Annotated in this window: 72 protein-coding genes (2 of these 72 running past the window's edge); 13 read left to right on the plus strand and 59 right to left on the minus strand. The window is 60.1% G+C overall.

Going from position 1 to position 52,559, the window contains the following annotated elements; translation table 11 throughout:
• From KYT97_RS08240 to KYT97_RS08385, 30 genes are all read right to left on the minus strand, one after another.
• A protein-coding gene (locus KYT97_RS08240) for a translation initiation factor IF-2 N-terminal domain-containing protein (protein WP_219112041.1) crosses the window boundary here: on the minus strand, window positions 1-221 show its 5' portion. It extends 73 nt beyond the left edge of the window; 221 of the gene's 294 nt are visible here — the first part of the coding sequence; it begins with the start codon at window positions 219-221; the stop codon falls past the left edge of the window.
• A gap of 227 nt (window positions 222-448) precedes the next feature.
• The gene (locus tag KYT97_RS08245) at window positions 449-1,210 is read right to left on the minus strand and encodes a glycine-rich domain-containing protein (protein ID WP_342393909.1); all 762 of its coding nucleotides are present in this window, start codon (window positions 1,208-1,210) and stop codon (window positions 449-451) included.
• Window positions 1,207-2,256, minus strand: a complete 1,050-nt coding sequence (locus KYT97_RS08250) for a glycine-rich domain-containing protein (protein WP_219113235.1) — start codon at window positions 2,254-2,256, stop codon at window positions 1,207-1,209. Before KYT97_RS08250 ends, KYT97_RS08245 begins: the two co-directional genes overlap by 4 nt.
• A 3-nt stretch (window positions 2,257-2,259) precedes the next feature.
• Window positions 2,260-2,637, minus strand: coding sequence for a putative phage holin (locus KYT97_RS08255; RefSeq protein WP_219112043.1), 378 nt, complete (start codon window positions 2,635-2,637; stop codon window positions 2,260-2,262).
• Entirely contained in the window at window positions 2,634-2,825 is a 192-nt protein-coding gene (locus KYT97_RS08260) for a DUF7620 family protein (protein WP_219112044.1), read from the minus strand. Before KYT97_RS08260 ends, KYT97_RS08255 begins: the two co-directional genes overlap by 4 nt.
• Window positions 2,822-3,085 (minus strand): hypothetical protein, encoded by a 264-nt coding sequence (locus KYT97_RS08265; RefSeq protein WP_219112045.1) that lies wholly within the window; start codon window positions 3,083-3,085, stop codon window positions 2,822-2,824. The genes KYT97_RS08260 and KYT97_RS08265 overlap by 4 nt, the downstream gene beginning before the upstream one ends.
• A gap of 3 nt (window positions 3,086-3,088) precedes the next feature.
• On the minus strand, window positions 3,089-3,382 hold the full coding sequence (locus KYT97_RS08270) for a hypothetical protein (RefSeq protein ID WP_219112046.1): 294 nt from the start codon (window positions 3,380-3,382) through the stop codon (window positions 3,089-3,091).
• Window positions 3,382-4,128, minus strand: a complete 747-nt coding sequence (locus tag KYT97_RS08275; RefSeq protein WP_219112047.1) for a peptidoglycan recognition protein family protein — start codon at window positions 4,126-4,128, stop codon at window positions 3,382-3,384. Before KYT97_RS08275 ends, KYT97_RS08270 begins: the two co-directional genes overlap by 1 nt.
• 34 nt (window positions 4,129-4,162) lie before the next feature.
• Window positions 4,163-4,798 carry a phage gene 29 protein family protein gene (locus KYT97_RS08280; protein WP_219112048.1) on the minus strand — a complete coding sequence of 212 codons (636 nt, stop codon included), beginning with the start codon at window positions 4,796-4,798 and terminating at the stop codon, window positions 4,163-4,165.
• 2 nt (window positions 4,799-4,800) lie between these two features.
• Complete coding sequence (locus KYT97_RS08285; RefSeq protein ID WP_219112049.1) at window positions 4,801-6,474, minus strand: Gp37-like protein; 1,674 nt, start codon at window positions 6,472-6,474, stop codon at window positions 4,801-4,803.
• A 17-nt stretch (window positions 6,475-6,491) separates the two neighbouring features.
• Window positions 6,492-7,424 carry a hypothetical protein gene (locus KYT97_RS08290; RefSeq protein WP_219112050.1) on the minus strand — a complete coding sequence of 311 codons (933 nt, stop codon included), beginning with the start codon at window positions 7,422-7,424 and terminating at the stop codon, window positions 6,492-6,494.
• 8 nt (window positions 7,425-7,432) lie between these two features.
• Window positions 7,433-12,241: a tape measure protein gene (locus KYT97_RS08295; RefSeq protein ID WP_219112051.1), complete on the minus strand. Its 4,809-nt coding sequence runs from the start codon at window positions 12,239-12,241 to the stop codon at window positions 7,433-7,435.
• 23 nt (window positions 12,242-12,264) lie between these two features.
• Window positions 12,265-12,699 carry a hypothetical protein gene (locus KYT97_RS08300; protein ID WP_219112052.1) on the minus strand — a complete coding sequence of 145 codons (435 nt, stop codon included), beginning with the start codon at window positions 12,697-12,699 and terminating at the stop codon, window positions 12,265-12,267.
• The gene (locus KYT97_RS08305; RefSeq protein ID WP_219112053.1) at window positions 12,642-12,986 is read right to left on the minus strand and encodes a hypothetical protein; all 345 of its coding nucleotides are present in this window, start codon (window positions 12,984-12,986) and stop codon (window positions 12,642-12,644) included. The genes KYT97_RS08300 and KYT97_RS08305 overlap by 58 nt, the downstream gene beginning before the upstream one ends.
• Window positions 12,987-13,115: 129 nt before the next feature.
• Window positions 13,116-13,697, minus strand: coding sequence for a phage tail tube protein (locus KYT97_RS08310; protein ID WP_219112054.1), 582 nt, complete (start codon window positions 13,695-13,697; stop codon window positions 13,116-13,118).
• A gap of 443 nt (window positions 13,698-14,140) precedes the next feature.
• Window positions 14,141-14,410 carry a hypothetical protein gene (locus tag KYT97_RS08315; RefSeq protein WP_219112055.1) on the minus strand — a complete coding sequence of 90 codons (270 nt, stop codon included), beginning with the start codon at window positions 14,408-14,410 and terminating at the stop codon, window positions 14,141-14,143.
• The gene (locus tag KYT97_RS08320) at window positions 14,397-14,603 is read right to left on the minus strand and encodes a hypothetical protein (protein ID WP_219112056.1); all 207 of its coding nucleotides are present in this window, start codon (window positions 14,601-14,603) and stop codon (window positions 14,397-14,399) included. The genes KYT97_RS08315 and KYT97_RS08320 overlap by 14 nt, the downstream gene beginning before the upstream one ends.
• Window positions 14,603-14,962: a hypothetical protein gene (locus KYT97_RS08325; protein WP_219112057.1), complete on the minus strand. Its 360-nt coding sequence runs from the start codon at window positions 14,960-14,962 to the stop codon at window positions 14,603-14,605. Before KYT97_RS08325 ends, KYT97_RS08320 begins: the two co-directional genes overlap by 1 nt.
• Entirely contained in the window at window positions 14,962-15,390 is a 429-nt protein-coding gene (locus KYT97_RS08330) for a Gp19/Gp15/Gp42 family protein (protein WP_219112058.1), read from the minus strand. The genes KYT97_RS08325 and KYT97_RS08330 overlap by 1 nt, the downstream gene beginning before the upstream one ends.
• 21 nt (window positions 15,391-15,411) lie before the next feature.
• A complete protein-coding gene (locus KYT97_RS08335) occupies window positions 15,412-15,801 on the minus strand; it encodes a hypothetical protein (protein WP_219112059.1) in 390 nt (129 codons plus the stop codon).
• Entirely contained in the window at window positions 15,801-16,838 is a 1,038-nt protein-coding gene (locus KYT97_RS08340; protein WP_219112060.1) for a major capsid protein, read from the minus strand. Before KYT97_RS08340 ends, KYT97_RS08335 begins: the two co-directional genes overlap by 1 nt.
• A 14-nt stretch (window positions 16,839-16,852) precedes the next feature.
• A complete protein-coding gene (locus tag KYT97_RS08345; protein ID WP_219112061.1) occupies window positions 16,853-17,251 on the minus strand; it encodes a head decoration protein in 399 nt (132 codons plus the stop codon).
• Between the two features lie 27 nt (window positions 17,252-17,278).
• The gene (locus KYT97_RS31060; protein WP_219112062.1) at window positions 17,279-17,986 is read right to left on the minus strand and encodes a hypothetical protein; all 708 of its coding nucleotides are present in this window, start codon (window positions 17,984-17,986) and stop codon (window positions 17,279-17,281) included.
• A 57-nt stretch (window positions 17,987-18,043) separates the two neighbouring features.
• A complete protein-coding gene (locus tag KYT97_RS08355; protein ID WP_219112063.1) occupies window positions 18,044-18,232 on the minus strand; it encodes a hypothetical protein in 189 nt (62 codons plus the stop codon).
• 11 nt (window positions 18,233-18,243) lie between these two features.
• Window positions 18,244-18,903, minus strand: a complete 660-nt coding sequence (locus KYT97_RS08360) for a VG15 protein (protein WP_219112064.1) — start codon at window positions 18,901-18,903, stop codon at window positions 18,244-18,246.
• Window positions 18,884-20,371, minus strand: a complete 1,488-nt coding sequence (locus tag KYT97_RS08365; RefSeq protein WP_219112065.1) for a phage portal protein — start codon at window positions 20,369-20,371, stop codon at window positions 18,884-18,886. Before KYT97_RS08365 ends, KYT97_RS08360 begins: the two co-directional genes overlap by 20 nt.
• A complete protein-coding gene (locus KYT97_RS08370) occupies window positions 20,368-22,047 on the minus strand; it encodes a terminase (protein ID WP_245006055.1) in 1,680 nt (559 codons plus the stop codon). Before KYT97_RS08370 ends, KYT97_RS08365 begins: the two co-directional genes overlap by 4 nt.
• 79 nt (window positions 22,048-22,126) lie before the next feature.
• Complete coding sequence (locus KYT97_RS08375; protein ID WP_219112067.1) at window positions 22,127-22,570, minus strand: phage terminase small subunit; 444 nt, start codon at window positions 22,568-22,570, stop codon at window positions 22,127-22,129.
• Window positions 22,571-22,720: 150 nt separating this feature from the next.
• Window positions 22,721-23,029, minus strand: coding sequence for an HNH endonuclease (locus KYT97_RS31250; RefSeq protein WP_219112068.1), 309 nt, complete (start codon window positions 23,027-23,029; stop codon window positions 22,721-22,723).
• Window positions 23,029-23,175 carry a hypothetical protein gene (locus tag KYT97_RS08385; RefSeq protein WP_219112069.1) on the minus strand — a complete coding sequence of 49 codons (147 nt, stop codon included), beginning with the start codon at window positions 23,173-23,175 and terminating at the stop codon, window positions 23,029-23,031. The genes KYT97_RS31250 and KYT97_RS08385 overlap by 1 nt, the downstream gene beginning before the upstream one ends.
• 429 nt (window positions 23,176-23,604) lie before the next feature.
• Between KYT97_RS08385 and KYT97_RS08390 the strand changes: the two genes are divergently transcribed.
• Entirely contained in the window at window positions 23,605-23,931 is a 327-nt protein-coding gene (locus tag KYT97_RS08390; RefSeq protein ID WP_245006056.1) for a DUF2510 domain-containing protein, read from the plus strand.
• Between the two features lie 865 nt (window positions 23,932-24,796).
• On the opposite strand, the gene KYT97_RS08395 is transcribed toward KYT97_RS08390, so the two are convergent.
• The 11 genes from KYT97_RS08395 to KYT97_RS08445 all read right to left on the minus strand — a co-directional run bounded on the left by KYT97_RS08395 (window position 24,797) and on the right by KYT97_RS08445 (window position 30,868).
• Window positions 24,797-25,315, minus strand: coding sequence for a GIY-YIG nuclease family protein (locus KYT97_RS08395; RefSeq protein ID WP_219112070.1), 519 nt, complete (start codon window positions 25,313-25,315; stop codon window positions 24,797-24,799).
• 28 nt (window positions 25,316-25,343) lie between these two features.
• Entirely contained in the window at window positions 25,344-25,988 is a 645-nt protein-coding gene (locus KYT97_RS08400; RefSeq protein ID WP_219112071.1) for a DUF7341 domain-containing protein, read from the minus strand.
• Between the two features lie 417 nt (window positions 25,989-26,405).
• Window positions 26,406-27,131 (minus strand): hypothetical protein, encoded by a 726-nt coding sequence (locus KYT97_RS08405; protein WP_219112072.1) that lies wholly within the window; start codon window positions 27,129-27,131, stop codon window positions 26,406-26,408.
• A gap of 86 nt (window positions 27,132-27,217) precedes the next feature.
• Window positions 27,218-27,943: a hypothetical protein gene (locus KYT97_RS08410; protein ID WP_219112073.1), complete on the minus strand. Its 726-nt coding sequence runs from the start codon at window positions 27,941-27,943 to the stop codon at window positions 27,218-27,220.
• A 116-nt stretch (window positions 27,944-28,059) separates the two neighbouring features.
• Entirely contained in the window at window positions 28,060-28,362 is a 303-nt protein-coding gene (locus KYT97_RS08415) for a hypothetical protein (protein WP_219112074.1), read from the minus strand.
• Between the two features lie 133 nt (window positions 28,363-28,495).
• Window positions 28,496-28,786, minus strand: coding sequence for a hypothetical protein (locus tag KYT97_RS08420; protein WP_219112075.1), 291 nt, complete (start codon window positions 28,784-28,786; stop codon window positions 28,496-28,498).
• The gene (locus tag KYT97_RS08425) at window positions 28,783-29,733 is read right to left on the minus strand and encodes a DNA cytosine methyltransferase (RefSeq protein WP_245006057.1); all 951 of its coding nucleotides are present in this window, start codon (window positions 29,731-29,733) and stop codon (window positions 28,783-28,785) included. The genes KYT97_RS08420 and KYT97_RS08425 overlap by 4 nt, the downstream gene beginning before the upstream one ends.
• Window positions 29,730-30,056, minus strand: a complete 327-nt coding sequence (locus KYT97_RS08430; RefSeq protein ID WP_219112077.1) for a RusA family crossover junction endodeoxyribonuclease — start codon at window positions 30,054-30,056, stop codon at window positions 29,730-29,732. The genes KYT97_RS08425 and KYT97_RS08430 overlap by 4 nt, the downstream gene beginning before the upstream one ends.
• A gap of 41 nt (window positions 30,057-30,097) precedes the next feature.
• Window positions 30,098-30,283, minus strand: coding sequence for a hypothetical protein (locus tag KYT97_RS08435; RefSeq protein WP_219112078.1), 186 nt, complete (start codon window positions 30,281-30,283; stop codon window positions 30,098-30,100).
• Window positions 30,280-30,489 carry a hypothetical protein gene (locus KYT97_RS08440; protein WP_219112079.1) on the minus strand — a complete coding sequence of 70 codons (210 nt, stop codon included), beginning with the start codon at window positions 30,487-30,489 and terminating at the stop codon, window positions 30,280-30,282. The genes KYT97_RS08435 and KYT97_RS08440 overlap by 4 nt, the downstream gene beginning before the upstream one ends.
• 88 nt (window positions 30,490-30,577) lie before the next feature.
• A complete protein-coding gene (locus tag KYT97_RS08445) occupies window positions 30,578-30,868 on the minus strand; it encodes a glutaredoxin family protein (protein ID WP_219112080.1) in 291 nt (96 codons plus the stop codon).
• Between the two features lie 681 nt (window positions 30,869-31,549).
• On the opposite strand from KYT97_RS08445, the gene KYT97_RS08450 reads away from it, so the two are divergent.
• Complete coding sequence (locus tag KYT97_RS08450) at window positions 31,550-31,771, plus strand: hypothetical protein (RefSeq protein WP_219112081.1); 222 nt, start codon at window positions 31,550-31,552, stop codon at window positions 31,769-31,771.
• Between the two features lie 19 nt (window positions 31,772-31,790).
• Here KYT97_RS08450 and KYT97_RS08455 read toward each other — a convergent pair whose 3' ends face one another.
• From KYT97_RS08455 to KYT97_RS08520, 14 genes are all read right to left on the minus strand, one after another.
• Window positions 31,791-32,618: an HNH endonuclease gene (locus KYT97_RS08455; RefSeq protein WP_219112082.1), complete on the minus strand. Its 828-nt coding sequence runs from the start codon at window positions 32,616-32,618 to the stop codon at window positions 31,791-31,793.
• Window positions 32,619-32,642: 24 nt separating this feature from the next.
• Window positions 32,643-33,098 (minus strand): hypothetical protein, encoded by a 456-nt coding sequence (locus KYT97_RS08460; RefSeq protein WP_219112083.1) that lies wholly within the window; start codon window positions 33,096-33,098, stop codon window positions 32,643-32,645.
• On the minus strand, window positions 33,095-33,553 hold the full coding sequence (locus KYT97_RS08465; protein WP_219112084.1) for a DUF3310 domain-containing protein: 459 nt from the start codon (window positions 33,551-33,553) through the stop codon (window positions 33,095-33,097). The genes KYT97_RS08460 and KYT97_RS08465 overlap by 4 nt, the downstream gene beginning before the upstream one ends.
• The gene (locus KYT97_RS08470) at window positions 33,550-34,299 is read right to left on the minus strand and encodes a helix-turn-helix domain-containing protein (protein ID WP_219112085.1); all 750 of its coding nucleotides are present in this window, start codon (window positions 34,297-34,299) and stop codon (window positions 33,550-33,552) included. Before KYT97_RS08470 ends, KYT97_RS08465 begins: the two co-directional genes overlap by 4 nt.
• Window positions 34,296-34,769: a WhiB family transcriptional regulator gene (locus tag KYT97_RS08475; protein ID WP_219112086.1), complete on the minus strand. Its 474-nt coding sequence runs from the start codon at window positions 34,767-34,769 to the stop codon at window positions 34,296-34,298. The genes KYT97_RS08470 and KYT97_RS08475 overlap by 4 nt, the downstream gene beginning before the upstream one ends.
• On the minus strand, window positions 34,766-35,524 hold the full coding sequence (locus KYT97_RS08480) for an AAA family ATPase (protein WP_219112087.1): 759 nt from the start codon (window positions 35,522-35,524) through the stop codon (window positions 34,766-34,768). The genes KYT97_RS08475 and KYT97_RS08480 overlap by 4 nt, the downstream gene beginning before the upstream one ends.
• Window positions 35,505-36,407, minus strand: coding sequence for a YqaJ viral recombinase family protein (locus KYT97_RS08485; RefSeq protein ID WP_219112088.1), 903 nt, complete (start codon window positions 36,405-36,407; stop codon window positions 35,505-35,507). The genes KYT97_RS08480 and KYT97_RS08485 overlap by 20 nt, the downstream gene beginning before the upstream one ends.
• Entirely contained in the window at window positions 36,404-36,577 is a 174-nt protein-coding gene (locus KYT97_RS08490) for a hypothetical protein (RefSeq protein WP_219112089.1), read from the minus strand. Before KYT97_RS08490 ends, KYT97_RS08485 begins: the two co-directional genes overlap by 4 nt.
• A 228-nt stretch (window positions 36,578-36,805) precedes the next feature.
• Window positions 36,806-36,976: a hypothetical protein gene (locus tag KYT97_RS08495; protein WP_219112090.1), complete on the minus strand. Its 171-nt coding sequence runs from the start codon at window positions 36,974-36,976 to the stop codon at window positions 36,806-36,808.
• Between the two features lie 595 nt (window positions 36,977-37,571).
• Entirely contained in the window at window positions 37,572-37,799 is a 228-nt protein-coding gene (locus tag KYT97_RS08500) for a hypothetical protein (protein ID WP_219112091.1), read from the minus strand.
• Window positions 37,796-38,143: a hypothetical protein gene (locus tag KYT97_RS08505; protein ID WP_219112092.1), complete on the minus strand. Its 348-nt coding sequence runs from the start codon at window positions 38,141-38,143 to the stop codon at window positions 37,796-37,798. The genes KYT97_RS08500 and KYT97_RS08505 overlap by 4 nt, the downstream gene beginning before the upstream one ends.
• Before the next feature lie 41 nt (window positions 38,144-38,184).
• Window positions 38,185-38,385 carry a hypothetical protein gene (locus KYT97_RS08510; protein WP_219112093.1) on the minus strand — a complete coding sequence of 67 codons (201 nt, stop codon included), beginning with the start codon at window positions 38,383-38,385 and terminating at the stop codon, window positions 38,185-38,187.
• A 103-nt stretch (window positions 38,386-38,488) separates the two neighbouring features.
• The gene (locus KYT97_RS08515; RefSeq protein ID WP_219112094.1) at window positions 38,489-38,731 is read right to left on the minus strand and encodes a hypothetical protein; all 243 of its coding nucleotides are present in this window, start codon (window positions 38,729-38,731) and stop codon (window positions 38,489-38,491) included.
• Window positions 38,732-38,885: 154 nt separating this feature from the next.
• Window positions 38,886-39,704: a phage antirepressor gene (locus KYT97_RS08520; RefSeq protein WP_219112095.1), complete on the minus strand. Its 819-nt coding sequence runs from the start codon at window positions 39,702-39,704 to the stop codon at window positions 38,886-38,888.
• 555 nt (window positions 39,705-40,259) lie between these two features.
• Here KYT97_RS08520 and KYT97_RS08525 point away from each other — a divergent pair.
• From KYT97_RS08525 to KYT97_RS08540, 4 genes are read left to right on the plus strand one after another with little or no spacing between them, the layout of a single operon-like run.
• A complete protein-coding gene (locus KYT97_RS08525; protein ID WP_219112096.1) occupies window positions 40,260-40,958 on the plus strand; it encodes a hypothetical protein in 699 nt (232 codons plus the stop codon).
• A complete protein-coding gene (locus KYT97_RS08530; RefSeq protein WP_219112097.1) occupies window positions 40,955-41,344 on the plus strand; it encodes a hypothetical protein in 390 nt (129 codons plus the stop codon). The genes KYT97_RS08525 and KYT97_RS08530 overlap by 4 nt, the downstream gene beginning before the upstream one ends.
• Window positions 41,341-42,237 (plus strand): hypothetical protein, encoded by an 897-nt coding sequence (locus KYT97_RS08535; protein ID WP_219112098.1) that lies wholly within the window; start codon window positions 41,341-41,343, stop codon window positions 42,235-42,237. The genes KYT97_RS08530 and KYT97_RS08535 overlap by 4 nt, the downstream gene beginning before the upstream one ends.
• Window positions 42,238-42,292: 55 nt before the next feature.
• Complete coding sequence (locus tag KYT97_RS08540) at window positions 42,293-42,724, plus strand: hypothetical protein (protein WP_219112099.1); 432 nt, start codon at window positions 42,293-42,295, stop codon at window positions 42,722-42,724.
• 6 nt (window positions 42,725-42,730) lie between these two features.
• On the opposite strand, the gene KYT97_RS08545 is transcribed toward KYT97_RS08540, so the two are convergent.
• The gene (locus tag KYT97_RS08545; protein WP_219112100.1) at window positions 42,731-44,146 is read right to left on the minus strand and encodes a recombinase family protein; all 1,416 of its coding nucleotides are present in this window, start codon (window positions 44,144-44,146) and stop codon (window positions 42,731-42,733) included.
• Between the two features lie 125 nt (window positions 44,147-44,271).
• On the opposite strand from KYT97_RS08545, the gene KYT97_RS08550 reads away from it, so the two are divergent.
• From KYT97_RS08550 to KYT97_RS08560, 3 genes are read left to right on the plus strand one after another with little or no spacing between them, the layout of a single operon-like run.
• The gene (locus tag KYT97_RS08550; RefSeq protein ID WP_219112101.1) at window positions 44,272-44,628 is read left to right on the plus strand and encodes a hypothetical protein; all 357 of its coding nucleotides are present in this window, start codon (window positions 44,272-44,274) and stop codon (window positions 44,626-44,628) included.
• Window positions 44,625-44,924: a YbaB/EbfC family nucleoid-associated protein gene (locus KYT97_RS08555; RefSeq protein ID WP_033231269.1), complete on the plus strand. Its 300-nt coding sequence runs from the start codon at window positions 44,625-44,627 to the stop codon at window positions 44,922-44,924. The genes KYT97_RS08550 and KYT97_RS08555 overlap by 4 nt, the downstream gene beginning before the upstream one ends.
• Window positions 44,925-44,971: 47 nt before the next feature.
• Window positions 44,972-46,210 carry a primosomal protein gene (locus tag KYT97_RS08560; RefSeq protein ID WP_219112102.1) on the plus strand — a complete coding sequence of 413 codons (1,239 nt, stop codon included), beginning with the start codon at window positions 44,972-44,974 and terminating at the stop codon, window positions 46,208-46,210.
• A 23-nt stretch (window positions 46,211-46,233) separates the two neighbouring features.
• Here the strand turns inward: KYT97_RS08560 and KYT97_RS08565 are convergent, their stop codons facing one another.
• From KYT97_RS08565 to KYT97_RS08575, 3 genes are read right to left on the minus strand one after another with little or no spacing between them, the layout of a single operon-like run.
• Window positions 46,234-47,316 (minus strand): adenosine deaminase, encoded by a 1,083-nt coding sequence (locus KYT97_RS08565; protein ID WP_033231271.1) that lies wholly within the window; start codon window positions 47,314-47,316, stop codon window positions 46,234-46,236.
• A gap of 10 nt (window positions 47,317-47,326) precedes the next feature.
• On the minus strand, window positions 47,327-48,622 hold the full coding sequence (locus tag KYT97_RS08570; protein ID WP_219112103.1) for a thymidine phosphorylase: 1,296 nt from the start codon (window positions 48,620-48,622) through the stop codon (window positions 47,327-47,329).
• Entirely contained in the window at window positions 48,615-49,019 is a 405-nt protein-coding gene (locus tag KYT97_RS08575) for a cytidine deaminase (protein ID WP_219112104.1), read from the minus strand. Before KYT97_RS08575 ends, KYT97_RS08570 begins: the two co-directional genes overlap by 8 nt.
• 252 nt (window positions 49,020-49,271) lie before the next feature.
• Here KYT97_RS08575 and sdhC point away from each other — a divergent pair, with 252 nt between their 5' ends.
• The 4 genes in view from sdhC to KYT97_RS08595 are tightly spaced (at most 15 nt apart) and all read left to right on the plus strand, a layout consistent with a single transcriptional unit that may run on beyond the window.
• The gene (gene sdhC, locus KYT97_RS08580; RefSeq protein WP_072782401.1) at window positions 49,272-49,676 is read left to right on the plus strand and encodes a succinate dehydrogenase, cytochrome b556 subunit; all 405 of its coding nucleotides are present in this window, start codon (window positions 49,272-49,274) and stop codon (window positions 49,674-49,676) included.
• Window position 49,677: 1 nt separating this feature from the next.
• The gene (locus KYT97_RS08585; protein WP_033231274.1) at window positions 49,678-50,133 is read left to right on the plus strand and encodes a succinate dehydrogenase hydrophobic membrane anchor subunit; all 456 of its coding nucleotides are present in this window, start codon (window positions 49,678-49,680) and stop codon (window positions 50,131-50,133) included.
• A gap of 15 nt (window positions 50,134-50,148) precedes the next feature.
• Complete coding sequence (gene sdhA / locus KYT97_RS08590) at window positions 50,149-51,900, plus strand: succinate dehydrogenase flavoprotein subunit (protein WP_033231275.1); 1,752 nt, start codon at window positions 50,149-50,151, stop codon at window positions 51,898-51,900.
• On the plus strand, window positions 51,900-52,559 hold the 5' portion of the coding sequence (locus KYT97_RS08595) for a succinate dehydrogenase iron-sulfur subunit (protein ID WP_033231276.1). Its footprint extends 108 nt past the window's final position; 660 of the gene's 768 nt are visible here — the first part of the coding sequence; the start codon lies at window positions 51,900-51,902; its stop codon lies beyond the right edge, outside the window. The genes sdhA and KYT97_RS08595 overlap by 1 nt, the downstream gene beginning before the upstream one ends.

Here is a 52,559-nt window from a genome sequence, read left to right on the forward strand (position 1 = left end):
ATGTCGCGACCGTGGTCAGCCAACGTCTCGAGGAGGTCAGCGGACGTGGTGTCGAGCTCTTTCGCGAGGGTATGGACTCGGATCGGCTTCGCTTCGTCGGCTTCGATGACTGTCAGCTCATCGACCTCGGCAGGAACTTCGTCAACCACCGGATCGGGCTCGACGATCTCATAGCCGCCAGCCGTCTGCAGAGCCCACACACACGCATCGTCAATGCTCACGCCATGCTGCAAAATGCACGACCCCGGCAACGGCTGCATCGAATGCGCCGCACCAGACTCCCTGCCCGGATACACCTCAATGCGAGGCCCACCCAATAGCGTGTGGCACACAATCAGATGCCCAGCAATCTGACCACTCGACGGATCACGCAACGGCGGATCAATCCTGAAAAGCCTTGCCGGGCCGGTGAACCAACTGCAATCCATGACCGGAGTTGCTGTCGCCATCATTCCTCCAGATATTCAATAATTACGATGCGCCCGTTCGCGCCGGGGCCACCTGCTGAGCCGATAGCGGTTTGATATCCACCGCCTCCGCCGCCTGACGGGTATCCGCCCGCTTTGCCTGTGGGGCTGGACAAGATTCCGCCGCCACCCCCGGAGCCTGTGGCAACGTAGGCACCCCAGGTGGAAACCCCTGTGGCATTGCGGCCCGCATTACCTGCCCCAGTAGACGGATTATTCCAACCCGACGCACCACCCGAAGCGCTACCGGAGCCTCCGCCGCCACCACCCGAAAGATGCTGGATCGGTGCAGAGTTCACAGACTCGCCGGGACTGCCTGAGGCCCCGCCTGCACCGCCGCGTGCAGCCAACGTGACCGCACCCGCGCCGCCGACAGTCGCACCGAAGATGCCTCCGCCCGTACCGCCAGCAAGAGTGGCAATCGTCCCCAGGCGCGTCTCCCCACCTGAACTGCCAGGATTGAAGGATCCGTTAGCGCTGCCCGCAGTCGCCCCGCCCGCCCCGCCCGAGCCGATGACAACCTCAATCGACGCAGGCAAGTCTCTCAACCTTTTCTCCACTAGAAACAAAACGCCACCACCGCCGCCACCTGGTCCAGGGATCCGACTGCCTGCGCTCGTGTGTGAGACCCCCGACCCGCCTCCACCGCCCGCACCGTGAATAACAACATCGAACATCGTTGTATCGGCATGCCATGTGTGGGTTCCGCTCGCCGTATATGTTGTCGCGAGAGGCCGTTTCATGCTCGACGCTCAATCATCCACACAATGCCTTGACCGCCATTGCCGCCCTTGGCTAGGCCCGAAGCAGAGTTCGCACCGCCACCGCCTCCACCGCCGCCACCGGGTACTGCGCCGTGTCCAGCATTGCCGCCACTGTTGACGTTCGCACCCCTACCGCCGCCACCGCCCGTGGTGAGCAGCGCGGATGGTTCATACCCATTCCAGTGCGCATTAGTGCCACCTGATGCCACACCGCCATCGCCACCACCTTGCCCGAGGTCGGCGCCACTGCCGAGACCACCACCGCCACCGCCGCCACCGCCGCCGCCACCGTGCATGTCGTACGGGGAAACGCTAGTGCCGCCAGCAGTTGGGTTGTAGGAGACATCGCTCGCCACGTAGTAGCCCGTTCCGCCCCGGCCTCCATGGATCATGCCTGATCCGCCAGCCCCACCTGAATACATGCCAGTGTTGTAAAGTCCGCCAACTCCACCGCCAGCGGTGATGTCCTTGATGACAGTATTGCCGCCACCAGTGCCAGGATTCTCGGTCACCTGACCGCCCTGGCCGCCTGCGCCGATCACAATCGAGATTGGAAGCGCATCGCCATTCGAGTCGAAAAGCAGGGAGCCTGGAATCGTGAAATGGTTTTCACCACCGCCGCCACCCGCACCTGCGCTGCTGGATGAGTTGGCGAGAAACCACTTACCCATAGCGCCGCCGCCACCAGCGCCCACCATCACTACCTCGACACGCACAGTGCCAGGAGATGCGTAATAGGTAGTGTTGCCAGTGAAAGTTCGTGCAGTGCCCCAAATAGTGGTCTGCTCAAACTCCGCCCGCAATTCCGTAATCTGCTGCGTGTGATCGTTGATGATCTCCAACTGCTGCGACAACGGAACACCATTCGTCTTAAACTTGTTCTGCGCATCCGTCCACGTGCCGCCGGCGCCGATGGCGCCGTTCGTCATCTCAGCTTTCGCTTGCGCTTCGGTCTGCAGCTGCCGTGCGCGGAAGAGTCCCCGCGCAAGGGACCCTTGTGGGGTGGAACCATCGGGAGCGGTCATCGACTACACCTCCCGACCAGAGTCCAAGAGCGCCTCTCGGCGGGCGTTCTGTTGAATTCGGAACAGCACAAGGATCCGGTACAGCAACGTCAAGATCAGGAGAATCACCACCACACTTCGGATCTCGGCCCGGAAACGGTAATCCCCGAACCACCACACCGAAATCAGCTGCGTACCAAGAAGTGCAATCGCTGCCGATGTGTACAGCAGCGCCCGACCGCCCTGCGTTGCCCGCCACGGAGAGCGTGTCACGTACAAGACCACGAAACACCACGCCAGGACCGTCATTGACGTCAGAAGAACCCGAGCCTCGGTCTCCGGATTGAACAACCCGACAATCACCAGTCCAGCCAACGTGGCCAGCACCATGATGAACTTCATGCGTGCCTCTTCTTTCTGCCCATGGCTATCTCGACGTCGTCACCGAATCCGTTGATCTGCACCATGAGACGGTGTTTGCGCCCCAGCTCCGCAATAAACGGATCGCGACTCTTCACTTCCTCGAGAACCTGCTCAGCCTCTTCCCTGCCTCGCTGCGCATCTCGCCTCTGCTTCCACCACCACGTCATCCGGTACCGCCCCTCTCGGCGAGACGCTTGATCTCGTCACCGATATGAAGTGCAGTGGTGGAATGGCCGATGAGATCAGAGTTCTGTTCGACCAGTTTCCCGGCCGTCGACTTCCACGCTTCGATCTCTTTGTTCTTGTCGTTGACGATCGCCTTGTGGATCCAGCGAGGAACGAGGGCGCCGAACATGACGAGGCAGAAGACGAGACCGACCAGAATCCAGGGGCTGGAGAGGTTTTCGGGGGCGAATCCCGCCGGCACGCGCTAGCTCTCGGATCGATGCTGGCCGACGTAGTCTTCGATCTCTTCGACCTGCTTCTCCGTCACTCCGTTGGGGGTGAGTTTGACGCCGACAACCGTAAAGACAGCGATGATGACCAGGACTCCCTGGCCGACCTGCGCCGGCAGTTGCACGCCGAGGCTAATCAACGTCCATACGATCGACACGAGCGCGCCCACCGCGGTGGTTGCCGTGTTCGCATACCGTTTCACTAGCGGCTGGTCGGCAACCTTGTCGAGCAGAATGTTTCCGAGAATGTCCAGATTCGGATTCGACATCACTTGCCCGCCTTCTTGTCGACGAAACCGGCAATACCGAGCTTGGCACCAATCGCACCGAGCGCGTCAACAACGGTGCGCCCGCCGAGCTGATCCCAACCCGAGTACTTCCCCAGCTCTGGCGAGCCTGTCAGCTGAGCATTGGTGTCCTGATCGAATGACATGTTGCCTCCTGGGGCAGGTGGGTTGGTGGGGTTTCCGCCGTTGAGAATTGCTTGCGCGTAGCCGATAACTACGTCGTACGGGAACCCCGCTCCGGGGTCCCAATGGTCTGAACCGCCGAACGCCTGCGAGCACTCGTTGTGTCCCGCAATACCCTTCACGCCGGCCTTCAAGTCGGCAGACGAACGACGAACGAGCGGAATGCCGTAATCCTTCGACCACTTCGCGACAACCTCCGCCGACTTACGCAGCGCCTTGTCATAGTCCCGTAGCCACACATCGCGGGTCTGCGCCGCCTGCCCGACAACCGAGATGTGCAGGCCGCCGATATTGGCGGCATTGGAGCCCGCAGCCCACGGCACATAGTTGTCGGAGTTGGATCGGACAGACGAGCCAAACTTGTCAGTCAGGACGTTGTACGAACCACCAGCAGCGGGGCTGAGCTGGTATGTCGCAACGTCCTTTGCGGTCGTATTGCCGCTGTTCTCGGTCGTATGGAAGATGATCCACTTGAGATTCGCCGTGTTTCGTGGACCGGAATCGTTGCCGGTAAGCAGGTCCAGGTCGGCCTTGTATTCGGCCATGCTTCCCTCCTTGGGGGTTTGTTCAAGTTGAGTACTACAGCCCCATGTGGGCTACGAGTCGGTCGGCGATTTCACGACCGACGTATGAGTCCGGTGCAACGTCCATGCCGAAGTTCGCGAGGAGTGCGACCACCTCGTCGACGTCGACGTCGAGTCGCTTCGACAATTCGTCGATCCGTAGATGTCCGGTCGGCGCTGACGGAGCAGCTACATCCTCGATGCCGAGTTTGTTCAGCACCACTCCGCGCAGCTCAGCGCGATCGGGCTGCGGGAGTTGCGCGACGATCTCCTCCCACGAGTTCCGCGGAGGATCGGGAGTATCCAACGGTACCCATGCGCCCTGGGCAGTCCACCTGTCCGCCACCGCGTTTGTCGGCGGCTGGTATTTCAGGGACGCTTTCGCGGACGGCCGGGCGCCAAGAATCCACATGCGAAACGACTGCAGTTCCCAGTACTCAGTTCCGAGCATCAACGGGGCTCCGACAACACCGGGCATCGCGGTGAACATCCACAGGAATGCCTGGCGAGGATTGCGAAGGTCGCAGTTCTCCCGCAGTGGGAGACCTTCGCCTTCCCATTTCGACCACTGGTTGAAGTTCTTTCCGCGGAACGTGCCGCCGGGATCCACAGCCGGGATCTCATCAACCGGAACATCTTCCAAACTCTCCACAATCACACTCCAAGCTGTTGCAGTGAACTGGCAAATGATTCGATGCGGTCCCAAGCCTGCTGAACCGGATCTTCCAGTGCGCGACTGTCGCCGATGGTCACTGTGCGGGCGACGGCTTGCTCCCGAGACCAGGACAATCCGACCTTGGATACGCGGTCGATATAGATGCGACCCGTCTTGTCGTTCTGCATCGTGAATCCCGCACGGTCTCCGATCCAGACATGGCCGTTCTCGCCGACTAAGAACGGTGCCGCGTCTCGAGCGCCGAACTCGATGGACTCGTACGAGCGCGTCGCAAATAAGCCGGCGCGGAGCACCATCAGTGACGAGATTGTGTAGGCCTTGCCGGCGCCGTCTTGGAAGAACTCGAAGTACCGTGTCCAACCCTGATTGTTGGCGCGCGCAGCGGATCTCGCGACCATCCAGGCGAGCACGGTTCCGATATAGAACGGTTTCAGGATGGTGTCAGCGACGCCACCCATTGGCGGCACACCTGGAATCATCGCGGTGAGGTCGCCGAGCATCTGGATTGTCGCCCCGATAGTCTCGTCAACGCCGGGCATCGAGCTACCGCCGGTGACGATCTGAATGCCCTTCGATCCGGTCTTGCGGAACCGGTACATGTCGAGGCCGGTTTCTTCGCCGTCACGCCAGACCGCAACCGGAAGCGACTTGTCGGTGCGCTTGTTGCCCGGTACGTAGTACGCGGCCGGGATCGTCGTGTCCGTCAACAGTTGCGTAGTGCTGTCAATGAAGTCGCCGATGAACTTCTCCGCAGTCATGCGAAGTCCGTCGAATCGGTTGCCGCCCTGCGAAGTGCCGGTAAAACGACCCGAACGATCCTCGAATGACACCACCACAGTCCCGTGACGCAGATTCGCGCCTGGCCACGGAGGAGGATCGCCATGCAAGTACCGACGCGTCACCATGGTGATCTCGCCGTCCTGCATCATCGTCTTCGCGATGTCGTGAAAGTTCTTGAACCTCGATGCCGCAATCCCCCACAGGGCACCAGAATTCATCGAGTCCATGAACTTGATCGGCTTGACGACTATCGACCAGGTCGACTGATCAAGGTTCGTGCGGTTCGCCGGATCCATCGGATCGTCCGGCATCGCCCATGACGAATTGCGTTCACGCTGACACTGAAGATCCAGAGTCGTGGATAGCACCCACGGAATAGGGCCAGGAAGGATGAACACGCGGGGGAATTGGAAGTGCTCGCCGAAGAAACTGTTACTCCAGACGGTGTACCACTTGACCCGCTCCTCATCGCTCAGGAACGTCGCGACAACAACTTGATCACCGTTGTCACGCTTGTCGAGTTCAACATAATCGAGCAGTCCCGCCCACCTGGAGTCTGCATACTCGACGGTGATGTTGACGTTCCGCTTTTCGCCGCGCTGTATGCGGCCCCACTCATCCCAGAGCCACTGCCCCACTGGATGATCGAGCGGATGTTCCAGCTGTCCGGGCCCCGTGTCCCCGTCAATGCGATCGAACGTTCCGCCGTACTCTGCCTGCACCAGATGCTGCAGGTTCATCTCCCCGTCCCACAACAGCGCTACCGGCGGGATTTGCCTCTCGTTCTGCTCGCGTAGCTCTTGAGCTCGAGTGGCGTCCCAGATCGCTTCACACTGCTCTTCGAGGGATAGGCCGTGATCGATCACAGTCACCGGCAATCACCTCCTTCTCACTGCATGCCAATGGGACGAGACCAGCGCCGCGGCTGAACAAGCTGAATCATTGCCCCGCCCGCCGGCGCGTTCGTCACCGAAACGTGCAGCATTTGCTTTTGCGTTTTCGGTGGGATGACGTACTCGAAATACCGCCCAGGAACCGGCATCCGACCTAGAAGGTTCGTATTCGCAGCATCGCGAACCATCAGCTTCATCGGATTGAGGTCGACCGTGAAACCGCCTTCGAGAGCGCCGATTGACGGCATCACGATCGAGCGGTTCGAATCGTCGCGGCCGGATAGCTTCGAGACACCCGGGCGGCGATTGTTCGGTGGACCCTCCCACGACACGTCCGGGAGAATCCAGTCGCCGCGGGTGCCGATCCACTTCTGTCGCATCGGCTGATCGGTCGGGTTCCACACCTCGATGTCCCCGGAGCCGGACGATCCCGTGGTGGACCACTTGGTGACGTAGTCATCCTCGTAGTAGTGCGGTTGACCCGCCCGCAGTGGAATGATCGGATTCGAATACTCCACTGCGAGCGGATCGGTCCCCGGATCGAAATCCGGCTGCTCGTACATCTGCACATCCAGGCGCCGGGTGGACCGTTCGGAAATCACTTCGATACACGCAAGTTTCGCGTCGTGATCCCACTGATCCACCCGGTAGTCGAACGCCTGCCGGAACCGGGAATCGATATCTTCCTGATCCCCGCCCGGCACATTCTCCGCGGAGACGTGGAACCCCAACGCGAGATCGCGCCAGTCGTTCCACATCCCCTTCATCGTCCCGCCGGATTCCGCGTTCGCGGCCACCCACGAAGTGCGGATCGGAGAGTCGAACAGGCCCTTGGCCTGATCTTGCCCCAGCCACACCCCTTCGGCGCCGGCATTCTCGCCATGGACAGGCCAGAAACTACCGTCCGTGCCGTGAATGTTGATTGTCATCGAACGCATTACGACCCAGGCCTTCCTGCGTGACGCATAATCTGACGGCCCTGTGCCTTTTGGGCACTACGAACCGCAGCCATGCCATCGGAGAATGTCGGATTGTTGATGTTGACCGAGTAGTCGTTTCCGCCACCGGCATTCGGATTGATGGCGAGCATGTCCAAGTTCGCGATCCGTGCAATGTTCGCGAACTCCGGCGCCGTGAACACCGGCTCAGGTGCGCCGGACTTGTTCAACGCCAACCCGCCGTGCGGGATCATGCCGCCCTGGTCGTACAGCTTGATCGGCAACGTCTTGAGCCAATCTTCAACCCAGTTGCCAACACCCGGTGTCACCGGAAGCTGCCCTGCAAGCTGCGCTTGCGTGGGCGACGGTGAGGTGAAGTTCGCCAACGGATTCTTGATCACATCCATCGCCGACTGCGGCGACACTGTCGAACCTTCGGCGGGCTTCTTGAATGACGGGATTGCAATATCCAGCCACCGAGAGTTGACCCCGAAGATCTCCAAAGCCGAATCGACCGCGATCCCAACGAGTTCCGACCCGTAATTCTTGAGCCGATCCTTCAGCGAGAAATCGCCGCTGGCGGATTCGTCGGACTTCTTGCGGACCTGCGCCAACGAATTCTGCGCGGAGTAGACGGAGATATCCGCCTTCTCCTTATCGATGGAAGTCGACTCGGGATCGTTGTACGTCTTATCTCGAGCCAACTGCGCATCGAGGAGTGCGATTTCGGCGTTACGCACCGAGATAGCGTCCTCGCCCATTTCGCCCGTCAGGATCGGCGCGGGATCGTTCGATATCGCTGCCGCAGCTCCCTTGCCGTCACGCTTGGCTTCGAGCTCGCGAACCTTGAGCTCAGCGCGCTGCACCTTCAGGTCTGCCTGGTCCTTATCGGCTTGCGACTTCTTGTCGTTCGTGTTGACCTTGTCGCGAGCTTCCTGCGCTTGTGTAACTGCCACGCGGGCAGATTCGAGCGCAAGCTGATCTTTTTCGGTCCACACCACGGGAGTCTCACCAGCGGCGAATGTGCCGGCAACGCCATCCCACCCGTCGATCAGTTCATTCGGCAGATGGAACTTGTATGGGAACTGGCTGTCCTGAGCTGTCGCTCGACCTCCACCAATGCCGGAAGTTCCATGCGCGCCACCGGATTCCGCGGGTTGCCCTGCGATCGTCGCGGCCATATGTTCCTGCGACACACCGACTTGGAACTGCGTCCCCGCAGGCCCGAGGCCGGAAACCAGACTCGCGAAAGCGTTCTTACCCACCAGGTCATACGTGGTGTAGAGGCGCTTCGTGGAACCGACAATCCCCATGACAATCTGCTGCAGCCAGCCGACGAAACCGGAGCAGTCGAACCCTGTCGGGCCTGTGCCGCCCCAGACATACTGGTTGCCTTCGACGCCGCGACCTGCCGACAGTGCAGCTTCGATGCCGTTGCGCCCACCTGCGGCGAAACGAGGCAGCTTATCCAGCCGCGCATCATCACGGTTGATCATCCCGAGCAGCCAGTCCCACTTTTCGGAGGAACGGCCGTTGATGATCCACTCGCCCTTGTCTACCCATGAGGTGGGAACGCCATCTCGCCCCACTCCAAGGATGCCGTCGACTCGATCAGTCCCCGGACCCGATGTAGGCAGTCGCGAGCCTGTCGAGTTTCGCGGCAGTCGCCCACCGTCGACGTACCCGTACATCCCGCCGAGCGTCGTCGGCATCGCCGGACCGCTAGGCGGCTGGACGATGTTCTGGATGATGTCGACAGCGATACTGCGGCCACGATTGGCTGCCAGGAACTGATCGATCGCAGCCTGCGCCTCTGCCGCACCAGTCAAGCTGATCTGAGTCGGCAGCTTTTCAGGGAACAGCTTGTACTGATTCGCAAGTGCAGTCGCCTGCTCGAGCGTGTACCCAGCCTCGATCCGCTGACGAATGAACTCGTCACGCACCTTTTGTCCGGCGGCCTCAACAGCAGCCTTCGCGTCATTGGCGCTCAACTTCTGATCTGTTGCATGCTGCATTGCTGCAGCACCCGCCGAATCGAACGCGCCGGCGACAGCCTGCATTTCACTGTGCAGACCAGCGCCCGCCGCGGTTGTGAGGTTGAGTTCACCCGATGCCGTGAATGCTGAAGCTCCCGCAGTCGACGCAGCCTGAGCGAACTGGCTCAACGCCAGTGTTACCTTCGCCTGCGATTCCTCTGCAGTCATCAGGTCACCACGCCAGCGGCCCATCGCACCCGTCAGTCCATCAACTCCTGACGCAGCTCCAACGGCGCCGGTATTAATGGCATCGAGCGCCGACTTGAACTGCCCTGCCGAAGACTGAGATTCCTGGAACTCCCTACGCATGTCGCCGAACTTTTCGACAGCGATAGCGCCATCGGGCCCGGTATTGCGCAGTGCCGTCGAGAATCTCCGCCACTGATCCTCCGTGCCAGTGACCGCCTTCGACATGTCCTTCTGGCTCAGGTTGAGCGATTCAATTGCCGCCTGAGCCTTCGCCGCCTGCTCGCTGGCATCCTCGAGGCCCATGGCGTCGCCGATTTGGTTACCCTCGCCGAAGCTAAACGATTCCTTGAAAAAGGCGGTGACATACTGCATCTTGCTTGGAAGTCGCTTCGCAGCGTCGTCGAGTTCGGTTTCCATCGCCTGGATCTGGCCCGAGACAATAGATTTCACACCACTGTCAACAGTGCCGTTCGACTCAGTGAATGCATCATTTAGCTGTGATCGGAAGTCGATCAGGGACTTCGCGTACTTCTGTGCGGAATCTCGATTTGCGTCAAGATTCCGACTGAGATTGCCCGAAGCCGACGCGAATGTGCCAATGACCGCCACTGCCGCCAATAGGCCAACAGCAAACAGGCCGCCCGGACCCAGCATCGTCGCAACACGCGAGACACCGTTCCGCATGCCGGCAAGCGCCGCGCCAGCTGCACCTTGAACGCCACCCGCGAACGTCGCCACGCCGGCGGCGGCATTTCTCATGCCACCGACGAACAGGCCATTCTGTGTCGCAGCTACACGCTGAGCAGCCGCGTACGCACCCAATGTCGAGGTGGATGTAACCGTCGCCGCAGAGCGTAGATTTGTCGCCGCCGCCGAAGCCAACTCCGCGACACGGGCCCTCAACGTCAGTGCCGTATTCGGAGCCTGCGCGCCGGTATTCGCCCAGAGGGCAGCAGTGTGCGCAACAAGCGCCCTCGTCAACGCCATCTGCGCAGCGATTTGCGCGGGCATCATGATCGCATTGGCGATACGTGCCGCGTGAAAGCCCGTTTCGACCGTCTTGGCAATCGCAACCGAGGCCGCAAAACCTCCGAGGGCCACAGTTGCCAGACCTGTGTGGTCGGCAAAGAATCCCATCACGGAGCCGAGAGCCTTGATGCCAGCGACCGCGACGGTGGCGGTATCGCCGCCAAGTCCGACGAGCGCGGTGAGCCCGCCGGCCGCAGCAGAGCCGATCGACTTCAGTGCGCCGGTAAGGGTATTTGCGCCAGACTCAACGGCGCCCATTGCGCCGGCAGCTTCACCGCCAGTACCCTTAACCGTATCCAAGAACGCCGTGAACTTTTCGCCATCCGGCGACTTGATTACTTCCCAAAGCTGCTGAGCGCCTTCGCGAATTCGGAACAGGACATCGACGGCCTTCGAATCCTCGAGTCCACCCCAGATCGGGTTCGTGTAGTCACCCTTGAATAGGATGTCCGTCACGCCGATGGCGGTCTCACGGATCTTGAACAGAACGTCGACAGCCTTGGAGTCCTCCGAAAGGCCGAATGGGTTGCCTGTGAAGTCGCCCTTCGCGAGGATCGACCAAACGCCCTTGACGCCGTCCGCCACCTCACGGGCCTTGACGCCGAACTTCTCCATATTGGAGGCAGGTCCGTCGATGGACTTGCCCGACGACATGAACGCCGCGCCCATTTCGGTCAGGCTGCCGGCAACTTTCGCCGCCCCAGCCTTCAGGCCTGGCGTCACTTTGTCTGTAAACGCCGTGATCTGGCCCAATCCAGCCTTCATCATCGGTACGAAGGGTTCGATTACCGCAGCACCGGCCCGGCCCAACGCAGCCTTCATGTTCGCGAACGAACCCCGAAGTGTCTTACCGGATTCGAGTGCGGCGCCGCCGATATTCTTCTGGATGACTTTGTTGAAGGTTTCGGCGTCGACTTTGCCCGACTTCACCATCTTCGACAGCGCCTCAGAGGAAACGCCGTACTCTTCCTGTAGCCACTGGAAGATCGGAATGCCGCGATCGGACAACTGATTCAGTGTGTCCGTGTAAGCCTTGCCGGACGTCTGAACCTTATTGAAGATTGAGCCCATCTCGCCGAGCGATGAGCCTGCGATCGTCGCGGCATCGCCAGTCAGGGACAGATATTTCGTGAGTTCCTGACCAGGCTTGATGCCCGCGGCGACAGCGGAGGCAGCGATACCCGCAGCGTCACCCATTCCGAAGGCTGTGCCCTTCACGGATGCCATGGCCGAATCCATGATGTTGGCGACGGCCTCGGTCGAGTGTCCGAGGCCGGCCAACTTGCCCTTCGCGTCATCGATTTGAATGACGCGTTCCATGCCCTTGTTCAGGGCCGTTCCGATCGTCAGTGCAGCCGCCGCACCGATGGCAGCGCCGCCAACCTTGAATGCAGACCCGATTCCCGAGGCCATACGAGAACCAAGACCTTGGCCGGCCTTGTCGCCCTGCTTTTCGATCTGCGGGACAACTTTGGCGACCGCCGCGGGAATGCCGTCCGTACGGGCCGCAATGGACACGTACATTGTGGCGAGTTCGATACCAGCAGCAGTCAAGACGCCACCTCCAAGGTGAGTGATTAGGTAGGCAGCCGCTCATCCATTCGGAGACGCGCACGCAATTGGTCGATCGGCAACGCCGTCGTCGACTTACGGTTTTCGCCAGAAGGCTTCACGCCAGGTCGTGGGAGTTGCTCAGGGCGTTTAGCTTTCGGATCGCCGCCACGCTGCCAGTTCCCGCCCTGAACTCCGTCGAAGATTCCGGCCAGCAATTGCGCGTGCAGATCCCAGTGATGATCCGGGTTCCTCAGTCGCGACAATGCGCCGTTCGGGTGGGGATGCTTGAGGCAGCACTTGAGGTCCCACCAAGAAAGATTGGCGGTGCCGAGAAAATCCAGTGATCGACCCATCGGAAGAAGATCTGCCTGAATTGCCTCGGCCTCCTCCTCCTCGTCCTCTAGGTATCCGAGGAGGCTGAGGATTCCCCCGGCGTCACCTTGGATGCCTCTTCCCATTTGTCCGAGATCTGATTCAGTGTCCCGTCCGCGAGCTTCTCGAGGATCGCGAAATCCTTTGCAGAAGTCACAAATCCAAGCAGCTTCAAGGTTGAGGTGCGCGTGGTGAGCGTTTCTTCCTCGCGTGCCTTCAGGAACCATTCACGGAAGGCTTCGCTGTCGTCTTTCGACATGTACTGGATCATGGGCACGCTGAAGATCAGCGGATTCTGACGCCCCTTGATCGGGACATTGAAGGTGACCTGAACTCGCGGATCATGTTCGGCAATGATGTCAATCATGGGCATAGCTGGACCGAGCCTTTCTATCGAATGGGAAAAATTGGGGGGACGGGCCCGTGGAAATCCCGCCCCGTGAAGGGCAGGCCCGGTCCAATGGTGAAAACACCTCACGGGGCGGGAGGATTGGTTCGACGCTTAGGCGCTGGTCGTGATTCCGTCGTCGATGAACTCCAGGACGTTGTCGCCTGTCGCACTCTCAAACGTCTCGATCTCGACCTCATACTCGATGGTGTCGGTATGCACGAGTACCGTGTCGCCGGCCATCGACAGCTGACCATCCGCGATGTAGTTGCGTCGGGTTGCGGCGCCGTCGACGGTGTCGATGCAGTACGACTTGTGCTTGTTCACCTTCTTGTTCTTCTTCACGGTGATCTGCGTGCCCTTCGAAGCCGTCGCCGGAGTAACCGTGACGTTTTCCTCGCCGTAGACCTCCTTGAGGACATCAGCGTTCAGGGACTCCATGAACTTGAACTTGTAGGTGATACCGAACTCGGTCTGCAGAATCTTGACCGTCGCGCCACCGAACGCCTTCTTCTTGGTCTTGTCACGCTGGTGAGACTCGGCGAATCCGCTCTCACCGATGTAGCCGAGGTCGACCCAGGCCGCGGGCAGAACGGTCGTCGCACCCGTGGGTGCTGTGGTGGTGAGCGGTGCAGCTCGGAGTGCGCCAGTCGCAGCAGGCTGCGCTGCGTAAATGTTTGCGGCAGAAGATGCCATGAGGTTGCCCCTTTCAGGCGGTGTGGACCGGGCCTGCGAAAGGGTGTTGCGAGGTTTAGTGGAGAACGCGCCCGCGGATATCGAACTGAAGCGTGAACTGGTACCGAGGCATTGACGTATCAGGATCAGGGAAGTCTTGTGGCGCCCCGACTGTTACGACCTGACGGATCCGCGGTTCGTCCGAATCTCGTTGCGCAGCTTTCATGATGGCGAAACACTTCTCGGTGAGCGATTCAGCTTCGGCTGCGACGTTGTCCCAGCATTGAAAGATCACCATCCTCGAGGACAGGACAATATTCCTGTCCCCACCCCCGGCGGATCGGACAGTGACGAATCGGCCCCCGCGAGGGATGGGTACGCGCGTCGAGACAGGCGTGCCGTCGCCGAGTCGGTCGAACAAGTACTGAACGACCAAGGCCTCTACGGGGTCGAAGGTGATGACCTCAACCACGAGCCGCGCCCGTCGCCAGCAGGAGCGTGTTGTTTTTGGCGTTGTCCCTCTTGGCCTTGGTCCCGGTTGCTGCGACAGTTTCACGCCAGCGCCCCTGAGGCTTCCTGGCGCCCTGCATGGAGCTCATCGAGTATCCAGCCGAAGCGCCGCCGACTGCGTTGAACACAGCCGCGGTGCGTCTAGTCAGATCGGCAACCACTTCGGGGGAACTGCGAAGCTCATAAAGAGCCTGCGGATTCCATTCGATGTCAACGTTTCCCATCGAGAAACTCCCCCATCCGCTGGAAGATCGAGGTGTCGATCTTCATCTGCCAATCGCCTAGCCGGTTGCGAACCATTTCCACTGGTAGTGAGATGACTCCAACGGGGATCGGGTCAGCGCGCAGTGCGCCCTCGTCCTGACTTGGAAGTCGTGCGAACAACTCGACGTCGATAGTTTTGGGCATCTTCGGCATCAGTTCTCCACCTTCTTCAATGCGATCGCGATACCCGGCATGAACCCGAACGGACCTTTCGTCCAATCGGAATCCTCGCCGTCGACTTCGAATTCATGGTCGTATCCCGTGACCACCACGCGATCGAGAGCACTGATCGTCACATCAGGCGGGGCAAGGACCACTAAGCCTTCAATGGCTATGTCGCGGTTCGGCTGGTTGGGTTCGGACATCCCGTAGTCAGACCGGGAGCCGTAGCCGTACACCTGCGTATCTACGGGATCAGACCACGACTTGATCGGATTGCGGTGCGCATCAAGTTCGTCCGACTGGTGAAATCGTCGGATACCGATCGATTGCGTGAGCGGTAGTGGCCGCATCAACACCACCCGATTCTGTACGCCGGAATTGAGTCCAGGCTGTACGCCCCGGGTGGAGTCATATCGATCGAGAATGCCCGAGACTTCCGCTTCGGAATCCCCAACTCTTCCCGATCGTCATCCGTCAACGTCAATGCGCCAGGCTCATCGCCGCCGAATGTCTGCGACTGCTGAAACGGACCCGCACCCTGCTGAACACTCCGGAACCCCTCGGGATTCTGAAGATGCCGAATCAGCATCCGGGCAACAACTTTCACCACCCGAATTGTCGGCAGCGCACCCGAATCGATACGGTCCTGAATGTTCGGATCGGCCCGGAGAATGTCATCCTCCGCATCGGCGATCTTCACCTTCAGCGTGTCCTCCGACGCTTCGGGAGGGGTGCCGATCCAGCGATCGAGAACATCTTGCGGAACTGTCCATGTCATCAGATCGGCACCTTCCGGGTATCAGTTTTCTGTTGCCGCTTTGGCGGATCGACCGCGACGCTTGGGCGTGGCCGGCACAGGATCGGGAGCCGGTTCCGCGACGAGATCAAGCCCCGGTCCCCCATCAGACTCAGATGAGGTCTCAGGTTCGAGCTCCGGATCGGCTTCCAGCTCAGTTACGGTTTCGGTTTCGGGCTCTGTTTCCAGGTCCGGCCCCGTTGCCGGCTCAGGCTCATGGTCCGGTTCGAGTTCCGGTTCGAGCTCCAGCTCAGGCTGGAAGTCCAAACTGTCCCAGGCGGCGGGATTGGTAATGCGCTTCGCCGCCCACCCGGGGACCTCGTCACCAGGGCCGAACGCGTGACCGACGCCCGACTCGTCCGCGACATGCACGAACGTGATCAGGCGAGCCATCACGCAACCTTGGCGGTGAGCAGCTTCTTCGCGTCCTGCAGGACCGGCTGGCCGACCGCATCAACGAAGGTGAACTGACGGAACGGAGGACCATCCTTGATGACCACGCCAACGATGCCGGGTGCCTCACTGAATGAGTACTCCGTCTTCGCGGAGTCGAGGAGTTCGAGCGCGGTGGCCGACAGTCCGTACGCCATGAAGCCGAGGTCGGCGGGATTCTCGGGCAGGAACGTCACGCGGTCATCCGCCATGACGCGAGTGTTCACGTCGTCGACGCTGAGCTGCGTGTCGTATGCCGCACGGAACGTCGGCAAGGATTCACCGGCCAATAGGTCGTTGAGCTCCGTAATGCTCACGCGGGTGCGCCCCTGGGTCGAGCCGTACACAGCGTCAATGATCTCCTTATTGCGCTGCAGGAGTCGCAACACCTTCCGTGAGGTCAACGCAGATCCCGGCGCCGCACCATTGGTATCGACCCACACGTCGGTCCAGGCTGCAATGTCAGTCAGCGGAGCCGAAGTGGCGAGGTTGCTCCACAAGGTCGCGGCGGTCACCGAGTGATTCGCAGGCAGACCGTAGTCAGCCTCACTCTCGAAGCCGTCATCCTTGATTGACAACTTGCCGTCAGTGAGGACATCGCCCCAGGCGAGTTCAACGCGGTTGAGGATCTCACGGGTGAGGTTCTCGCCATCGTTGTAGATCGCATTCGCCAGCGCAGCCTTGTTGGTGCCCTGGGTGCGCGCGAACTCGAGCTGCAAACGCTCATACTCACCAACGCCGATCGAAGACGACAAAGGTGCAAGCGGCACACGCTTCTCGGATCCGATATCGCGCTGCGACACATGGATTCGGCCATCGAAGGCGCGATACTTCGCCGTGCGATTCTTCTGCACAATCTCCGCGAAGTCGATGGTGTTCGACTCCTTGTAAACAGTCGGGAAGATCGTCGACAGCGTGTTGTCGCTCGGGGTGGGAACGCGACGAATCAGAGTGGTCAGCGCGTCCGGTTCGACCGGAGCGTCAAAGAAAATTGCCATCAGTTCAGCTCCTGTCAGGCCGTGTAGTTGATGAGAGGGAGAAGCGCCTTGGCTTCTGCGGTGAGGCCGTGACCGGCGGGCAGTCGCGATTCCTTCACGAAGCCATGAACGACGCCAGCGCCGCCAACCTTGGTCAGGCCCACAACGTTCAGGGAGCCGAACAGGTGGCAGGCGTTCGTGGCGCGACCATCGGTCGCATCCTTGTCGAACGGGCCATACAGACCAGTGGCGGTGACCTTCGCAACCACCGTGCCCGACGCAACATAACCCTTGGGGTAGTGCGTTCCGGCAGTGAACTTCGAAACGTCGAGCGTGATACTCGGATTGGCGCCGGGATCGGTGCCATGAGCGGACAGAAGCCACGACCGATTCTCCGACTGGTAATCGGTGGAACGAACAGCAGTGCTCGTCATCGTTGATCCCCTTTCAGGGGTGAGTTGTTAGTTCTTGGCGCCGAATCTGCGGTCGGCTTCGTCCGTTCCGGCAGCTCTGCCGGATGCCGGACGTTGATTGCCGGGATTACCCTGTTGCGGATTCGGCAGGGGGCCACGGAATGTAGCCAGTGCCGCATTTGCAGCGAGTGCCGTCTTGATTGCCTCGTTTACCGTGTCGGTAAAGTCCGCGGCGGACGGGTCGAGCTGGTCGAGCTGAGCCATGAACGATCTAGAGTCGATCAGCGCTACGGCGTTCGCCGAATGCTCGGGGGCGAGCCGGAAAACTGCGTTCTCCACCTTGGTGTCGCGAGTCTCACGCTGTGATGCAGTGAGATCGGTCGCGAGCTTTGCCGGATCGGGCGGGGTGTCGCCACCTTCGCCAGTGAAAGCCTTCTGGATCTGTTCCCACTTCTCGGCGCCTTCCCGGTTATCCTTCGCTCGCGTCTCCCATTTTCGGGAGTGGTCGAGCTTCTCCTTGACCTCGGCCGGCGTCATGCCCTCGAAAATCTTGGCCCAGTCGTCAACGGGCGGCGTCGGAGTGGGCGCGGGCTTCGGTGCCGGATTCGGCTCAGGGCTAGGCGCCGGATTCGGGGCCGGATTGGGATTCGGGTGACCTTCAGGATCACGTCGAGGATGGCGCCGTGCGGCACGATTCCCGAACTGGCCTAAAGGATCCAGGGCGGCAGGGGCAATGATCGTTCGATGGAACTGCATTTCTACTCCCGTGCGGGATACGTCAGCACCGTGCGGCGCTGGAGGAATTGGGGTGAATTAGACAATTTCGACAGCACAGTTGAAGGCAAGCACCGCATTCGCGCCGGTGTGAGCCTTCAACTTGTCGAGGTCGAGCTGGTCGAGAAACTCACTCGGCTTCTCAACCCCGTCGAAGACAATCGCGAACGGGGTCTCTGACGCTTCACCGAGGTACTTCGCGGGAAGCTCGAGGATCTGAATACGCACAGCAGGTCTCCTTAGCTTGAGCCGAGAATGGTTCGCATCTCAGCCAGAATTGCGTCAGTGCCCGTGGCATTCTTTGACGCTTGGATGTACGCCTCGTCGAAGCGTTCATAGTGCGAAGGTCGACTAAAAGACTTGCCCGGGCGCACTTCTTGAGCACCACACCGGCAGTTGTCGTGAGCCTGAAAACCAGCGGTCGACTTCAGGTAGACGGCGCCACGGGTGCACAGCATCGCGCAGAATGCGCAACACTTGCCGCCCGCGACCCGTTCATATTTGGCACCGCGTTCCGCCTTCGAATTATCGAAGATCGTTCGCCGATTGCTGTCCCAAATCGCTTTCTGGACGATGCCAGCCAACCGCGACAATGCATCCGATCCGCTGGCGCCCATCGCCCATTCAGCAGAAGTCAGCAGACGCTCACGAGCCGGAAGCGCGGAAGGCACCGCCCGATACGGCAGATTGGGTGCCGTTTCGTTGTACCAAGCGGCTCCCAAGCTTGAGGCGCCGGCAGCATACGGATCCGTGATGACCGGGATTGAACCCACCATCACTGAACGGAAATCTTCAGACGGGAGACCGAGGGCTGCATCCCAGACGTTGACTACCTCGCTGATAGCCAGCGTCGCGGAATCATCCAGGATCTCCTTGCGCTCAAGTAGCCCCGTTGGCATTGCGCCTACTTGCCAGCTCGATTGCCTGCTGATTAGTCACCTGAGATGCCTTCTCCCGCAACAGTGAGGGAAGCTCGGAAGCTAGGGCCAAGCGATTCTCTTCTTGCAGGCGCAGTTGATCCTGCTCCGAGAAGCCCATGTAGTCGTACGTCACCGGGGAGTCCTTGCGGAGGATTTCAGCTGCAACCAGCTTCTGGCCGGCGTCGGCAGTAGCCGCGCGCGTCGGAGTCGAGGCATCGCGCCACCGAACGCCGATCTTGCGGAACTCATCCGCATTGACTTTGCCGTCACGGGCGAGCAGCGACAGGTAGGCGACCTCGCGCCAGCCCTGGCCGAATGTGCCTTGGCGACGCTCGGCACGCTTCACCAGCCGATATTCTGCCTGCCTGATCGAGTCGGCCGACGCTGGATTGTCCGTGAAGAAACCGAGATATGTTGACGGAATGCCGGTCTCAGCGGAGAGCAGCTGTGAGTACATCTTGACTTGATCGCTGTACGGCGTCGGAGGTGCCGGCTTGAACTCGCCGATGGTCGGCATCTGGCCGTCCTCGGTGCGCGGGATGATGTTAAATCGTCCCATCGCGGCATTCCAGCCAGCCGCGGTCCTCTCGGCCTGCGTCGAATTCTCATTGACGCCGAACTGCTCCGGCTCAGCCCCAAGTGCGTAACGCGAAGGTGCCGTGTAAAACTCGCGGTTGATCTCCATGCCCAGCATCGTTCGAATCGCAGCGTCGGTGTAGTACATCACCGGACGCGTGATCTCTGAACGGCCTTCAAGGTCGGAAGCGCGGTCGCGATTCACCAACCGCGCCATGAACACCCGACCCGCATTGTGATCGTCACGCGAAACGACGTCGAGCTTCTTCGTGCGCTCATTCCGCTGGAAACAGATCGTTGAATTCGGCAGATACAGTGTTTCCATCTCGACCGCACCGTTTTCGCCGCGCGTCTGAGACAGTGCCGAATCGAGGCGCCGAGTTCGATAGTTCCGCAACGCCGTCGCAGAGGACGCAGACTCGACCGTGATGAGAACTTCCGGCTCACCATAATCCGTGTCGCCGCGGCCCACCGTGATGAAGTCAGTACCCGTGATCAACGCATCCAGGTGACCCCGGCCGGCCTCTACGCCAAGGCTATTCTCACGAAAGACGTCGTCGAGACCCATGAGATCCTGAACTGACGTCCACCCGAGTAGATCGAGACGTTCCTCGAGGACATCGACAGCAGTGCCCGGCCAGCCCATCGAAATCGCCAAATCCTTCAGACCTGGCGGCACCGCGATATCAAGCTGACGAGTGATCTGCTTGCCCTCGTAGAAGTCGTTCTTCAGCTTGTTTCGATTCGCAAATTTTCGAATCTGTCCACGCAACTGCCCGACGAGACGTTCTTCGTCCTCGGAGAGAGTTAACGTCCGCATTGCGAGAGCGGCAATCCCGCGCCCACCGAACATCTGGGAGAAAGTCTTCACAGGATCACCGCCTTTCTTGAAGTTCCCTTACGTGCCTTGCCGGAGTTCAAAACCATCCGCCGGCCAAGCCTGGCGCCGACCATGCACACCGCCAGATCCACAAGGTCGTTCGAATCACGCGTCTTCTTGCCAAGAGTGAATCCCCACGGATTCGGGCGCCGCTTCGCATGCTGAACATGCAGAGTCAGGCCAGAGTGCGCGTCATGCGTGAAGGGTCGAATCCCGATCTTGACCTTGTCGAAATCCGTCTCTTCATCGATCGCATGCACCGTTGCCATCGCCTCCTCGGTAAACGCCTGGTTTCGTTTCGCACCACCCGATTGAGAGAGACGCATATCGAACTTCACTGAATTGCCCTGTGCGCCAGGAGTAGCCCAAATCGCCACCTTGTTCCGGAAGTCGCGATGCCACACGTCGACCAACTCGCCCCAGTACAGCGATTCATCGCTGTCGTCGCGTGCGGGTGAAGGATCAACGCCGAACCAAGCGACCTTGTAACGATCGAAGGCCATCCGCACAGTCGCATCGACTTTCTCGCGCGGCGCCAACCAGCCCTTGCCACGTTCGCCATGCTCGCGCTGCCACATGCCCAGCGTGAACACATGACCATCCGAAATTCGGCACGCCACAAGGCCTGTCGCATCCTCCGACTTCGAACAGTCCAAGAACATCGCAATCTGCTCGCGATCAGCCACGACGATCGATGCATCGCCGAGCGCAGCCCAATGTTTCGGGCTCACCCAAGCATCTTCAGCAGCGGCCAACCCATTCAGGTAGTAGCGGATCGAATCCGCAACCGATGTGCGAGGGTCAATGATCTCGTCCGAAAGTCGCTCGAGGTCGGCCCATGGAGCATCTGAATACGATTGCTGTAGTGCCCGCATCCGGTCATCGGGATCGTTCAGGTTCGTTTTCGGGTCAGCCTCGATGGAGTCATAGAGGATGTCCTGCTTCAGACGACCGAACTTCCCGGAAACCTGCTTCTGCCAAGCGGTATAAGACTCTTCAGCAACCGATTCACTACCCGACTGATGAGCATTCGTGAACTCGACCAGCCGAGCCTGCAATGCCGCGGGCGACTTACCTACGTTGCGCCGAGCAACGCCCGCTATTTTGTGACCACCCGATGATTCGGTCATGTGATGCGACTCATTGAGCGCAATGAAGGTCGCTGCGTCGCCCTCCGAAGACTTCTCCGATGAAGTCAGTACTTCAAGCCGGCCACCGTCCTTCAGGATGGTGCGCGTCTCTCCGCAATCGATCTGGTAATACTCGCGAGCTTCTTGATTGAATAAGGCATTCGCGATTCGCAGCATGTCCTTCGACTGCGCTTCAGAGTTCGACGCGATCTGCACCAATGGAAGCAAATGCCGCTGCCCGACAAACTCGTTCGCATCCTCATCCCAAACGAGCTGAGAACGACCCACGAGCTCGATGTCGCACAACGCGCCGCCGAACGGATCCTTACCTGTCCCCTTCGCGCCACGCTTGACGCCCGAACGGAACAGCCACCGACCACGAGCATCGAAGGCATACCAGAGGATCAGAAACTTTTTCTGGCCAGGAGTGAACCGCCACGGCCTACCCGTGAGGTAGTCCGTCAACCCCGGCTCGTCGGTGCGCCCCTCAGCCCAGTCGATCAGCGCCGGCCCGAGAGACCAACGCACCAAGTGCATCTTCTCGTCACCGTCAGCCGGCCACGGCGCCGTAATCCAAGCACCGGACTTCGGATCGATCTGATACCCAGGGGGAAGCTCAGAGGTCTCGGTAGTCGTCAAGGCTTGTCACCTCGGCGGTCGACTGAACCACCTCAGGCTGCGTGTACCGAATCCGCAAACCGCGACGAAACTCGGAAGTCGTGCCGAGTACCTTCTCGCGGTTACGCAACTCCACAGCGGCAGAAGCAATCCCACAGAATGCGGCGTCAGCGACCAATGCGGTCGTGAGCGCAAACATCCAATCCGAGTCCGTCCACAGCTTGCAGTGCGGCATCGCCGATACGGTCTCCCACCACTTCTTGGTCAGGGAGAGCAGTTGCACGGACTCTTGACCATCACGCGTAACGATGGTTCGAGTTGACGGCAGGTCTGGGCGTTCACCCGTAAACGGCACGTCGGGGACATCAGTCCAATCGATGTCCGACTTGGCCCGGTTGCGCTTCTGACCTGCAGGAGCTGACTGGCGACCGGCAATAGCCATCAGAAAACCTCCTCGCATGCGCGCGTGACAATGGTTTGGGATTCGTACGTACAGGCACGCCCTATGCCGACCGTGGGCCCGTGGGGTGGAGGGAGGGGCATCCCCCCACCCTGTCGAGATGACAGAGGACGGAGCAGGCCTGCGGTGCAGTCAGAGCAGTCCAGGGTGGCGCTCAGCTGGTCGGAGGCGGCTGTTCTTCGCTCTTCCCACTTGCGCTTCACGTTGTGTTTCGACGTCGTGGCAGGGCCTGCAGAGTGATTCGCCGTTGGCGAGGGTGTCGGTACCTCCGGCGGCTGTGTTGATGATGTGGTTGGCTTCGATGTCGTGGGGGCGGGCTGTTGGGCTGCCCTGGTACCCGCATCGTCGGCATCGGTACCCGTCGCGGGTTTTGACCTGCCTGGCCCAGTGTCGGTGTGCGGCTGTGCTTGTGCGGCTGCGTCCTCCACGTTCCCATGCCATCAGTGGACCTGGCCTGCAGTAGCGAGGCTGTCGAGTCGACGGTTGAGGATGGAGGTGAGGAGTTTGGTTGCCGAAGCGTCTCCCCTTTGGCGTGCCTGCCTGAGTCGGGCTAGGTCGTCGGTGATCAGGTCTTCGAGAGTTGGCATGGTGACTTGCCCTTCGCTTCGGCATCCATCAGTTGGCCGGTCATGCGGCGCAGTGTTGATGGAAGTGGTTGAGCTACCTGATGTTGCGATCGACCTTGCTGTCCGCTCGGTGTGTGAAGTCTCGGCGAAGCCATGAGTCGCGCGGTATGCGGATGCGCACTGACACAGTGAGCAATGTCGACCAGTCATCGGGATCGCTGACGTAGTTGCCGTCTTCACCTCTGATGAACTGATCAGCCTTGAGCCACTGCCATTGATCTGCCGTACGGATTCGTCACAATCCAATGTGCGCAGCTACCGAGAACACCGGTGGCCTCCCGGCATTGGGGGTGCCGGAGCTGAAGTAGGGAGGGCATCCTTCGATTGCCTGTGTCGACCTCGGTCACTACTGGCACGATGTATCCACCATCGAAAGAAGTGAGCTGCACCGTGAATGACCGCAAGGGACTGAAGATCGCCAATGCGATTGCATCTGTGATCGCATTGCTTTTCCTGCTCGTGATGGCCACTGGGCTGGACTGGGGCGGAGCTGGTTTGATCTTCCTGTTGCTGTCATTCATGGTGACCATTGGTGTCATCACGTGGGTTGTGTTTGCCATTCGCGGGCTCGTGGCCAAGCCGACGCCGATACCGATCCACCGACCTGCTGCCGGACCATTCATGCCCGCGGGCTGGTATCCCGATCAGCAGAATCCGTCAGAGATGCGTTGGTTCAACGGCGTTGAGTGGACATCCGCCACCTTGCCGCGGCAGTAGTCGCGTTGCTCTCATCGCCACGTACGCCAAAGGCCGGCCACTATCCAGCGGATTAACGCGAGGCTAGGCATCAGAGGATCCAGAAATGGATGAGCGCCAGTGCGATACGGGCAAACTCAATTAGGTCACACATCGCTTGGGTCATTTGTCGACATTTGCGTCGTAACCTGCGGTCATGGGACAGTCCTCCATCTGGAGAGATTCGCTCTCCGTGTTAAAGATTGGTTCCAAATGACTGAATGGCTCGTACACGATGTGACCGATATCGAGAAGGCAATAGCGCTCGCGACCGAACACGCGGCGAATCATCTCGAACTGCAGGCTCCATGCAAGTGCCCTGTTATCAAGAACGGCCCCAGTGTGGCAGCACCGTATGGGCATTCCGTGGTTGTCTCTGTGTGATTGCGGCTAGTCGCCAACCGCGACATTTTGGACTCACTGGACGCCCTACCGCGCAGTTTGAAGTTTGTAGCCCCGCCGCGCCTCGATGGGCGAATCAGCGGGGCATCCCTGGGCGCTGGCGAGCTGCTCGCAGGGAGATTGTGGCCGGTACACGGAGCGCCAGGGATGCAGATGTGTGCGCAGTGGACGGCCACAAGCAAAACACCCCGCCCAACTGGACGAGGTGAGTGTCATGCGGAACCGGGATCCTGTCCCGGTCTTCATGGTTCAGTGTGCCATCAGGCACCGACAAGAATGTGCAGGTAAGGCAACAACACTCACAGGCGGACAAGACTGGAATCGAACCCTAGATACGAAGATGCGCCACACCTTGTCCGAAAGACACGTGTAGCGCAACTGCGACTTTACCAGGAATCAAACGACATTCAAGTTGTCCAACAATCACCGATGAGTACCAACGGACTCATTGCCAGTTGTGTGGCACGACCTTGACCCGTTCAGTCTTCCTGCGCCACTCCGACTCTTCCCACCACGTGTGCCGCTTATTCTCGGCGACGATTCGGATGTGATGATCGAGAGCCGGATTCGGTCGATACCATTCGCGGCCAGCGATTCGTGAGTGCTTGAACTCTCGGTGACGCTCAGTCTCAAGCTGGAGCGTTCCTACCTCCACTGCGAGGAGTTCGGTGTCCGGCGGATACGACGCGAGCCGCTGCTCAAGGTTGCTCGCAAACCCGATCTTGAAGTGAGCGCCCACCCGCAAGTAGTAGACGTAGTCCTGCCGGTTGCGCTTCTCCTCTGCAGCCGCTTTCCGCTCTTCAGCCTTCTGAGCCGCAAGCTCTTCCTGCATCCGAGAATTTGGGGTCGACATACCGCTCTCGCGCATCTCGTTGTCGATGATCGTCCAGACCAGAAGTGCGTGCATCCGGCAGTACTGGCCACCGGCGTCGACGATTGCGCGATCCGCATCGTGCTCGCACATCCCCCACATGCATTGCCGTGCTATGAAACTAGACTGCGTTGGACTCATCGGCGATAACACCTTCCAGTGGTGCGCAGTCGATGACCTTCGCGAGGTGAGTGAAGTACTCGAATCCCCAGTGATGGCCACACGCCAGGCAGTTGCATCCCATGTTGCTGACATTCAACGCTGGGGCTCTGACATTTTCTCCGAGCGCGTCCTTGCGGTATACCCATGCCTCACCGCACGTCGGGCAGGGAGCGTTGAGCGTGAAGTGGTCGCGGCCGCCGTCGAGAAGTGATTCAGCAGCTGTAACCCAGTCGTTGATCATCTCGGAAGCTCCGTCCAGGAAGTTGGTGTCTTGTGGTCGCCACGACGCTTTGTGGAACGCTTCGAGCCGGGACAGTGTGCCGCCGGTGGACGGCCACCATCCCTGGACTGTGCTGTCGACTTTGTTGATCCAGTCGACGCCGTCAACCCACAGCGGCGGCATCGACCGGGCGACTCCACCGAATGAAGTCCCTTGCTGCCCTCGGATGTTCTCGAGCATCTCCGCGTAGATGCTCGGCTTGGTAATGACCCTGGTGCGGCCGGCCGCTTTGTGAGTGCGAACTTTCGGTGCTGTCAGCGCGCTGATCGCATCGTCAAGATGCCTGAGCGCTAATGGTAGGTATTCGGTCTGTTCAACGCTCATCGTCGCCCCTCCGGTAGCCTGCATCGCTTGCTACATTCTACCATGCTGATCCTTCAATTGCATTGGTACACAACAGGTCTCAACAAATTCTGACAACGTAACGACACTGCATTGGTGTACGCCTCCCGGCATAAATCATCAGGCCACCACTCAACAGCCGGGCCGCAGTGTGCGGCCCGGCTGTTGAGTGGTCTGTCAGGACCCGAAGTTAATGGACCCGAATCCGCCTGTGCCGCCGGGTTCGGGTTCGACCTGAGGGTTCCCAACCGTGAACGGGGTTTCTGTCAACACGTAAGTGTTTGCACCGTTCTCGCATGTAAGGCAGAGCGGTGTGCAGCTCCTCTATTCCGGTGAACAGAGTTGAGCGTATCGACCGAAATAGCGGAGCTGCCAGAAAGTTCAGCGTGGCGTATAACGTCAGTCGTGAATCCCCTGCTTTACCAATCGCTCAAGGTCATCCCTCATCGATTGGTCGAAACGCTGGTTCGCGGCTCTCACGCGTTTGAGCGCCGACTTAACTTTGTCCTTGTCGAGGCTCATGATCCCAATTGCACCTGTGTCTCCGAAGAGGCCATTGAATTCAGCACACTCAGCCATAAACTCCGCATACCGCTTGTTGACGAGGTCTGACGCCGACAGCACCAAAACACCAGAATAACTCTTGAATAGCGGAGCGGTTTCACCGACACTTGCTAGTGCCTTGTCATAGTCACCGTTGGAGTGGTGGCGTTCCGCGTTCATCATGCTCGACACAATCGCCGAATTATTCTCGGCACAGGAAGTGAACATTCCCACGTACTCGTTCCGAAGAACGAGCGCGGCAGACCTATCCGCTTCGAGTCTCCACATGCGCTCCTTTGATTCCAATTCGCGCATGAATTGGCTTCTCTGAGCGTCGAGTTGCTCCACCAATTGCGCCCTTTGGGCCGCCAGATCACTCGAGGCTTTGCGTCGCTGTTCAGCTATCTGCTCTTCATGAATCCTACGTTCCGCGGCACGCTGTTCACGCTGCCCGTGGAACGCGATGTAGGCGGCAGCAATAAGCAGCGCACCGCTGATGACTCCAGCGAGCAGGGTCGCTTGCGGCTGGGTGAGATCCCAGTCGTTCTCGTAAAAGAGGCCGAAAATGATTAGCTCGAGCATGCGGACAGCATGCCATCTCCCTGAGCCATGCTGCCTCCGCGCACCGCCGTGAGCAGACTTCGTGAAGTTGGCGTTAGCCGACGACCCTAAGGTTTTGCTGCTTCTTGTGGTTCGTTTGGAGAGACGCCCTGCGCGAGCACGGCATTCGACGTCGCATTTTCGAGCTGCCCGAGATGGCGAATCACGATGTCTACAGCACCTACATAGTCCTCGCCAGCCTGTCTGGAGAACGAAACCCTGGAATCATGGACGACGTCATTTCTCATCGACTGTAAATCGAGCAAGAACGAAAGCGTCGCTTGCCCTTGTTCGTCAACGGCAAGCATGCGCTCGGCTTTCTTACGAGAGCTGATGCGCCGCGAATCGTCGCCAGGGAACATCGCTTCGTATTTCTCGTTGAGTGCACCCTCGACTTCAATCCACGAGAGCAATACAGCAGCACGCGGGTCTACATCAAGCAGCTTATTCATCACGTCCCAGCCAATTCCTCCGAATTGATGATCCGCAGGAACGCCTTCGATAACGGGCTGGCGTCCACGACTCTGACCATCAGCTCTAGGTTGACTTAGACCGCGGACATCACTGGCGGAAGCGCCTACCACTTCCTGCGCTTCTTCCTTGACCTGAGCGGCACGAGCGCCGAAATTGACCTCCCCAGAACCCGCCTTGAGACTCTCGATCTCGGGTATCCGGGCGATCAATTCTTTGACAACCTTCGCGACCTGACTACGCCCTACATAGAGCAAAATACCGATTACCAATGGCCACGCCAGTGACTCAACCAGAGAAGCAAAGAACTCGAATACGTTCACGGAGCGACTCTAGCCCCGACTAAGTTGAGTCCCGCCGGCGTGCCACGCCTACGCGGCGCCTGCCCGAACATCGGGTAGTCCGCATAGTCGGCGCATCTCGTCATACGGAATCGGTGTCACCCTTCACCGCCCGGAGTGAACAGGACGCGGATCGGCTTGTACCTGGCGAGTTGCTTGCCAGTGAGGTCGGCGGTCTCGTATCCACACCATCGTCCGCCGCGCTTCTGTGACACGTCATCGTGCTTGTCGATCACCACTGACAGTTCCGGTAGTGAGTCGAGGTCGTCGGGTGTCTCCACCGTGCGAGGCTTCGACCAACCCAGCTCAGCGAGCTTGTCCGCCAGCGCCGCTGCACCCAGATCATGATTCCCATCGACTGCCCGAATATCTGCGGCCAGTTCGTTTCGTTGCGCGTTCACAACTCCCCCTCGGAAGGCTCTTGGATGTGGCTCCGCGATTCGACTGCCTGCGCCCACTTGCGGTTTGGATATGACGATCGACAACCAGGTTCCCCACAGGTACAGGTCTCCCAGTTGCGCCAGTTGTGCTCGCTCATAATGTCCCCAATGCTGCGATTGTCGGACAGGGGCAACGTCGGTCGCACGCTTTGCAGTAGCCGCCATCCCTGGTGTGCAGTGCCCGGACCCGGGTGGCAGCCGCTTCCAACTCCACTACCCGCGCTGTCTGCCCCTGGGTGTGCTGCTCCACCACCAACGCCACATGCGCGGGATGGCCTCCCTTGGGGTGATCCCAAAGGTCGTCTCCACATGAGCAGCGCATGAATTGCGGGAGGTACGTGTGCGCTGCGAGCAGGTCGGTCAACACTTGGCCAGGCTCGGTCATGCCGCCACCCCCAACGCAGCCTTCACACGCCCACCGATCCAACGAGCAGCATCCACAGACACCGCATTACCAATCTGCTTCTTCACGTCCTTCGCGTTGCCCACGAACTCGTAGGAGTCCGGGAATCCCTGGCCGCGAGCGCATTCGCGGTTGTTGAGCATTCGGAACCTTGGTCCTTCTTCGGTCAGTGTGGCGATGCCGTGGTGGTTGCCGCCGGCGGTGATCGTTGCGAGCGGGTGTGTGTCGGCTCGGCGGGCTTTCGCGTTGCGCCGGTATGTCACCAGGTGCGGTACGTCGTACGTGGTGATCTGCTCGATCTGGTCTGCGACGTACAGCTTGCGGGTCACGAGTTTGCCGGGGTTCGGGTCGAGTATGTCCAGCGCGTTCATGCGTTTCGGCTCGCGGATGGCCAGGTCCACGTTGCCGGCGCGGGTGAACACAGCGAAGTACCGGACTCTGCGTTGCGCGGCCCCGACTTCTGCGGCGTCGAGCAATACGACCTGCTCTCGGTAACCGAGAGCCCGCATCCCATCGAGCCACCAGTTGTAGAGACTCCATGCCTGGAACTCGGGCACGTTCTCCACGATCACCGCGTCATACTGGTGGACTTCCGTGGCTGCGATCACCGCGAACGCTGTCGCACGATCCACCGAACCGGCATCCGTGCGAGCAAGTTCCACCTCGGCTGGTGGTTGCTTACGTCCACCAGAGCGGGCATGCCACACACACGACGGCGATGCCCACAGGATGTTTGTCTTCGGGAAGGTTCGCCAGTCCACCTCGGACAGGTTCGCGGTGATGTGCTCAGTGTCCGGGTGATTCTTCTCGTGCGTGGCAATCGCTGTTTCCCAGTGGTTCGCCGCAGTCACCACATAGAAGCCGGCCTGCGTCATGCCTTCTGAACTGCCACCGCCGCCGGAGAACAGGTCAGTCATTGTGGGTGTCATGAGTTCTCCCATTCGATTTCGAGCCAGAGGGTTCCTGGTTGGCCTTTGACGGCGGGGTGGATGAGCGGCATGAGTTTTTGCATGAGATCCGGGGTGTCGTCGGCAACGAGTCCGTGGTCTACGAGGCCGTCGCAGCAGGCTTTGAGTACGGGGACGAGGTTGTCTGCGTCCCGTTTGCGGTTGGCGGCCGGTTGGTAGTGGAGCGAGACGGTCGCGTGCGCTAGGCCAGTTGGGACGCTGGCGGACTTTGCGAGCAGTTTGGTATCGCTGCGCAGCCCTGCAGTGATTCGAGCCTTTGCGCGCCAATGAGTGCGATCATTCATCGAGAGCGGGGGCTTCGAAAACGGGAGCGTGAGGCGGGAATTCACGACTCCCCCGCGATCTCTACGAGGCCGAGTTGGTAGCGATCGCGGCGCCCGAGGTTGGCGGTGTGCTCACGCAGCGACTTCAGTTCGCTTACGGCTTCTTCGCGCCCCCAGTAAGGGCCGTGAACTGTGTCGGGAATTCCGCCGCCTTGGCCGGTCTCGAGGATCACGTAGTTGTCGCTCATGAGTTCTCCACCACGTCTCCACAATGGGAGCAGAGCCAGCCGAAACTGCTCATGCCGTTGATGTTCAGACCTCGGCGCCAGTAGGTGGACCGGTTGACAAACCGGCCACACACGCACTGCATCTGTGGGGCACGCCGCTTAGGTTGCAGTGCCTGGGCCGCCTCCGACGCAGCAAGCTCCTCAGGTGTTGCGATTCGCCAGCTCATGCCGCCACCTGCTGCCCGAGGTTGTAGCGGATGATCTCGGCGTTCCAGATGGGATCACATGTGGCGCAGATGCAGTCGGGGTGGTGGTTCATGCTGGCTCACCGCCTGGTCGGACAGTGTCGAGGTATTCGATGGCGTCGAGTTCGAGACGTAGCCAGTCGATGCGGTCGGAGCGGAAGCCTGACCAGTGCTCAATGCCGCCTGAGAGTTCCGCGACAACGACTGGAGCGGACGAGTAGCCGAGCGACTTCACGAAGGCGGTGGCCTTCTCGTCTTCGGTGATGTCGATTGCGGTGTAAGGGATCTTGAGCTTGTCGAGTTTCCGCTTCGTGGTGACGCAGGGCATGCAGCTCAGCTGGGTGTAGACAGTGACGTTCATGGGTGGTCCTGTTCTTGGGTATCGGTTCCCGGGCCTCAGCTCGTCACTGAGGCCCGGGCGATAGGTAGTCAGAGGATTGAGTGCGCGGAGCGGAACTCGCGCTCACGCGCCCTTCTTGGCGAGTGCCTCGCGGACGAGTTCCATCCCTCGCCTTGCTCGCTCGGGCGTCCCGGGATCGTGGTCACACAGAACCGTTCCGACATAGCCGCGGTCATTGCAGAGCGAGCAAGAGGAGATGCCCGCTGCGCGATCTTCTGCCCGCCGGCGTGCATCCTCGGATACGGCACGCTTCGCAGCCTCAGTCTGACCTCGATCCCACGCCTCACGGGCCACCCGGGCATCTCCACATGGTCGGCAAGGTGGCGGGGTTGGGTCGTTCAGATGCTTGGTGCAACGAGGTTGGGGTGCGGAGACTGGCGCGTGTGCGCCGTTCGCCCCTGCCCCATGCTCCCTGCTCCCTGCTACATAAAGAAGCGATTGAAGATCGTCACCAGGCGCAGACTTGTCCGCGAAAGATTGCACCGAGTCTGAACCAACCTCCGGCGTCGTGGCGTCTTTTTCACACGACCGCGAATCGGCAGGTGGGGCAGGTATTTTCGACTTCACGCGAGATGGCTCAAGCCGCTGATGCTCCGAAAGTTTCGGCAAGAACAGGTACGGATCGCTATCCACAGAGTACCTGTGGATAACTTTCGCAACTTCAAGTCGGTCAAGCATCTTTTCGATGTCAGAGACCGACAAATCACTCTCGTACGGGAAGATTTGACCCTGAATCACGCGGGCATCGCCTTGTGCCCGAGCGTGCTCGTCCGCGTGATTCCAGAGTCCGATGTACAGCATCCGCTCATCGCGGGTGAGCTGTCGGGCCAGCTTCCGGTCGATCCAAAATTCGGGCTTGATTGACCGGATGCGGGCCATGGGCTTACTCCATACTGGTCGATTCATTGGCGCTGGCGCCATTGGATACGGGGGATCTTTCTTGATTCTTGATTTGCCACTCGACGAGTCCGATGAAGTACGCGCGGCATGCGATTTCGCCGCAATACTCAGACCGTGGGTCGCATGCCTCGCAGAAGCATGCGGCAAGGCGCTCGCCGGTTTGTGCGAGGTGAAGTCGAGATATTTCTGCATGCATCTCGTCGGCGAGTTCGCGTGTGAACTGAATGTAGGGACCGTCATCGTCGACGGCGTTGACGATGACGAGAGCGCGCTCTTGGTTCTGCTTGATTCGAGTCCAAGCGCAACCGCAGAAGTACTTCCAGGTGTCCTTGACCTTCTTTGGCATGGACGCCTCGATGAGTTCTTCGAGGTCTGAATGATCAAGTCCGGCACCGTAGAACTGATCCACGGATTGCTTCCAGTCGCCGGGCAATTCTTCTGTGTGGCGATCGCCGCGCCAGTCTGTCCATCCCCAGCGATTCCACTCCGCTTCGAATGCTTCGTATCGCTGAGTGAGTAGCTCTCTGGATGCGCGGCGCTCGTTGGCGACTTGAGCCATTGCGGCCGACCATTTGACGGCTCGTTCGTCGACGTCCTGAACGATACTTTCAGATGGACTGGTCGAGGTCTTACCGCTGTTGCAATCAGCACAGGCTGCGACAAGGTTCGACGGGCTGTCATCGCCTCCGAGTGCGGTGGGAACAACATGGTCGAGAGTGATGCGAACATCTGGCGCTGTTGCGCCGCAGTATCGACATGCATGGTTGTCGCGTCGGAGAACCTCAAACCTGACGCGCTTCGAGACTGCCATTGTGCTTCCTCCTGATTGCGTGGGTCACTCATCATTACCTGTCACCCCCTTGGTTGATCGGCTCCAGGTGCCGTCGTCGGACAACAGGAGAGGCTCGAGGTCATGGACTAGGAGCACCGGCACCTCGTTCGGGCGTAGTTTCTTGTTCATCGACACAAGCCAGCCGTGAGCTTCGGAGTACTCACGGGCCGACTCGATGAACGTGTGACAGGGGCTGCATACGTCGAGTCCGTTGGCTGCCTGGTTCACCCACGCCAGGCTCGATCCGCCGGCACCACGGGGACGGCGGTGGTGGATCTGCACCGCCGCATCCCCGTGGCAGGCCTGACGTACTTCGCAGCGTCGACCGGAACGATCGTGGATCAGCTTCTTGACCGCATCTGGGAATCCGGTGTCACGCTGCCGCTTCCGGGTAGTCGGACTCTTCGCCCTGGGTCGCTGCATGGGCGTCCGCTTGAGTGGCGTTCTGCGCAGGCTCATTCGGTCACGCCCTCGATCGCAGTGAACGGTGCGAAGCCAGCCGGTTGTGAGCCGTCCTCGCAGATCCATCTAGTGGGGGTTCGGAACCACGTATCGCCTTCGCAGTCCTCGATCCGCGTCACATCTTTGGGTACGTCTTCGATCCGCTCCCACGGTCCGGCTTCGGCGGGGGCTTGAATCTCCACGTCACCAGTCATTGACGCGAGTGAACGCTTAAGCCTGGCCAGTACTTCCGGGTTTCGATCTAGGCGCTCACTGCTGCGCTTCGTCAGTTCCCGGTCGATGTACCACCGCGCCTTCTCCAAGTCCTCGAGCGCTGAGCCTTTGAGGTCGGCCCGCCAGATGTACTTGAACGCGTTGCCGAGGTTGAAGCACATGTGCTCGGTGATCTGGATGCACTCGATGCCCGAGGGGTGTTCGGTGTAGTGCGCCGGGTGGTTTACAGGATCGCTCATGCTGCTGACCTCAATCTCTGGACTGTGCGAGCGGTGACATCCAGCCGCTCGCCGATCTGCGCGGCCGACAAACCCTGCGCCTGCAAAATCTCGAATGCAGCCTGACGCTCCAACTTCGGCGCCACACCACTCCACTTGCCGTCGAGGATGCGCTGCACCAACACCACATCCGCCACAGGTTCCGCCCTGACTGCAGTCGGCTTCTCGAAGTAGTCGTCGATGTCGTCCCACATAAACGGGCTCAGATAGCCGCGGCGCTGTGCCCGCAGTTCAGCCCGAACGTCACCCCGCCGTATGTGCGAGATCCGTTCGTACGCTTCCGCAACCATCGCATGTGTCTGCCACTGCGTACGGACACCATCCCGCGCCCTGTGTAACGCCTTGTAGTGTGGGTAGTTGCATTCCTCGGCGATTGCCAGGACATCCCAGCCCATCACCGCGAGCGCCTCCATTCGCCGGCGAAGCCCATAGCTCAGGACGATCGCCTGATGATGTGACGGCCGTTGCGTGACAGTCATGATGGCTTCGGCAGTCGGCTTGAGGATGTAATCCGGGTCCAGGTTCATCAGGTTCCAGACAGGCCTCGCGGACAGTCCGGCTGCGCGCGCGATCATGTTGAGAGTCATGCCGGATTCGACAAGTGTGGCGACATGCCTTCGGACAGGTGCCGGTTCAACCTCTGTGGTGCGCGGCATTACTGCGAACCGAGATGCGGGAATGCCGATGTACGACGAACAGGTAGTCATGAGGCCACCGCCTTCTGTGCTTTCCGTGGCGTCCGCTCCTTCTGCTTCTCGCACTGCTTGCAGGCGCGCTTGCCATCGGTTGTGACACGGGTGTTCTCATGCGTGAACTCGTGATTACGTTTGCAGTGAGTCTTGGCGGCATTCCCAAGAGTGATCTTCGGCGGGACGATCGTCACTCCCCCTGCCTCTGCGATGACAGTCAATTCGGCGCGGTGCTGACGATCGGCACCGACCTCCCCGTTGAGGTAGACGCCCGCGCGGATGCCGTAAATCTCCTGCGAGGACACAGCTTCCGCTGCGCACTGCGCAATGACAGGGCACGTATTACAGATGCGGATCGGCTCAGTGCGGAGATGTGCCGCACTGGTCGGGAACCATGCGTCAGGATCCTTGGCGCGCGAGCATGGAGACTGCTCAGTCCACGGATCTCGGTTGATGAGGTTGAGCAGAGGTAGGTACGTGATGGTCACGCTGCATCACCCTCTGGCAGGGCAACATTCGACACCACGCGCGGCTGCACATCATCGAGACCGAGCTTGGACCACAAGTCATCCACGGTGAAGTTCGGGAACTCGGTGCGCTCCTGGAGTTGCAGGTTCACCGACCGCACTGCGGAGATGTAAGTCTTACCGCGCTCAGGCATTTCGATCACGCCGTCAACGTCATACGGCAATGACTTTTTCGTTTTTATCTTGTCGGCCTTGACCGGAGTCGGCTTACCGCGGGAGTCGACCACAGTTACCGCTTCGAGTCGCGCGGTCATTAACACGGGCCCGTCATGGGCAAGGATCGCCTGGATAAGATGCGCCCAGTACTTGTTGGCCTTGTTCCAGAGGTCCATCGTGATGATGCCTTCGGAATCGCCCTTGGCGCGGGTGTTCGCCCACTTCTGTGCACCGTCTCCGATGAGATCCCAGAGGCGTGTCATGGAATCGACAACGAGAAGGGTCGGCTTGTCTTCTGCCGGAAGTGATGCGATTTCTGCCAGGACTTCGAGGATTCCCTTGTATGAGCCGTCGTGTTCGACGATCTCGAAATCTGCGCCGGGGATGGCGCCGTACTGATCAGGGTCGGTTTCACCGATTGAAACCCATAGCGTTCGGCCGATCCGCTCCGAGGCTGACGCTTGCGCGCACGCCCACGACTTGCCTGACTTCTCAACGCCGGCAATGAGCAGGACCGGCCACGATGGCTTGGCGGTTGGCTTACGAGTAACGAGTGTCATTTGTGTCCTTTGGGGAGAAGTGGCGGCGGGTACCGTTTTTGGTTGGTCGCCAGGTGTGAATGACTTTGTGGGTGAAGGGGTTCACGAGTTCGGTGGCGTCCTGCATGAATGCTTCGATTTCGAACGTGGCCTTGGCTTCGTCTTCTTTGCATTCGGCGACGAAGTCGAGTCGCTGTTTGGCTCGTTCCCGAAGAAATTCGACGGCATCGACGGTGTCTCTGTCTGCGCTGATCGTCTTACCGACCGTGGCCGGATACAGGCGGTCGAGGTCATCGCCCAAGCTCGCCATTGGAGGCTTGCGAGGAATGACGTGTTCATGCCAGAAGGTGTGCGTGCGTCGGATGAGCTCTTGTTGCCGATCCTCTCGGGCGAACAGCTTGTGAAGCTGGAATTCTGTCGACCCGATATGCCAGACAGCGAGGTAGGCGAATGGTGAGCCGTACACAAGGCATTCGATGTCCTCCTGAATGAGATAGTCGGGAGGGATTCCGTTGTCCCAGTTGTGGCGCTTGAAGACGGTCGAAGACTTCAGTTGCAGTGGAACAGTCGGCCCTTGTGGAGTGATGACGAGCCGGTCGAAGGTCGCGTGTAGATGTGGATGCTCCACGGATCGAGCCATGAATCCGGGCAGTACTTCACCGATCTCGGGGTGATAATCCTGAACCCATTTCGTGATGACTGGCTCGACTCCGTGTCCGATCAGGGACAGCAGCGGGTCGAACGGTTTCGCCCGTCCGATTTTGCTGAGGTATACGGAGAGCTGCGTATCGTCGTATGACGATTCGCCGATGATGGCAGCGCCTTCGGACGCCCCAATGCTGTTGCGGCGCTCAGCTGACCATTCGTCAGTGTCGGGTTCGACATCGACGATTGTGTATGTCATGACGCCTCCGCGAAGTCGGCCTGCACATCTGCGAGCGCATGAGATTCGCAAAACACGAGATCCCATTCGCCGGTGTCGTCGTTAAATCTCAGGAAGTTGAAGTGGACGCGTTTGCGCAACTTGTCGACGTGAATATCGGTGGCCTGGTGCCCATTTCTGTGGAAGCTCATTTCTGCCAGTCCTCCAAGTCATCGCGTGGGTCGTATTCACAAAAGGGGTCAGGGTCGCCTGGGAGGCGCTCCTCGGAAAATGGGTTCACTCCCAGGTCAAGGTGCTGGTATCCACTCATAGGCCGATCGCCTCATCTCGTAGTCGGTCAACGTCGTGATCGTCGTCGCGGCAGTCGTACCAACCGGGTCGATCGCACGGGTCGGTGAGCGGGTCGTCGTCGAGGTAGCTCATCGTCGACTTCCGTTCTTGTAGTGGGAGACCCAGTAGGTGACCTGGAACTGCTCGCTGGATCGCTGGACGATTTCGAGGGTGGGGAGGCCGTCTTTCTCGGCGCGGGCGAAATCGCTCTGCCCGATCTGCTCCCAGACGCCCATGCCTGGCGGAGGGTTGGGGATCATGCCACGTTCCTCCTGGCTCGGTCGTCAGCGGTGCGCCATGCGCAGCACTCGGGGCATCGGCAGCGGTAGGACGCATAAGCGTTCCCATTGCCATGTGTGGCTTCGGGATGGAACGGGCGACCGAAGCGAGTGACTCGGCGAATGCGGAGCCTCGACTTACTGAGCAACGTGTTGTCAGATTTACTGCGAGGGAACGGCTTCGCTTCGATCTCCGCGATGATGGCGGCGAGTTTGGGGCGGTCGCTACAAACGGTGCAGATGGTCCCAGCGCCGTCGATGGCCGATCCTTTGCCGCCGAATCCGGCTGGTCGAAGTCCACGCATTTCGCCACACTCCGTGCATGGCGATGGAACTGGTGGCGCCTTCGGGACATGCTCCGCGCGTCGGTTCTGGACCTTCGGTACCGGACGTCGCGAAGGCCGGTGACGTTTCACCGACTCGGCCATGATCTGCTCACGGGTAGGTGAAAGCTCGATCGGTGGTAGCACTTTCGGCGCCATGATCAGGTCGTCGGAACGCATTTCTCGACGACACGGGCCGCAGTGACCGCATAGTCCATCAGTGCACGACCGGGTGGATAGGCTGGATGCGAGGCTCATGCTGCGACCCCGATTTCGTCGCTGTGCAAGTCGTCGGTAGTGCCATCGGAGTAATGGACGGTATAGAGCGCGCCAAGCTCCGACTTCTTCGCCTTCAACTGAAGCGCATATTCGCGCTGCCAATGGGTCAGTTCGTCGAGGTGGATGCTGGGGAACGTGCTGCCGCCCTTAAACGGCTCAATGCGGACAACTGCCAGTTTCGGGTGCGCGATAAGTGTGCTCATGCTGGCCACCCACCGAACTCGCGGAGGACGTACAGCACGCCGAGTGAAGTGAACGTGATTGCCGAGAGCGCGGAACCGGTGACAATCCCCCACCTGCCGGCAGCCCATGAGGGCGCCGGTTCGATCCTCGGTTCTCCGTCGATGCTCAGCTCACCGCGGTCGACACTGATGTCGTTTCGATCGACATCAGCCTCATCCGGCCACGACCAGTCCACAGCCAATGCCGTATCGAGGGCATCGAACTCGGGCAAATCCACGTCACCGAGCACCGCGAGCGGAATCGTCAACGGGCACTGTTTCTTGCTTGCGGCCACGTACTGCGGGGCCATTTGGGCATGCGTCATCACAAAATGTCCTGTCTAGGAAGAATGAAAGTTGAGTGGAACTAGGCCGCGGGGACGAACGGAATCAGCCGCGCGTCAGGGCTGACCATGAGTTCATCGCCGAACTGCTGGACACATCCCCCGCCGGCGAGTTCGCAATTCCAGTAACCGCCGTGCGCGTAGTCGATGGCTTCCGAGGCCGGGTTTACCGCGGGGATGATCTCGATTGTCTCGACCTCGAGCCCGTCGAAGGTGCGGATCATGACAGCCTCCCGTCAGCGAGAGTGACGACTGTCCACGCCACCGTGGTCCAGACCGCAAGGCCAATAATCAAGGCCCGCACCACGCCCCGAAGGCTGCGAAGACTCATGATGCACCGCCGAGTTTCGCCTGAACCTCTAGCACCCGCGCGATCTGGTCCATCAACGAGAACCCCGAGTCTCGATCGAAATAGACGTCATCGGTGCCATCGACACTGAGGGCGATCATGTTCAGAGACTTGTCGTAGCGAACCGAGACCGAAGGATCGTCATCACTCGCCGGAGCAAGAGCAACCGACTGCACCGGGAGTCGGAGAAGGTTCGTCGGGATGCTGGCCAAGTTGCTCACGCCGCCTCCCTCATCTGCTCAAGTTCCATCCGACGCTGCGAGGCCTTGCCGAACGTGCGTCGGCAGACTGCGATCTGAATGGCGTTCATTGGAGGGAACATTGCGGCCACCTTCTCAAGATGGGCCTGATCCTCAGCAGTCCAAGTCGAAGCGGTCATGCTGCATCACCAACAACAGCCGAACCCTGGGTCAGCTTCTTACGGAGGAACTCGACGCCAGATGGTCGAACGAATGTCGTAGCCGTTGGAACTGTTTCGCCGGTCTTCCGGTTTTTATAAGTTCCGGGCACGACCTTGAAGTGATGCTCGTAGCGTTGGTACGGCAGGTTGTTTCCCTGGATGATTCCCAGGCGCCGGAGGTCACGCATCATCACGTTGCGTCCCCATCCGATCACCTTTGAAGTGGCGAGCATGGAGTAGCAGCCGTTGGCGTCCATCAACTCATCAAAGAATTCAGCCTTCGGTTCAAGTTCGGCGATCTGCACATCCTTCGCGGCGATCATCGACTGAGCTTCGAGCACTGCTGCGGCGAGCAGTTCAGAACCGGTAAGTGCTGGCGCCATCGAGTAGGTGCCAGTTTTACGTAGGGCCGGCAGTACGGTGCCCGTAATCCAGCGACGGAAGGCTACAGCTTCCGGCTTGTCAGATCGGATGACAATCTCATAGAGGCCAGATTCGTTGACTGTTGTGATCGCTTGCGTGCCGCCAAGGGTGTCCACTCGGCGGACACCCTTCTGATCGTCGGCCAGTCGAGCTGCGACATTGCGAGAGTTGACGATTTCAAGAGCGTCGCAGATGTCGGCAAGCGCGAACTCGGGACTGTCCGAAGTTCCGAACGTCCGAAATGCGCGGTCGTTGTAGGTGAAGAGTTTGATGGATTTTGTTGCAGTAAGGTTTGTCATGACGGTCCTTTGGTAGGGGTTGTCGGAGACCGTCAGCTGGGTAATCAGCTGGCGGTCTTTTTCATGCCGCACGCGATCGAGCTCTCGGTCGCTGGACGATTTGCCGCGTAGTGCTGGATATCTCGGGCACAAAAAAGATGTCCAGTGGAACGTCGAGGGCCTCGCAAATTAGTTCAGCTGTTCGCGGGTTGTTAGTGGCTTGCGTGCGGCCACTGATCAGGTTGTCGACGGTGCCCGGTGCGCACTCCGCATATTTGGCGAGTCGACGGTTCGAAAATCCCTTGCGGTCCATGCGGTCGATCAGCGCGTCTCTTGCTACAAGTTGCATCCTCATGCCACTTGGCCACCTCCTTCGGTTGGAACGATGCCGACGTGTGTCCGTGTTTGCACTCATATCTTCACTCCCCGTTAGGCACTTTGTCAAGCATTACGCGTCAAAGTATTACCCAACGTTAGGCAGTTAGGCAAGAGGCAATTTTGACCGAACCTGCTGCAAGGGCCGCCAATGTGCCGACCAAAAAACTTGTTCTTAGGTACTACCTGCGCGTTTGTTCGAACGATAAGGTTGTGCAGTGCCTAAGATTTGCGAGTGGACAGAACACCTAACGACACGCGACGGTGGTTGTTGTGAGCGATGAACAGACGTTGGCCGGCTTGATCGCCGACCGCAAAGGGACACGGTCCTACGACAAGTTGTCGAAGGACTGCGGAGGGACGCCCACCTCCAAGCGTCTACACCAGCTCGCGAACGTGGCACCGAAGAACTTCCCAGACCCCGACACAATCCGAGGATTGGCGACAGGCCTAGGCGTCACAGTTACGGACATAGTCATGGCATCCGCTCGTTCGCTCGAACTTCCCGTCTACACGGGAAACGATCCGAACGCGCTATCCATCGGCGGGGCCGGCGCACTGCCGGAATCCGCCAAGGAAACCTTGACGACCGTAGCTCGCGAGTTCATCAAGCTCACATCCCAACCATCGGATGGAGTCGAAAATGAAAACACGAGCACGCAGGGCACGCCGAGCAATTCGGAAGCTGATGGAAAAGCTGGGTCTCGCGGAACCCCCATGATGAACCGTGCCGCAGCAGCTTTCGGGGAGCGAGCGCGAAACGTGATTCGAGAGGACAACGCACCAGCATCGACTTCGGAAGATCAAGCTGCAGAGGTTGACCAGGAGAACGGACTGAAAGAACTTCGCCAGGTGGAGTTCGACCTCGCTCGACGCACGGTAAAGGGTGGCTCGAAGGAAAAGCAGCGCCGTCGTAGCGAAGTGGCAACCGAAGATCTGTCACAGGGTGACGGACCGGAGTTCGGAGCATGACCCATTTTCCAACTGACGCTGATGGAATCGTCATCTTGGGCGGCGCAACATGCACTCACACATCGATTCGAGCCAAGCTGGCCAGGGCTGAAGAAAAGAATCAGGGGAATGTCCTATCTGTTCAGATTGAAACGTGGCACCCAAGCGAGTCTCGTGACTCAGTCGTACTGAGAGCTTCGGAAGGACTCCCATACGGCAAGGTGATGGTCGCCAACTCGGCCGCGCTGTTCGCTGCAGGCTTCGGCTTGAAGCTTGAAGTTGACAACGGTCAGGCACCCAACCATTACCACGTAGAATTCGGATCAGATATCTCGGACGCAGCGATTGATCGGTTCATCGAGTGCTTTGGCGAACCGGAGACCAATCCGGCGAAGGGCAAGAAATGAATACAATTCGGATCGATTTCAACGATCTCGCACGCGGCGGCAAAGTTGTCGCCTTGAAGTCCTGGGCTGATGGGCCCGTAGCACTTGGCGATCATGTCATCGCATTCGACGAGATAGAGGATTTGCGGTACTCCGCTGTCGTTGCCGAGGAAGACACGGAAACCGGAGAAATATACTTGGAACTGGGCGATGAACTCCCGTCGCCGGACCAAGTTCCTGCACCGACGCATCGGGTTGCCTCGACACTGCCACCGATCCAGTTCCCACCCAGCGCGAGCTTAAGCTACACGCAACGTGAGACCCTGGCTGCATTCAAGCGACAGCTGAGGCAAAACCCAGATTTGCAGCGAAGTATCGACGACGTGCGGCGTACGATCGTACCTGCGTTCACCACTGTGCACCATTTCCAGACCCGCATGCCCGAGGGTTATCTGTTGCGGTACGAACTGGATGCGATGCAGGATCTCCGACTTCGCGCAGCAAAGTACTTCCAGGCAGTCTCCAAGCCTGGGAGCACTCGGGCGTGGGACTTATTCAGACAGGAAGTCCAGGCCGATTTAATCGAACGCGTCGTCATCGCCTGCCTCCCGCACGACACAATCAATTCTGTGCTCGGCCAAATGGAGGAAAACACCGCGGTAGCCGTGGCGATGCCCGTCGAGAACTCGGAGGGCATCTGGACCGCTTCAACGGTGTCCGGAATCGCCAGGCAAGGTACTCAAGAGCCGACCGCCGAGCTGCTCACGCTCACGTCTGTTGGCCTCACCTTAGACTCCACTATCAGCGAATTTATGGAAGCATCCGGCGCCCTCGATGCCCTTGCCAAGGCGGAAGTCGCTACAGGCGGACCTCTTGAGCGAATCGCGTGGGGTCGAGTTCTACTTGTTGCGTAGATAAATCCGAATGACAGGTCTGTAGTTGTCGGGGACATGCCCCACAATGACGGGCATGACCAGATACCACCCCTGGCGGGTGCTCCGGGATTACTACCCAGGAATGAGCGTCACCTGCTCCAGAGAGCTGTTGGGAGATACCTTCGGCAGGTGGCATGAAGGCGGCCTCGAAATCTGCTCGACACTCAGTCAGGCAGAACGGAGGTGCACCCTCACTCACGAGATCGTGCACCTCGAACGAGGCCCGGTATCGGAAGATGCCCATTTCGCTCGGCGCGAGGAGAAGATCGTCGACTGCATCACCGCTCGGCGCCTGATCTCGCTTGAGCAACTCATCGACGCACTGGTCTGGAACCGCCACCGCATCAATGTCGACACCGCCGAGGAACTCTGGGTCGACGTCCCGACCCTCCTTAATCGGGTACAGAACCTCACCAAGGGTGAAAAGAAGTACATCAACGAAGAACTCTGCCGACGCCAGCCGTAAGCCATTCTAGGAAGGGAGCAGATATTCCGGGCGTGGAAGGTACTCGATGTCATCATGAGTGAAGTTCCGAGCTTTGACCGTCGACGGATTGATCGTGACCGTCATCAGGGCACGCACCGTGTCACGCTTTTCCGTAATGCTCATTAGGTCCCATTCGGTTTGAGCATTGGGGCCGGCCATCCTTGCCAGAAGCGGCGAACGGGCCGATGACCGGGCGAGTTCTTCAGCTGCAGCAATTTTCGCTTCCACGCTCCGCTCATACTTGGCGAGAGTGAACGGGCTTACTCCCGCCGCGTGGGCGTCCTCGATAAACCGATCCAACTCTTGTCGAAGGCGGATTGCGTCATCGAGCGCACTTCTGCCGTCACTGGATTTGCTGGCATTCATCGTGTGGAAGTTATCGGGGTTCATACACAGGCGGATGACGAGCCGCTCTACGAAGTCGTCGATCTTGTCGCAGCGGCGGCCGACGCACGCACTCTTCTCGCATAAGTAGCGCGGGGTCTTCACGCTCTTCGGGCCAAAGTAGCGAACGGGACTTCCGCAGACGCCGCATGTGGCAATGCCTGTGAGGAGATGCTTTGGCTCGCAGCCGCGGTGCACAGCTCTAGCGGGATCGGTCAGGATGGTGACGATGCGGCGATGCTCTTCCTCGGTGGCGATCGCTTCCCAGCTCCCCTTGCCTATTACGTTCTCCTGGTGCACCACGAGTCCGGCATAGGTTGGGCGGATGATCATGACGCGAACGCGCTGGGGTCGCCATTGACCCGCCGCGTTCTTCTGAGTGCTCGGTGCCGGGACGCCGCGCGCGGTGAAGTCTCGGCATATCGACCACAGGGATTCGCCATCAAGTGTCCGGTCGAAGATCTCGCGAACAATCGGCGCTTCAGCCTCGTCCGGGATCCAGCCCTCTGTGGCGCCGGTACGCATATTGATCACTCGCCGGTACCCATAGGGCAGCCGCCCGCCGTGGCGGCCATCCAGGGCAGCTGCACGCTTGGCACGTAGGACCCGGTCGCGCGTCTGCTCTGCTTCCTTCTCGGCCAGTAGGGCATCGAGTCCGGTTCCGAACCTGTCATCTCCGCGCGAGAGGTCATAGAGTCGGCCGGAATAGGACCACAGGACTCCCCGGATGGTGCAGAGGTCGCGAAGTTCGACGTACGCCCTGAGGTCACGCTGAGCACGAGACGCTTCCCAGGTCACGAGAACGTCACCCTTGGTGAGAACTTCGGCGAGTCGCCGGTATGCGGGACGCTCCTTCCCGGAATGTCGGGAAGCTCCTATATCGTTGTCTGTCAACACTTCTGCGACATCCCAACCCTCACGCTCACATATTGCGCGGCAGTCAGATTCCTGCTCTGATACGGACCTACCCTTGCCGGTCGCGTCGGATGAGACTCGGGTGTAGATAACGGCTCGCATGGGGGGAGTCTATCGATACCGTTATGAACTGTTGGTCGAAGCCGGAGACCCGGTCAGCGTCAGCCCCGTCCGAACATCCAACATCGGCATGGGATTTCACGGCTTCTACCGACCCACAGAGTGAAATGAGCACGAATATGCAGGACACACCGCGCCCACCGAGCGTCATCACCGCAGTGGCGGCAAATCGCCGCGGAACCATCGCCCTACGGGCCACCGAACAGGGCATTCCCATCGACATCCGTATCCATCACAGCGAATTACGCTATGGCGGTGCTCGCCTGGCCACCGAGATCATGGCCCTCTCTGCCCGGGCCGGCATGGAGGCCGGCGTCCGCCACCGCCTCGAATTGGAAGCCGATGGGGTTCCGGCCGACATCGTGAATGCCCTGGGACTCGCAACACGTGAGCAATTGGCCGACGCCCAAGCTGCCGAAGAGCACACCGACACAGCCCCCACTACCTGGATGCGATCGATATGAACGAAATGGACCGAATCATGGAGCGCGCCAAGAGTCAGTGCGGATTCATGCAGGATGCGGTCGGTGACGTCGACGCCATCCGGGCGACCGCCGCGAGCGCCGACGGCACGGTTGTCGCCTGTGTCGACGGAATGGGCGCGCTGGTCGAACTGACCATCACCGACGCCGTAACCACTATGGAACCGAAGGCCGTCGCGGCACTGACTATCGCCACCATCCACCAGGCAGTTCACCGCAGCAACGTCGAACGCGAACGTCTGATGAATCAACTGGGTCGCTCACTCGGCGAGGTGTGAGTAACCCGCGCTATGCGCAGGGCGCTCGGGTCGATAGGCTTCCGCCCATGGCTGGAGATATCGTCCCGATCGAAATCGGTCTCACAAGTGGAGACCTCGTTACGTTGTGGGCGCCACGGTGGCGTGAGGGCGACGACGAATGGGAGGCCTTCCTCGGCCACGAGGAAGATCTGTACGGCTTTGCCTCGGTCGCGGAACTCGCCGCCTTCATCCGCACCGATACCGACAACGATTTGGTCGACCACCCCGCCTGGAGTGTTGTTGCCGGTCTCTCCGCCGCGGAACTCGAACCGGAGGAGAACTTCACGTTCGATTTCGTCGGAGTACCGGAACTTGCTGCCGGGGACCCGGAACCGCTGGTTGTCTCCGAACTCGAAGACACCCTGAACATGGCCCGCAATATCGGCGAGGTCTGCGAACTCGATTCCGTGATCCGGTTCTTCAGCGGCCACCCGATCCTGGGTGCACTCGCGACGGGCGCGAGCGCCTTCGAGGGTCGTGAAGGACTCGAGATCTGGGACCAGGTCGGCGCAGCCATCGCCAAGGACTGGGACAAGGTTCTCGACGCGATCGACACCGTCGTGACATCGCCCAAGGTTGATGCCGCTGCCGTCGCAGTCGCCGAAGCCGAACTCCTCGCAGCCGCCGAGAACACCGTCGATGCGGACGACGTCGCCGAGGAAGGCGAGGACGAGGAATTCGACGAAGACGAACTCGACGAGGACGACGACGAGATCGAGACGTTCTGGGGCGAGGTCGGCGTCGATCCGGTCCGCATCATCACCTCCGGCGACACCTTCTACACCCTTCGTTGCTACATGGGTGACCAGGCAATCTTCCTCGGAAAGGACGGGTTGATCACCGTCTTCCGGTCCGAGCGCGCACTCGGCCGCTACCTTGCCGACAATCACGAGCACGATCTGTCACAGGTCAGCACGTACGGCGCGATCCAGAATGCCGCCGTCGACGGTTCACTCGACATCGAAGTCACCGACGAGAATGTCTACGTTCTGCCCGGCATCGCCGACGATCTTGCCCAGGGCCCGGACGCCGTGGACGTCGAACAACTCGAGCTTGCTGTCGAATTGTTCACCGATGCAGCCGATTTCGCGGACGACGACTCCACCGAGGAAGCGCTGTCCGCGTCGAACGAGCTCGGGTGGTACGTCTCGTACCTGCTCAATCCCGATCCGTCCCGGATGGCTCCCAGTGCGCCGTTCACCAAGGAATCCGAGGGGTGGCGCGAACTCGAGCGTGAGTTCGAGACACGCCTGCGTCCCGAGTAAACGGCGCCCGCCGATCAGTACTGCTACCCGACCAACACGGCATACCCGGGCTTGATGACGTCGTCGATGTACGCGAGACGCTGGTCGAACGGGATGAACGCAGACTTCATGGCGTTGATCGTGAATCGTTCGAGGTCGGTCCAGCCGTAACCGAATGTTTCGACGAGCGCCGCCATTTCGCGACTCATGCTGGTATCACCCATGAGCCGATTGTCGGTGTTGACGGTGACCCGGAACCGTAGGTCTGCCAACAGTCCGAACGGATGATCGGCCAGGGCAGCCACGGCGCCGGTCTGGACGTTCGAACTCGGGCACAACTCCAGCGGGATGCGCATGTCTCGAACGAAGTTCGCGAGCCTGCCCAGCTCGTGGCTACCGTCGACGGCAGTGACGTCGTCCACGATTCGCACACCGTGCCCCAACCTGTCGGCTCCACAAAATGCGATGGCTTCGTGAATCGACGGCAACCCGAACGCTTCACCGGCATGGATGGTGAAGTGCGCGTTAGCATCCCGCATGTACTCGAAGGCGTCCAGGTGGCGACTCGGCGGATTCCCGGCCTCGGCACCCGCGATGTCGAATCCGACGACACCGCGGTCACGGAATCGCACGGCAAGTTCGGCGATTTCGCGGGACCTGGCGGCATGGCGCATGGCGGTCAGCAAACAGCCGATCTGAATCTTGCGCCCCTGGGCCTGGGCCGCGGACTCCCCCGCCCGGAATCCTTCGAGTACGTGCTCGACTACCTCGTCGAGCGTCAGGCCCTGTTCGAGGTGCTGTTCGGGTGCAAACCGCACCTCCGCGTAAACCACGTTGTCGTCGGCCAGATCCTCGGCACATTCCTGTGCCACGCGCGAGAGTCCCTCGGCAGTCTGCATGACGGCCACGGTGTGCGCGAACGTCTCGAGGTACAGCTCGAGCGAACCGCTGTCAGCGGCGGTTCGAAACCACTGGGCGAGTTCGGCAGCAGTATGTGCCGGCAGATCCGTGTATCCGCAATTTTCTGCCAGTTCCAGGATTGTCTGCGGACGCAGACCACCGTCGAGGTGGTCGTGCAGTAGAACTTTGGGCGCGCTACGAATCGAGTTCAACACCGGTGCGTTCATGCAACATAAGCTAACGCGAGTCACCCACAATTCGCTCGATGAGCAGCGGTCGCGACACTGTGTCGGATTCGGACCCGATTGCCCAACTGCCGTCGAGACTCCGGCGTGCGGCATCGAATCGTTCGGGTGTGTCCGTGTGCAGTGTCAGTAGCTTCTGACCGGCACGGACCACGTCACCAGGCTTTGCATGCATCTGCACACCCGCACCGGCTTGTACTGCGTCGCCTTGGCGCTCGCGCCCCGCTCCGAGTTTCCACGCTGCGATACCGACGCCCATGGCATCCAGTCGAGTGAGGACACCGTCGCGGTCGGCAGTGACGACTTCGGTGTGTCGAGCCACGGGCAAGTCCGCATCCGGATCGCCGCCCTGCGCGTCGATCATTGCGCGCCACCGATCCATCGCACTTCCGTCGGCCAGCTTCTGCGCGGGATCGACATCGTCGATTCCGGCCGCCGACAACATTTCCCGAGCCAAGAGGAGGGTGAGCTCGACGACGTCGGCAGGTCCGCCGCCCGCCAGCACCTCGACGGATTCGCGCACCTCGAGTGCATTGCCAGCGGTCAAGCCGAGTGGCGTACCCATCTCGGTGATGAATGCCGTTGTGCGCACACCGGCGTCGTTGCCCAGTTCGACCATGGTGCGCGCCAACTCCCGCGCGTCACCGAGTTCCTTCATATACGCACCCGAACCGACCTTCACGTCCAGCACGAGAGCACCGGTTCCTTCGGCGATTTTCTTACTCATGATCGAACTCGCGATCAGGGGAATGGATTCCACCGATCCGGTCACGTCGCGAAGGGCATAGAGCTTCTTGTCCGCCGGCGCGAGGTTCGCGCCCGCAGCACAGATGACCGCACCGAGCTTCGGGTTCGCGAGGATCTCCACCATCTCGGCCGCGGTGAGGTCGGCACGCCAGCCCGGGATCGCCTCGAGCTTGTCGAGAGTTCCACCGGCATGGCCGAGTCCACGCCCCGACAGCTGCGGAACAGCAAGACCGCACGCGGCGACCAGAGGTACCAGCGGAAGTGTGATCTTGTCTCCCACACCACCGGTCGAATGCTTGTCGACTGTCGCCATCGGTAAGTCCGAAAAGTCCATGGTGCCGCCGGATTCGATCATCGCCCGCGTCCAGCGGCCGGTCTCCGAGCGCGTCATCCCGCGGAAGTAGATCGCCATCGCGAGGGCCGCCATCTGCTCGTCCGGCACAACTCCCGCGGTGAACGCCTGCACGATCCAATCGATCTCGGTGCCCGAGAGCTCCCGACCGTCACGTTTTGCTCTGATGATCGACACGGCGTCAAACATGGCGAAGTCCTTCCGCTTGTTCCGGCCCGAAAGCGTCCGGGAGTAATTCCGCGAGTGGGCGCGGCCCTTGTGAGGTGTCGACCAGAAGTTCTCCGCCACCGTGCTCGAGTAGGAGCTGTCGGCACCGTCCGCACGGCATCAGTATTGCGCCGTCCGCGTCGACGCACGAGAAGGCAATCAAGCGTCCTCCGCCGGTGTCCGCTAAGTTACTCACCAGTCCACATTCGGCACACAGACTCAAACCGTATGAGACATTTTCCACATTGCATCCTGAGACGATTCGACCATCGTCCACCAGTGCCGCGGCACCTACCGCATATCCGGAGTACGGGGCGTAGGCCCGACGCATCACCACTTGCGCGTTGTGGCGCAACAACTTCCAGTCGATTTCACCCATGGTTCACAATCCAATCACGCCAACTGAATGCATGCAGAAACGACACGATACGGCCGGTATGAAGATTGGAAAGGCAAACCTTACAAAGAGTTTGGTAGGTGTACGAATCCCGCATCTGATTAGTTCCCGGATTCACCAGGGTTTAGAGTCTGAGTCAAGTCGGTTCAGGATCCCGTCGAGCCCGGGCTGAGTACCTCGAAGCTCTCTGCAGGCTCGGCGCGTCCACCAATGACGTTGGAGGCACAGCACTCGATGAGTACTACGACTGAAGCCGCTCCTCAGAAGGAGCGCACGAGGTCGCTTTACCGGGGCGACCCCGGAATGTGGTCCTGGGTTCTACACCGGATCACAGGCGTCGCAACTTTCTTCTTCCTATTCGTACACGTTCTCGATACGGCTCTCGTGCGGGTTAACCCCGACACGTATGACGCTGTCATCGACACGTACAAAAACCCCGTCGTCGGTCTCATGGAGATCGGCCTCGTCGGTGTGGTCCTTTACCACGCCCTCAACGGCGTGCGCGTGATGCTCGTGGATTTCTGGTCGAAGGGCCCGAAGTACCAGCGCGTCATGCTCTGGACCATTCTGGCGATCTGGTTCCTGGTGATGATCCCGGGCGCCGGACGCATCCTCATCAACATGTTTGCGGAGCACTGACATGGCGACTACTCACGGACCCGAAGCCAAGAGCCTCGGTACCTCATACGACCGTCCTGCCAGCCTGGACAACCCGCGTTCGCCGCGGGCCAAGGCGCGGAACAACTTCGAGCTGTACGCATGGCTGTTCATGCGTTTCTCCGGCGTTGCCCTGATCGTCCTGGTCCTGGGCCACATGTTCATCATGCTGATGCTCGACGGTGGTGTTCACCGTCTGAACTTCGCATTCGTCGCAGGCCGCTGGTCCAGCCCGTTCTGGCAGATCTGGGATCTGACGATGCTCTGGCTGGCACAGTTGCACGGCGGTAACGGTCTGCGCACGGTCATCGCGGACTACTCCCGCAAGGACTCCACGCGCTTCTGGCTGACCACGATCCTCGTACTCTCGATGATCCTGATCATGGCCCTGGGCACGTACGTCATCTTCACCTTCGACCCCAATATCTCGGCGAGCTAGGGGAGCACAGACTTCATGCAGGAACATCGTTATGACGTGGTCATCGTCGGTGCCGGCGGCGCCGGCATGCGTGCGGCAATCGAGGCTGGCCCCCGCGCCCGCACGGCCGTACTGACCAAGCTCTACCCCACCCGCAGCCACACCGGCGCGGCCCAGGGCGGCATGTGCGCCGCACTGGCGAACGTGGAGGAAGACAACTGGGAGTGGCACACCTTCGACACCGTCAAGGGTGGCGACTACCTCGCCGACCAGGACGCCGTCGAGATCATGGCAAAAGAAGCCATCGATGCGGTGCTCGACCTCGAGAAGATGGGCCTGCCGTTCAACCGCACGCCCGAAGGCAAGATCGACCAGCGTCGCTTCGGTGGCCACACCCGCGATCACGGCAAGGCCCCGGTTCGCCGCGCGTGCTACGCCGCCGACCGCACCGGTCACATGATCCTGCAGACGCTCTACCAGAACTGCGTCAAGCACGACGTCGAGTTCTACAACGAGTTCTACGCACTCGACATCGCCATCACCGAGACCGAGGACGGCCCGGTTGCCACCGGCGTCATCGCCTACGAACTCTCGACCGGCGAACTGCACATCTTCCACGCCAAGTCGATCATCTTCGCGACCGGCGGCTCGGGACGCATGTACAAGACGACGTCCAACGCACACACCCTCACCGGTGACGGCATGGGCATCATCTTCCGCAAGGGACTTCCCCTCGAGGACATGGAGTTCCACCAGTTCCACCCGACAGGACTCGCCGGACTCGGCATCCTGATCTCGGAAGCTGTTCGTGGTGAAGGCGGCATTCTCCGTAATGCCGACGGTGAGCGCTTCATGGAGCGCTACGCCCCCACAATCAAGGACCTCGCGCCGCGTGACATCGTCGCCCGCTCGATGGTTCTCGAAGTCCTCGAAGGCCGCGGCGCCGGCCCCAACAAGGACTACGTCTACATCGACGTGACGCACATCCCCGAGGAAGTTCTCGACGAGAAGCTCCCCGACATCATGGAGTTCTCGCGCACCTACCTCGGCGTGGACCCCGTCAAGGAGCCCGTGCCCGTCTACCCGACGTGCCACTACGTCATGGGCGGTATCCCCACCAAGATCAACGGTGAGGTTCTGCGCAACAACGACGAGGTCGTCAAGGGCCTGTACGCTGCCGGCGAATGCGCCTGCGTCTCCGTGCACGGCGCAAACCGTCTCGGCACCAACTCGCTCCTCGACATCAACGTGTTCGGCCGTCGCGCCGGCATCGCTGCCGCCGAGTACGCGAACTCCACCGAGTTCGTCGACATGCCCGAAGCCCCGGCCACCATGGTCGAGGACTGGGTCGGCGTCATCCTGTCCGATCACGGCCACGAGCGCGTTGCGGACATCCGCTCCGAGCTCCAGCAGTCGATGGACAACAACGCATCCGTGTTCCGTACCGAAGAGCGCCTCACCCAGGCACTCAAGGACGTGCGTGCTCTCAAGGAGCGCTACAACCACATCACGGTTCAGGACAAGGGCAAGCGCTACAACAGCGACCTGCTCGAAGCCATCGAACTGGGCTTCCTGCTCGAAATGGCAGAGGTCACCGTCGTCGGTGCGCTCAACCGCAAGGAATCACGCGGCGGCCACGCTCGTGAGGACTTCCCGGATCGCAACGATGCCGAGTACATGAAGCACACGATGGCATACAAGGAGGGCGACGGCCTGCTCTCCGACATCCGTCTGGACTACAAGCCGGTGGTACAGACCCGCTACGAGCCGATGGAGCGTAAGTACTGATGTCTGCGCCTGCTGTAGAAGCACCAGCCCTCCCCCCGGTCCCCGAAGGCGCCGTCATGGTGACCCTCAAGATCGCGCGGATGAACCCGGAATCGGGCGACGGTCAGCACTGGGACAGCTTCCAGGTCCCAGCTCTGCCCACCGACCGCATGCTCAACCTGCTGCTGTACGTGAAGGGCTACCTCGACGGCACCCTCACGTTCCGTCGTAGCTGCGCACACGGTGTCTGCGGCTCCGACGCCATGCGCATCAACGGCGTCAACCGCCTGGCGTGCAAGATCCTGATGAAGGACATGCTCCCCAAGGACGGCAAGCCGGTCACCATCACCATCGAGCCCATTCGCGGCTTGCCGGTGGAGAAGGACCTCGTTGTCGACATGGAACCCTTCTTCGACGCGTTCCGCGCCGTGAAGCCGTTCCTCATCACCAGTGGCAACGAGCCCACCCGTGAGCGCATCCAGAGCCAGCACGACCGTGCTCGTTTCGACGACACCACCAAGTGCATCCTGTGCGCATGCTGCACCACGTCGTGCCCCGTGTACTGGAGCGACGGCAGCTACTTCGGTCCCGCTGCCATCGTGAACGCACACCGGTTCATCTTCGACAGCCGTGACGAGGCCGCTTCCGAGCGTCTCGACATCCTGAACGACAAGGACGGC

Source organism: Rhodococcus globerulus (assembly GCF_019334125.1).
Classification (GTDB): Bacteria; Actinomycetota; Actinomycetes; order Mycobacteriales; family Mycobacteriaceae; genus Rhodococcus_F; species Rhodococcus_F globerula.

Excerpts from the sequence above, each read along its gene's own strand:
- KYT97_RS08245 (WP_342393909.1), bottom strand. The coding sequence starts at position 1,210 with ATGAAACGGCCTCTCGCGACAACATATACGGCGAGCGGAACCCACACA.
- KYT97_RS08250 (WP_219113235.1), bottom strand. The coding sequence starts at position 2,256 with ATGACCGCTCCCGATGGTTCCACCCCACAAGGGTCCCTTGCGCGGGGA.
- KYT97_RS08255 (WP_219112043.1), bottom strand. The coding sequence starts at position 2,637 with ATGAAGTTCATCATGGTGCTGGCCACGTTGGCTGGACTGGTGATTGTC.
- KYT97_RS08260 (WP_219112044.1), bottom strand. The coding sequence starts at position 2,825 with ATGACGTGGTGGTGGAAGCAGAGGCGAGATGCGCAGCGAGGCAGGGAA.
- KYT97_RS08270 (WP_219112046.1), bottom strand. The coding sequence starts at position 3,382 with ATGTCGAATCCGAATCTGGACATTCTCGGAAACATTCTGCTCGACAAG.
- KYT97_RS08275 (WP_219112047.1), bottom strand. The coding sequence starts at position 4,128 with ATGGCCGAATACAAGGCCGACCTGGACCTGCTTACCGGCAACGATTCC.
- KYT97_RS08290 (WP_219112050.1), bottom strand. The coding sequence starts at position 7,424 with ATGACAATCAACATTCACGGCACGGACGGTAGTTTCTGGCCTGTCCAT.
- KYT97_RS08300 (WP_219112052.1), bottom strand. The coding sequence starts at position 12,699 with ATGGGAAGAGGCATCCAAGGTGACGCCGGGGGAATCCTCAGCCTCCTC.
- KYT97_RS08305 (WP_219112053.1), bottom strand. The coding sequence starts at position 12,986 with ATGCCCATGATTGACATCATTGCCGAACATGATCCGCGAGTTCAGGTC.
- KYT97_RS08310 (WP_219112054.1), bottom strand. The coding sequence starts at position 13,697 with ATGGCATCTTCTGCCGCAAACATTTACGCAGCGCAGCCTGCTGCGACT.
- KYT97_RS08315 (WP_219112055.1), bottom strand. The coding sequence starts at position 14,410 with ATGGGAAACGTTGACATCGAATGGAATCCGCAGGCTCTTTATGAGCTT.
- KYT97_RS08320 (WP_219112056.1), bottom strand. The coding sequence starts at position 14,603 with ATGCCGAAGATGCCCAAAACTATCGACGTCGAGTTGTTCGCACGACTT.
- KYT97_RS08325 (WP_219112057.1), bottom strand. The coding sequence starts at position 14,962 with ATGCGGCCACTACCGCTCACGCAATCGATCGGTATCCGACGATTTCAC.
- KYT97_RS08330 (WP_219112058.1), bottom strand. The coding sequence starts at position 15,390 with ATGACATGGACAGTTCCGCAAGATGTTCTCGATCGCTGGATCGGCACC.
- KYT97_RS08335 (WP_219112059.1), bottom strand. The coding sequence starts at position 15,801 with ATGGCTCGCCTGATCACGTTCGTGCATGTCGCGGACGAGTCGGGCGTC.
- KYT97_RS08340 (WP_219112060.1), bottom strand. The coding sequence starts at position 16,838 with ATGGCAATTTTCTTTGACGCTCCGGTCGAACCGGACGCGCTGACCACT.
- KYT97_RS08345 (WP_219112061.1), bottom strand. The coding sequence starts at position 17,251 with ATGACGAGCACTGCTGTTCGTTCCACCGATTACCAGTCGGAGAATCGG.
- KYT97_RS31060 (WP_219112062.1), bottom strand. The coding sequence starts at position 17,986 with ATGCAGTTCCATCGAACGATCATTGCCCCTGCCGCCCTGGATCCTTTA.
- KYT97_RS08360 (WP_219112064.1), bottom strand. The coding sequence starts at position 18,903 with ATGCCAACGGGGCTACTTGAGCGCAAGGAGATCCTGGATGATTCCGCG.
- KYT97_RS08370 (WP_245006055.1), bottom strand. The coding sequence starts at position 22,047 with ATGCACTTGGTGCGTTGGTCTCTCGGGCCGGCGCTGATCGACTGGGCT.
- KYT97_RS08375 (WP_219112067.1), bottom strand. The coding sequence starts at position 22,570 with ATGGCTATTGCCGGTCGCCAGTCAGCTCCTGCAGGTCAGAAGCGCAAC.
- KYT97_RS31250 (WP_219112068.1), bottom strand. The coding sequence starts at position 23,029 with ATGGCATGGGAACGTGGAGGACGCAGCCGCACAAGCACAGCCGCACAC.
- KYT97_RS08385 (WP_219112069.1), bottom strand. The coding sequence starts at position 23,175 with ATGCCAACTCTCGAAGACCTGATCACCGACGACCTAGCCCGACTCAGG.
- KYT97_RS08395 (WP_219112070.1), bottom strand. The coding sequence starts at position 25,315 with ATGTGCGAGCACGATGCGGATCGCGCAATCGTCGACGCCGGTGGCCAG.
- KYT97_RS08400 (WP_219112071.1), bottom strand. The coding sequence starts at position 25,988 with ATGAGCGTTGAACAGACCGAATACCTACCATTAGCGCTCAGGCATCTT.
- KYT97_RS08405 (WP_219112072.1), bottom strand. The coding sequence starts at position 27,131 with ATGCTCGAGCTAATCATTTTCGGCCTCTTTTACGAGAACGACTGGGAT.
- KYT97_RS08420 (WP_219112075.1), bottom strand. The coding sequence starts at position 28,786 with ATGACCGAGCCTGGCCAAGTGTTGACCGACCTGCTCGCAGCGCACACG.
- KYT97_RS08425 (WP_245006057.1), bottom strand. The coding sequence starts at position 29,733 with ATGACACCCACAATGACTGACCTGTTCTCCGGCGGCGGTGGCAGTTCA.
- KYT97_RS08430 (WP_219112077.1), bottom strand. The coding sequence starts at position 30,056 with ATGAATGATCGCACTCATTGGCGCGCAAAGGCTCGAATCACTGCAGGG.
- KYT97_RS08435 (WP_219112078.1), bottom strand. The coding sequence starts at position 30,283 with ATGAGCGACAACTACGTGATCCTCGAGACCGGCCAAGGCGGCGGAATT.
- KYT97_RS08440 (WP_219112079.1), bottom strand. The coding sequence starts at position 30,489 with ATGAGCTGGCGAATCGCAACACCTGAGGAGCTTGCTGCGTCGGAGGCG.
- KYT97_RS08445 (WP_219112080.1), bottom strand. The coding sequence starts at position 30,868 with ATGAACGTCACTGTCTACACCCAGCTGAGCTGCATGCCCTGCGTCACC.
- KYT97_RS08455 (WP_219112082.1), bottom strand. The coding sequence starts at position 32,618 with ATGGCAGTCTCGAAGCGCGTCAGGTTTGAGGTTCTCCGACGCGACAAC.
- KYT97_RS08460 (WP_219112083.1), bottom strand. The coding sequence starts at position 33,098 with ATGAGCCTGCGCAGAACGCCACTCAAGCGGACGCCCATGCAGCGACCC.
- KYT97_RS08465 (WP_219112084.1), bottom strand. The coding sequence starts at position 33,553 with ATGAGCGATCCTGTAAACCACCCGGCGCACTACACCGAACACCCCTCG.
- KYT97_RS08470 (WP_219112085.1), bottom strand. The coding sequence starts at position 34,299 with ATGACTACCTGTTCGTCGTACATCGGCATTCCCGCATCTCGGTTCGCA.
- KYT97_RS08480 (WP_219112087.1), bottom strand. The coding sequence starts at position 35,524 with ATGACACTCGTTACTCGTAAGCCAACCGCCAAGCCATCGTGGCCGGTC.
- KYT97_RS08485 (WP_219112088.1), bottom strand. The coding sequence starts at position 36,407 with ATGACATACACAATCGTCGATGTCGAACCCGACACTGACGAATGGTCA.
- KYT97_RS08490 (WP_219112089.1), bottom strand. The coding sequence starts at position 36,577 with ATGAGCTTCCACAGAAATGGGCACCAGGCCACCGATATTCACGTCGAC.
- KYT97_RS08495 (WP_219112090.1), bottom strand. The coding sequence starts at position 36,976 with ATGATCCCCAACCCTCCGCCAGGCATGGGCGTCTGGGAGCAGATCGGG.
- KYT97_RS08500 (WP_219112091.1), bottom strand. The coding sequence starts at position 37,799 with ATGAGCACACTTATCGCGCACCCGAAACTGGCAGTTGTCCGCATTGAG.
- KYT97_RS08505 (WP_219112092.1), bottom strand. The coding sequence starts at position 38,143 with ATGACGCATGCCCAAATGGCCCCGCAGTACGTGGCCGCAAGCAAGAAA.
- KYT97_RS08510 (WP_219112093.1), bottom strand. The coding sequence starts at position 38,385 with ATGATCCGCACCTTCGACGGGCTCGAGGTCGAGACAATCGAGATCATC.
- KYT97_RS08530 (WP_219112097.1), top strand. The coding sequence starts at position 40,955 with ATGACCCATTTTCCAACTGACGCTGATGGAATCGTCATCTTGGGCGGC.
- KYT97_RS08535 (WP_219112098.1), top strand. The coding sequence starts at position 41,341 with ATGAATACAATTCGGATCGATTTCAACGATCTCGCACGCGGCGGCAAA.
- KYT97_RS08540 (WP_219112099.1), top strand. The coding sequence starts at position 42,293 with ATGACCAGATACCACCCCTGGCGGGTGCTCCGGGATTACTACCCAGGA.
- KYT97_RS08545 (WP_219112100.1), bottom strand. The coding sequence starts at position 44,146 with ATGCGAGCCGTTATCTACACCCGAGTCTCATCCGACGCGACCGGCAAG.
- KYT97_RS08550 (WP_219112101.1), top strand. The coding sequence starts at position 44,272 with ATGAGCACGAATATGCAGGACACACCGCGCCCACCGAGCGTCATCACC.
- KYT97_RS08555 (WP_033231269.1), top strand. The coding sequence starts at position 44,625 with ATGAACGAAATGGACCGAATCATGGAGCGCGCCAAGAGTCAGTGCGGA.
- KYT97_RS08560 (WP_219112102.1), top strand. The coding sequence starts at position 44,972 with ATGGCTGGAGATATCGTCCCGATCGAAATCGGTCTCACAAGTGGAGAC.
- KYT97_RS08565 (WP_033231271.1), bottom strand. The coding sequence starts at position 47,316 with ATGAACGCACCGGTGTTGAACTCGATTCGTAGCGCGCCCAAAGTTCTA.
- KYT97_RS08570 (WP_219112103.1), bottom strand. The coding sequence starts at position 48,622 with ATGTTTGACGCCGTGTCGATCATCAGAGCAAAACGTGACGGTCGGGAG.
- KYT97_RS08575 (WP_219112104.1), bottom strand. The coding sequence starts at position 49,019 with ATGGGTGAAATCGACTGGAAGTTGTTGCGCCACAACGCGCAAGTGGTG.
- sdhC (WP_072782401.1), top strand. The coding sequence starts at position 49,272 with ATGAGTACTACGACTGAAGCCGCTCCTCAGAAGGAGCGCACGAGGTCG.
- KYT97_RS08585 (WP_033231274.1), top strand. The coding sequence starts at position 49,678 with ATGGCGACTACTCACGGACCCGAAGCCAAGAGCCTCGGTACCTCATAC.
- sdhA (WP_033231275.1), top strand. The coding sequence starts at position 50,149 with ATGCAGGAACATCGTTATGACGTGGTCATCGTCGGTGCCGGCGGCGCC.